Origin of the sequence: Pectobacterium peruviense, from assembly GCF_002847345.1 — a bacterium.
Classification (GTDB): domain Bacteria; phylum Pseudomonadota; class Gammaproteobacteria; order Enterobacterales; family Enterobacteriaceae; genus Pectobacterium; species Pectobacterium peruviense.
Genome location: NZ_LXFV01000004.1, coordinates 1 through 55,165 on the forward strand (window position 1 = coordinate 1; position 55,165 = coordinate 55,165).

Genomic DNA, 55,165 nt, shown 5'->3' on the forward strand with positions numbered 1-55,165 from the left:
TGATTGCCCGATACGTGGTGATGCGCCGCCCAATGCCCACTGTTGCGCCTGCTCATAATGTCGCCACAGCTCGCTATAGCGCCCCTGTGCGGTCAGTAACACATCATGCTGACCAGATTCGCTCAGCCTCCCGTGATCAAAGACCACGATCTGATCGGCATCGCGAATCGTCGACAGCCGGTGCGCCACCATAATGACCGTTTTTCCCTGCATCAGAACGCCAAGCGCCGCCAGCAGCGCCGCTTCATTCTCTGGGTCGGCAAAGGCCGTCGGTTCATCCAGCACCAGAATCGGCCGGTTATGCAGCAGCGCCCGCGCAATGGCGATACGCTGGCGCTGTCCGCCAGAAAGGAACTGGCCACGCTCACCAGCAAGCGTCTCGTAACCCTGCGGCAGCGCCATGATAAAATCATGCGCCTGCGCCGCCGTCGCTGCGGCAATCACCTCATCCATGCTTTTCTCAGGTAAACCAAGCCGGATGTTATTGGCGAGCGTGTCCGCAAACAGGAAGGATTCCTGAAAAACAAACGACACCTGCTGCATCAGCGTGGCGGTTTTCATCTGCCGGATATCGACACCGCCAATCAAAATGCGCCCAGCCGTCACGTCCCAAAAGCGGGGAATAAGCCGAGCCACCGTGGTTTTCCCTGCACCCGATGCCCCCACCAGCGCCGTGACCGATCCTGCGGGCACCTGAAAGCTGACGTCCTCCAACACCCAGTCGCTCGCCAGCCGATCGTAACGAAAACTCACCTGCTCAAAACACACGCTGGCATCGGTAGGCAAGGCATCATTTTCTGCTTCCGGTAGCGGCGGCAACGCCAGCACATCCTGAATTCTGCTGATACTCAATCGGGTTTTCGCCACCATATGATTCAGTGCCATCATCGGCATAACAGCCTCCGCCATGCCATTGCCCAGCAGCAGCACGCCCACCCACAGGCCGAAATCGAGACGATCGTGGTTGTAGAAACTGTATGCCACCCAACACAACGCCAGCAGCGTCGGGAGCGGATTAAGTACGGCAAAGGAGAAACGCGCCGAGAATCCCGCCTGCCGATACCAGCGCGTGAGCACGTCCAGATAGTTTTCCAACGCCTGCTGATAGCGCCCAAACGTTGCCGCCCCCGTATCAAAGGTACGCACCACCGGCATCGCCTGAACAAATTCAATCACCGCGGTACTGACCTCTTCCCGCGCTTGGTTATAGCGCTGGTTCATCTCGCCCGCATCGCGCATCGCCAGCATCAGCACCACGGATCCGATGGCCAGCACCAGCAAGGCCGCCAATGCCAAACGCCAGTCCAGCCAGAACAGCAACGCCCCAGTACACAGCGGAGCCACAAAGGCGCGAGCGTAGAGCGGCGTACTGTCCGCCACGAACAGGTGAAGTGCTTTCACATCATCATGCAGGATCTTCGCCAGCGACCCCGTGCCCAGACGTTGTACTTCCCCTAGTGGAATGCGCGCCAACTGCTCCGCCAGCGCGCTACGAATCTGATTTTCCAGTCGGAACGCGGCATAGTGAGAGTGATTAAAGGCCAGCAGGCGTAACAGATAGCTGGCGGTCAGGCACAGCACCGCACCGCTCATTGGGCGTAGAGGCCATGATGCAGGTTGTAAGATCAGGAGTTGGATACTCCACGCCAGAGAGAGTAAAAAAGCGATGCCCGCCAACACCGACAGCCCCGACAGGCACATCGCCAGACGAATCTGCCCTCGCACAGGGTGCATAATGTGCCAGGCTCGACGTTGTGGCGTAGAATGCGGCGCGGCAGCCGATGAACCCTCATCAACAGCAGAATGTGACATAGTTTCTCTCTTTTCTCTTTCCCGCACAGTCGCTTACCCGCAAGACCCGCAAATCAACTCGACGGCGGCAATAAAGTCAGGAATAATAACTATTCTCAACTGCGTATCTACCCGATTCGAGCCGATTTATACCCGAATCCGTACAGGGTGACTGTCATCAACCGCATTACCGCGATCGTACGATGCCGCAGCCCGCATGTTCAGGAGTCTGTCCATTGAATGCCTCCCCACTGAAAGCCTCCAGCGAACCTGAAGTCACAATTTCAAATTTGATTGCTGAGCTGCACGTCGTGCGACCTAATACTGGCGCAGATTGTAGTCTGCTACGCGCCACGCTTCAGGAAGGGCTGGATATTCTGGTGTGGCGCGGGCAGTTCCGACAGCCCACCACCATGCACCTGCACGACGATTGGGGACGTATTAATTTTTCCTGTTCATTGCAGGGGGATTCGCAATTTGCACTGAAGGGCGATCGGGGACGAGAGCACGTACTGAAGCAGGGTTCGGGCTGCATTAGCTACACGCCAGACTGTCAGGGCACGTCGTCTTATGCTGGGCAGTTTGAAAGCGTCACGGTGTCGCTAAGCCCTGATCTGTTGGCTAGCTGGGTGCCAAACCTCACGGGAAAGCTGCAACAACAGTTGGATTCCGGTCGTCTCTGCACTCACTGTGACTGCAATGCCGAAATGCGGGGAACTGCTCAGGTATTAAGCCACGCTCTGTCAAGCCTAACGCAACCACAGCAGGCAGATGAAAACAGCCATGCGCCGCTATGGCTGCTGGGACAAAGCATGATTCTGGTCAGCCTTGCTGTCGCTGGGCATTCCGACACCCTCCCCCAGCAGGACACGCTGAATCTGGCCGATCGCCAGAAACTACTGCGTGCCAAAGATCGTCTGCTGGCGGATCTGTCACAGGCTCCGACCATCGCCATGTTGTCCAGAGAAACTGGATTAAGCGTACTCAAGCTGAAACGCGGATTCCGTCAACTCTTCAATAACAGCATCTATGGACTATTTCAGGCCGAACGCATGCATGAAGCGCGGCGTCGGCTCTTTGTCACGGGTACACCAGTCATGGTAGTCGCCACCGATTTGGGCTATGCCAACGCCAGCCACTTTAGTGCGGCGTTCCAAAAGCAGTTCGGCGTCACGCCTTCTGCGTTTAAACGTCTGAATATTTAGCGAGCAATTGGCGCAACAATCATCCCGATACGGGTACAAATAGACTGGATTCGGGTAGCGCCACAATAGCGAATGATTATCATTTTCTCCATTACACGCAGGAGAAACCGTCATGCCCGATTCCGTAGCAATCCTCTATCTCCACCTTAAAACACAGGCGCTAGCGATAACGCTGCTGGATCGCGACAAACCATGACGCACAGCCCAATAACACGCTACCTGCCCTATTGGTGTTTCTACCTCCATCAGGGCATGATTACCGCGCTCATCATGCAAGGCGTCGCGGGCTATTTTCGCCATGCTGGATTGGATCTTGCACAGTTAAGCTGGCTGTCACTGACCTTTCTTCCGTGGATTGCCAAGTGCCTGTGGGCACCCTGGGGAGAGCGCCACGCCCTCCGCCTGCGTGGTAATCCCTATTTAGGCAGTCTGGTGTTGCTCCAGATCGCCATGGCGATAACGCTGGTGGTGATTGGCCTCATTTCACCGGAGCAATCTGTTCTGGCTATCGTTATTACGCTGATGTTGCTGGCGCTGCTCTCCGCCAGCCATGACATCTATGCCGACGGCATCACGATTTGCACTACCAACACGTCCAGTCGCGCGCTGGCGAATACCGCACAGGTCGGCGGCAGCTATCTGGGTATTCTGTTCGGCTCTTATGCGTTCCTGAGCATTGCCGAACATGCTGGGTGGCGAGGCGGTTTCTTCGCACTGGCAGGGCTGTCGCTGCTGATGCTCATCCTGCCGCTGCGCTATACCAGCCAGACCATACATCACGCTGATCCCACCGTGCGCCCGACACTAAATCGTCAAACGTTCAACACGCTCTGGCCGGTATTAGCCTTCACAGCCATTTTCTATCTGGCGATGCGCGGCATGATGGCGCTACAGACCGTTATGCTCATCGATCAGCAGCTTAGTCTGAGTCAGCTCGGTATCGTTATGACCGTATACAGCACGGCGGTCAGTGGCGTAGGGATTGTGCTCGCCAACGTCCTGATTCGACGCTTGGGCGCACTGCGCTGCCTGCTGCCCGTGATGATCGTACACGCTCTGCTGGCTATCGTGTTGGCCATCGGTTACCCGCTGTATTCGTTGAATATCTGGATTGTGCTCTTTGGCGTAGTCAATCTTGCCGCCGCCATCGGGTTTGTCACGTTATACAACGTCCTGATGGGGCTGGTCAGGCCGCATCAGCCCGCGTCCGACTATGCACTGTTCCAATCCACCGATGCTGCCGTCGCCATGATCGTGTCGATCGCCGCGCTTCAGCTCGCGCATCACACGAATTATCAGACCACGCTGGGCGTGCTGGCCTGCTTCGCCATCGCCAGCCTGTGGCCCGCCAAACGCCTATCGGCAAGGCTTTCCCGCGTATTTTCGGAAGGTATTTCCCCAGCAACAGTAAGCCACCGAGATCAGGATTAACGAAAGGGAAACCGTACAGGACATCTATTGTATTCGGGTTGAAATAGACCCGATACGGGTAGCTCAAAAAATGCAAACGATTATCATTTAACTTTCGTCATTCTCTGTCTCACTCGCTTTTCGGATCGTGATATTTTCGGACCGAGATAAAAGCGTGTCGTGATGAAAACCGTTGCCTTTGACATCGATTTTAGTCTTTTCAGGGATTTAATAATGAAAATAATGCGCCTTTATCCACTCGCCTTAACCAGCATGTTTCTCTCGTCCTGTGCCTTTGCGGCTCAGGACGATACGCTTGTTGTCTCCGCCAGCAAACAGTCACCCTATTCCGCCTCGGCCAATAACGTCTCATCTACCGTCGTGACGGCACCAGAACTCAAAGATGCTGGTGTCACCAGCACCGACAAACTGACTCGGGTTCTGCCCGGCCTCAACCTCGGAAATAATGGCAGCCTGTTGTTCCCTTCAATTTCACTACGCGGCGTGTCTTCCGCACAGGATTTCTACAGCCCAGCAGTGACGGTCTACGTGGACGGCGTACCACAGCTCGCCACCAACACCGTACAGGCACTCTCCGATGTAGAAAGCATCGAAATACTGCGCGGTCCGCAGGGGACGCTGTACGGTAAAAGCGCGCAGGGCGGCATTATCAATATCGTCACCCAGCAGCCGGACAGCACGCCGCGTGGCTATGTCGAAGGCGGCGTTGCCAGCCGCGACGGCTATCACGGCAAAATCAATGTTAGCGGCCCCATTCAGGATGGCCTGCTGTATGGCAGCGTCACCCTGCTGCGCCAGGTCGATTCGGGCGCGATGACCAATCCTTCTACAGGCAGCGATAACCTCGGCGGGACAAAATCCAGCGTTGGGAATCTTCGACTGCGGCTGGCACCGGATGGTCAACCGTGGGAAACCAGTCTGGCACTGACGGAAGACTGCACGCGCGCCACGCAGGATACTTATCTGCCGTTTGGCGATGCTAAAAACCGGACGCTGGAGATTGCCGCTGGCGCGCCCGATCCTACATTACGCCGCTGCACCCATAGCCAGTCGCTGAGTGGAAAATACACCACCGACAACTGGATCTTCAGCCTGATCGGCGCATGGCAGCAGCAGAATTATGACCGTACCTTCCCAAACAGTACGCTGATTGCCAACATGCCAGAGCGCTGGAATCAGGATGTGCAGGAACTACGGGCTGCCACACACGGTGCAGGCCGCACGGTGGATATGGTGTTCGGCCTTTACCGACAGAACACGCGTGAAAAGCTCGATCTGACCTACAGCATGGCAGGCTCTCCGTTTATGCAGAGCAATGCCAACACATCAACAGAGACGTTAGCCGCCTACAGCGATCTGACCTGGCACCTGACTGACCGTATCGATCTGGGCGGCGGGCTGCGTGTATCACACGACAAGGCCGAAACCCGTTACCACCAGCAGTTCTCCGGCATGAACGTGGGTGATAGCAACAGCGTCGATGACGATCAGGTACTGGGGCAACTCTCCGCCAGCTACCTGCTGAATAATGACTGGCGCGTGTATACCCGCGTTGCACAGGGCTATAAGCCAACCGGTTTTAACTACTCACCTGCCGCAGGTACACAGGCCATTCCTTACAGTGCGGAGAAATCGATTAACTATGAAATCGGCTCACGCTATCAGAGCGGCGATGTACAGCTTCAGGGTGCCGTGTTCCATACCCACACGCGTGATATGCAACTGTATTCCGGCCCTGTTGGTATGCAAACGCTCAGCAATGCAGGTAGCGCTGACGCTAACGGCGTAGAGATGATGGTCAAGTGGCAGTTTGTTCCCAACTGGTCATGGGATATCAACGGCACCTATGTTCGTTCTGAATTTAGTGGCGACAGTGAGAGTTATCAGGATAAACGCGTTCCCTTCGTTCCGCGCTACGGTGCAGGCACTAGCCTGAACGGGTTGATTGATACCTCGTTCGGGGCGTTAATGCCGCGCCTGGCCTTCAACGTGGTGGGGCCGCACTACTTCGATGGCGACAACGCGCTGCGTCAGGGCACCTATACCACCACCGATCTGCGTCTTAGCTGGCAGGCTACCGATCGGGTGAATATCGCGGGCTATGTGGATAACGTCTTCGACCGTCGCTACCGCACCTTTGGCTTTATGAGCGGAACCTCCGGCTACGCGCAGGCCAATGAAGGCCGTACCGTCGGCGTGGACGTGCGCGTCGATTTATTCTGATTTCTATCGTCCCGCATCCGTAACACCCTGCTCTGCAGGGATGACGCTCTGCCATCCCTGCATGTTATCCTCCATTCCTCTTGCCTCTTACAATCCGTTACCGATTAGGCTTTCGCCTTTTACCGCGGGTCATATTAATGACATCGCGCCTGTTCCATACTGACCAGCGCTACTTTCTCATGATCCGTTTACCCTGATATTTTACGCCAACCGGAGACCCGTCATGAAACGCAACACGATCCTGATCTTCACGGTTTCTGCCATCATTGTGCTCGCGGTGGTCACAGCAATAGGGTGGAAGGTTGGCCGAGGAAACAGCAACGCGCTGTGGGAAATCGTCAGTGAACAGTGCGTGCCCAACCAGCAGCGCAGTGGTAATCCAGCACCCTGTCTGGAGGTTAATCTGGCAGAGGGCTACGTGCTCTTTGATGACAGAAACGGCCCCTATCACGACCTACTGCTCCCAACGGATAAAATCAGCGGTATCGAAAGCCCTGAACTCTTGCAACAAAACACGCCTAATTTCTTCATGCAGGCGTGGGATCGGCGCGGCCATTTGTCGCGCGAAGCAGGTAAACCGATCAAAGACGATTATATTTCGCTGGCAATTAACTCACGCTATGGCCGCACGCAAAACCAACTGCATATCCACATTGCCTGCCTGCGCCCGGATATTTATCAAACGCTGAATCAGCAGTTCCCGACACTTTCTGGCGACTGGAAAGCGCTGCCAGCGAAAATTAATGGGCATATCTATCTGGCAAAAACGCTCACGGCGAACGAACTGGCGCAAAGCGATCCGTTCAAAACCCTGGATCGCTACGCACAGCAGCGAAATGAATCTATCGGTAAATACGGCCTTGCGATGGTTTCTACGCCAACGGGCGAGAAGGTATTGCTCGCCAGTAGCCTTGACGTGTTCAATATGAGTCTCGGCTCCGTGGAAGAAATTCAGGACTTTTCTTGTGCGCTGGCAAGATAGCCGCTGACCGCAGCCTGAAGGTCGATAGCAATCAATTCGCTATAACTTATAACGTTTTGTTCATTGCGTTGCTATCCGACCTCCGCCTAAAAAGTGGGGAAAATCGATACGGTAGGTAGCTGCAACATGCATCTGGATTTACGGCAATTACGCAATTTTCTTGCACTGGCCGAACACGGGAGTTTTGTACAGGCCGCAGAAGCCGTCTGTCTGTCACAGTCGGCATTCAGCCGCAGCATTCAGGCGCTGGAGCAAACGATGGGACATCCGCTTATCGACCGTCAGAGCCGACGCTTTGCGCTGACGTGGCAGGGCAATACGCTGCTGCCGTTTGCGCGGCGCATGCAGGAGTTGTCCTGGGAGTTGATGACCGACATGCAGCAAATCAGCGAGGCGCAGGAAGGTGAACTGACGTTTGGTTGCGGCCCTGCTCCCTCTACCACGCTGATCCCCAAGGCGGTCGCACATTTCCATGCCCTTCGTCCGCGAGCCAGAGTCACCTACAGCGTGGATAACTGGCAATCGCTGCGTGAGCGGCTGTTGGCCGACGAGTGGCCTTTCATCGTTGCCGATACCTGGCAGGCCGAAATGGAAACGAACCTCCATGTGCAGCCATTAAGCCAGCAACGCTGCTTCTTTATCTGCCACTCCTCACACCCGCTGGCACAACAGGAAAATATCACGCCAGACGATCTGCTGCGCTTTCCGCTCGCCTCTCCTTTTATGCCTGTCGGCATGCGCAAGGTTTTGGCTGCCCTCACGCGCCAGCCCGACTATCGTCCGCAGATTCAATGTGACCATATCTATTCGGTCTTCAGTATCCTGCGACATACGCAGGCTATCAGCTTTGCCAGCGAGGATGGCTTCGCGCTGGGACGATTAAGTCATCAATTGGTAGAAATTCCGCTGACGGGAACACCGCCAGAATGGGGCAATATGCAAACCCGCTTCGGCATTGTCACCTGTTTGCAAAGGACGCTGCCGCCGCTGGCCGAACTGATGATCGAAACCATACTGGCGCAAGACAGGCTGCGCTCACCGGCTCCGGCACTGCCAACCCTGTGAGCGCCTTGATGATTATTTCGTCGAGTTACCGCTGGCATCATACACCGGCCAATTTGACTCCAGTCCTTTGGCCTTTAATGCCCGATCGGCAAACTGACCGGCAAACCAGTCGCTGGCTGAAAACGTGTTGCGAATCAACCCGGCGGCTTTCGCCCGATCGATACTGTCCTGCAAGCTGCTGAGCAGGAACGGGTCGAGGCGTGGCGAGCTTTGGAATGGGAGATCTTCCGCTTTCAGCTCTTCCTGAAAAATAGCCTGTGGAATCTGGCTCTGCTCGGACATCAGCGCCGTATATTCCGGCAAGTGCTGCGCATCGCCGATCCACTGCGCATTGTCCACCAGCACATTCACCAGTTGCTGCGTCGTTCCCGGATAGCGATCGATAAAATCCTGCGTCGCCAGCACCGCAGCCTGCGTGGTATTCGCCCAACCCAGCGCACGGCTAGTGGTGACAATATTGATGCCCTGCTGACGCAACGCCAGCAGGGAGGCGCCGCCCCACACCGCATCAACGCGTCTGGCCGCCAGCGCCGCTTTGCCCGCAGTCCAGTCGAGATTGATTACCCGCACGTCGCGTTCATTCAGCCCGACGCTTTTAATGGCTCGTTCAAATGACAGCTGATCGGCTGTTCCTTTGTAGACTGCAATCCGCTTGCCGCGTAAATCCTCAATGCGTTGAATACCCGATTCCGGTGTTGCCGCCAGATAAGAATTAGAACCACGCGATCCCACCAGTACCCGCGTCTGCAGGCCACCCGCACGACCAATAATGGCAGCTAGATCGCCCAGATACACCACATCCAACTGCTTGTTCGCCAGCGCTTCATTCACCGCCGGCCCTGCACCTTTAAAGAACGACCACTGAATTTTGATGCCCTGCGGCTCAAATTCTTTCTCCAACTGTTTTTGAATATGGGCTAATCCCAACGGCCCGCGGATAAAGGGCTTGCTGCCGGCGCTTTGGTCCGGCAAACCGATACGAATCTCCGTCGGCTTCTGTGCATCCGACGTCACACCATCATCCGCCTGTACCGCGGAAACGAGTGCGGCACTCATCAGTAACGTCATCCCAAGAATTTTATTCATTCCCAGCCGCCAGCGAGAATAAGGGGTTATCAACGCTAAAAGGGTTGCATGCTGCATACGGTTTTCCTTAGTAATCTGTTTCATCTGCCATGAAAACTAACGAACCGTCGGCGTCAGGCTTAAATAACATTTACAGGTTTGTTCAGAGGAAAAAAGCATAAATCAGCGCTGGCGGGCTTGGGATTCGCATATGCATTTATTGCACGACGGCCATCGCTTTATTGCATTGGCCTTCCGCGTGTAAACCTGTTTTTTATTACTTATTCATACAGCCGTGGGGCTTTCGTGGAATAAAATGAATAAGTCTATAGTGCTGAAAAAATCCGTGACCGTCTGGCCTGCTCTGCCGATAGCGCGTGTCTATTCTCTTGTCGTGCCAATAATAGTGCCAATAGTCGTGCCACTGGCGTTGCTGGCACTGTGGTACACCAGCACCCATTACGGCTGGATGCCCACTCAAATTCTTCCTGCCCCCACTGTCGTCGCCAATACCGCTGTCGAACTTTGGCATAACGATCTCCTGCCACAGCTCTTTATCAGCATGCAACGGCTAGTTGGCGGTCTGCTGGCTGGTTTACTGGCAGGAACATTGCTTGGTGCACTCATGGGAGCATCACGCCGCGCCGAACACCTGCTGCACCCGACAATTTATGCGTTGGCACAGATCCCGACGCTAGGCTGGATCCCGCTATTTATGGTGCTGTTTGGCATTGATGACGCATTGAAGTTCGCAGTCATCATCAAGGCCGTCATTATTCCAGTGACGCTGCATACGCAAACGGGCGTACGCAATGTGCCGCATGCGCTACGAGAAGTTGCCCGTACCCTGCGCCTGCCGTGGCACCAGCGCCTCATCAAATTAACGCTGCCTGCCGCCTTCCCGACCTGGCTAACCGGCTTACGGCTCGCGCTTTCGCAGGCTTGGGTGTCGCTGATTGTGGTCGAACTGCTGGCATCGTCTCAGGGCATCGGCTATCTGCTGGTATGGGGGCGTCAACTGTTTCAGCTAGACATCGTGTTTGTCTGCATCGCCGTCATCGGGATGGCTGGGCTGATGATGGAGTGGCTGATCAATCAACTGGAGCGCCGTCTGGTCTTCTGGCCGCATCCGCCACTTAGCCGATTAACCTCAACGCCGTCTCGCAAACTATCGGCACTGGTTTTACCCTTCCTGCTTCTGCTGTTATGGCAACAGGCCAGCCGTTTCGGCTGGATCGATCCGCTCTTGCTTCCCCCACCTGCCGACGTGTGGCACATGCTGCTGCAAGGCGTCCGCGATGGTTCACTGACCGAGGCAATGCAGGCCAGTCTGACTCGTGCGCTCGCCGGTGCAGTATGCGGCATTGTTGCGGGTCTCGTAGGCGGCGTGCTGCTGGGATTGAATGCCACCAGCGACGCCCTTTTCACGCCCACGGTCGCGACACTACGTCAGATTGCACTGTTTGCCTGGCTGCCGCTGCTGACCGCTTGGGTTGGTAACGATGAAGCCGGAAAAATCACGTTTGTCGCACTCGCCTCTTTCTTTCCCATGTTGGTGGCCAGCCATCGCGGTATTCGCCAACGTTCCCAAGCCTTACAGGAAGTCGCGCAGGTGTTGCAACTGCGTTTATCAACTCGTCTGCGAGTCCTGATTTTACCGGGAGCCGCACCTGCCATCTTCACGGGTTTACGCCTGTCGCTGATTTACGCCTGGCTTGGCACCATCGGCGCAGAATATTTCATGTCATCCGGCACCGGAATCGGCAGCCTGATGATCAACGCTCAGCAGTTGCTGGACATGCCTCTGATTATCAGCGGCATGTTATTGATTGGCTTAACGGGCGCGGCGCTCGACCGCGTCGGATTAGGTCTGGAACAGCGGATGACGCGCTGGCGTTCCGCAGGAGAAATCGTATGACGTCCCCTTCCCTTGATATGTCACCGCCAGTGGTGCAGTTCGACCACCTGCGTAAGCAGTTTCGCGTACAGGGCGAGGCGCTGACGGTGATTGAAGATTTTTCCCTATCGATTCACAGCGGTGAGTTGGTGGCGATTGTCGGTAGCAGCGGCTGCGGCAAATCCACACTGCTGCGCATGCTGGTCGGATTGGACAACGACTATCAGGGGCGCGTGCTGGTCGAAGGAAAAACCGTGCGCGGCATCGGACGTGAGCGTGGCATGGTATTTCAGGAACCGCGCCTGTTTCCTTGGCTGACGGTGCGGCAAAACATCGCACTCGGGCTGGCGAATGAGTCAATCAGCGAAAAAGAGCGCAAACTCCTGATCGACCACTTCATTCAGTTAGTGCATTTGCAGGATTTTGCCGACGCACTGCCCGCCCAACTTTCCGGCGGCATGGCGCAGCGCGTAGCTATCGCGCGCGGGCTCGTCGCCAATCCACGCATCCTGATGCTGGATGAACCCTTTGGCGCGCTGGACGCCCTGACCCGTCAGCAGATGCAGCAGGAACTGCGTCGCATTCATCAGGCAGAAGGTACCACCACGCTGCTGGTGACACACGACGTCGAAGAAGCGGTCTATCTCGCCGACCGCGTTGTCGTGTTGGCACCGCGGCCGGGCCGTATCCGCCAGATTGCAACCATTTCGCTGCCACATCCGCGCCAGCGTGACAGCCAGGCTTTTCACCAGCAGTGCAGCGATCTGCTTGCTCTACTGACGCAGCCCGCCGACACGGCTGCTGCCCTCTCTTCTCTGAACACGTAAATACTGGAGCACCATCATGGGACACCCTTCCGTCTACCCAACCGGCACGACGATTTACAATCCGGAAAAAGCCTGGGGCGGCTACACCGTCTTTCAGGCGCTGGAGCGCGGCGCAGTGCTAGTGGATATGAACGGCACTGAACTGCGCCTGTGGGAAGGTCTACACGGCTTCCCCAATAAAATTCTGCCCGGCGGTTACATCCTCGGACACAGCGGCGAACGTGATTCGCGCTACGGTATGCAGGACATGGTCGATCTGATTCAAGTGGACTGGGACGGCAACGTTGTCTGGAAATTCAACGGTTATGAACACATTACCGATCCTGATCTTCCGCCAGAATGGATGGCGCGCGTCCATCATGACTACCAGCGCAGCGGCAATCCAGTCGGCTATTACGCACCGGGGCAAGAACCGCAATCGATTGGCGGTAACACGCTATTGTTGGCCCATACCAACCTGCACAATGAACGCATCAGCGACAAACTACTGCTTGATGACACCATCATCGAGGTGGACTGGCAGGGTAATATTTTATGGGAGTGGCGGTGCAGCGACCATTTCGACGAGCTGGGCTTTGATGACGATGCCAAAACCGCGCTGTACAACAATCCCAACCTGCGCAAAAGCGGCGGCGGGATGGGCGACTGGATGCATATCAACTCGATGTCGGCACTCGGCCCCAATCCGTGGTTCGATCAGGGCGATACCCGTTTCCACCCCGATAACATCATCTGGGATGCCCGCGAATCCAACATCATCGCCATCATCGATAAGCAGAGTGGTAACATCGTCTGGCAGCTTGGCCCCAATTACAACACGCCTGAACTCAAACACATCGGCTGGATTATCGGCCAGCACCACGCGCACATGATCCCAGCGGGCTTGCCGGGTGCGGGCAATATTCTGGTGTTTGATAACGGCGGCTGGGCAGGCTACGGCGCACCCAATCCGGCTTCGCCCGATGGGGTGAAAAACGCCTGGCGCGACCATTCCCGCGTGCTGGAAATCAATCCGGTAACGCTGGATATTGTCTGGCGCTATTCGCCTTACGAAGCGGGCATTCCACACCCGACCGACGCGTTTCGTTTTTACAGCCCGTACATCAGCAATATCCAGCGCCTGCCAAACGGCAATACGCTGATTAACGAAGGCGCTAACGGTCGGCTGTTTGAAGTCACCGTCGATCACGAAATTGTCTGGGAGTTTATCTCCCCCTACTGGGGCAAGACGGTGAACACCAACATGCTGTATCGCGCCTACCGCGTGCCCTACGAGTGGGTGCCACAGCTGTCGCATCCGCAGGAAACGCCGGTAATCGCACCGGATAACACTCAACTACGCCAGCCCGGAGCCGCCGCGCCCGGCTTCGCCAGCGTGATTCGTATTGACGGCACGCGCCCCTACAAAAAGAGCGGCGATGCCCTGTGTGTCGCGACCGACAGCGAAGACCTTAAACGCAGCCCGAAACTCTTTGCTGTCAACCGAGAGCGCTTTGCTCCGCTTACCGTCGACGACTGGACAGAACTGGCAGCACAAGCTGAACCACAGCTGTTGCTAATCGGTGCCGAGCGTTGCGTCCACTGTAAGAGCCTTTACCGCCAGTTGGAAACGATTCTGGATAACGAGGAATACCGCCAGTTATCGAGCCATTATCTGGACGCCGATCATCACATTGCACTCGCGGAGAAACTGGCGGTAAGAACACTACCGACTCTGCTATGGCTTGAAAACGGTGAAGAACGAACTCGACTGAGCGGCGCACAACAGCCCGAACGCCTACGCCAATGGCTGGCAAAGCAACAAGCCTAAACCCCACGACATCTAAAGCGATCTCGCTTCCAGTGAGATCGCTGCGTTTCTTTCATTTCTCACTTTTCTTGCGCGCACGCTTCCATACCAACGTTATCATCCTCTGTGTTTCTTCCCTGCCTGTATCCGCTTCTTTTACCATTGCATAAAGACTATTCAGGGACGGAAAAACAGCATGGCAGCGCATGATGCGATTTTTAAACAGTTTCTCAGTGATCCAGCCGTCGCAAAGGATTTCTTTGCCATCCATCTACCAGAAGAAATCAGGAATATCTGCGATTTCAGCTCATTACAACTGCAATCAGCCTCTTTTGTTGACGAGGAACTGCGCGCAAGAATATCGGATATGCTGTATTCGATTAATACCACAGCAGGACAAGGTTATATCTACTGTGTGATTGAACATCAGAGCCGCCCAGAAAAGCTGATGCCATTCCGTCTGTTTCGCTACGCGTTGGCTGCCATGCAGCAACACCTCTCTCAAGGCCACGACACATTACCACTTGTTGTCCCTTTGCTGTTTTATCACGGGCAGCGTAGCCCTTATCCCTATACGCTGCGCTGGCTTGACGGCTTTACCGACGCGACTCAAGCAGAAAAACTCTACAATTCATCCTTTCCTTTGGTTGACTTGACGGTGATACCGGATGAGGAAATCAAGACACATCGACGCGTGGCACTACTGGAGTTGGTACAAAAACACATTCGCACGCGTGATATGCTGGAACTGGCGCAAGATATCGGGCTATTATTTGAACGCTGGCAGATACCACTGCCGCAAAAAAGAGCGATACTGTTTTACATCGCACGAAGCGGCAACACATCAAAACCCGCAGAGTTTATTGAGGCCGTCGCGCAATCTCTGTCAACGGATCGGGAGGCAATCATGACCATCGCACAACAGCTTGAGAAAATTGGGTTTGAAAAAGGTATCAAGCATGGCATGCAACGGGGTATGGAGCAGGGTATGAAAACCAGTGCCCGCCAGATTGCTCGCCAACTCCTGTTAACTGGCATGGAACCGACTCAGGTTTGTCATATTACTCAGTTGAGTGCGACAGAACTGGCACAGCTCAGTAATGAACCTAACGAGTAACCACTCAAGATACACCGCGTTTCCCTACGATTTACTCTCTCCAATTTCATCATCGACGCAAGCGGTTAAGACTGCGTCGATAGCGTAATTTATTCGCTCTGGATCACATTTCCTTTGCATCATTTCGCCTTAATTTGTTATGTTATTACATATCGATTTACATTAACTGTATACCTTAACCATGATCAACTGGGACAGACATACCGACGCCACGCTTCAGGTAGAGAACCTTAGCCTGTCCATTGGCGGTGAAACCAAAGTCAGCGATATCAGCTTTACGCTGTCCGCAGGTGAACGCGTCTGTTTACTCGGCGCATCAGGTTCAGGTAAATCACTCACCGCCAAAGCGGTAATCGGCACTCCACCCGCAGGGTGCCAGATTAGCGGCAGCATTAAGGTAAATGGTGAAGAGGTAGGTCAGTTGAAAGCACTGGCACGCCCGCATACCAGCCGCGTCTCTGCCGTTTTTCAGGATTCTGCAACAGCCCTTAATCCCCTCATGCCGTTAGGAAAACAGCTGTCACTGGCGTTGAAATCGCCCTCTTCTGCTAAGCTTTCTGCGCTTCTGGCAGCCATGAAGCTGGACGATATTCCTAATCTGCTGCAACGCTATCCTGCCGAATTGTCCGGCGGTCAGCGTCAACGTATTTGTATTACCCTCGCGCTGCTTGGCAAAACTCGGCTGCTGGTCGCGGATGAACCCACTACTGCGCTTGATGTCATCACCCAGCAGCAGGTATTGCAGGTCTTACAGGAACGTAGCGCGCAGCCGGGTGCGCCCGCCCTGTTATTTATTACGCATGATATCGCCGTCGCCGCCCAACTCTGCCAGCGTGGTCTGGTGATGGAACATGGTCAGATCGTTGAATCCGGCAGTATGCAGCAACTCCTGAATGCACCACAGCATTCCTATACACGTAGTCTGGTCGCTGCCGCGCGTCGCGCTGACAATTTTTTATCAACTACGGTTTTATCCAGTAATGTTTTACCCAGTAATGTTTTACCCAGTAATGTTCTATCCAGCCATGTGTTACCCGCTGCCGGAGCACTTGCAGGATGAATCACCACCTGCATGCGGTGTCCTCACCGTTTTTAAGCCTTGAGCACGTCAGCCGCTATCGCCAGACGCCGCGTTTGCCGTGGCAAAAGGCCGATCCAGCCAGCGCCATTTTTCACGACCTGTCGCTGGATTTGCAACAGCACGAACGTGTTGGGCTGGTCGGTGCTTCAGGCTGTGGTAAATCCACATTGCTGAAGACCCTGCTCGCGCTTGAAGCGCCTGAGAGTGGCGCGGTGTACTGCGACGGCAACCTGATTAAGCCCGGTTCGGTACGTTCGCTGCTGTGGTATCGCCGTCGCGTTCAGTATATTCCGCAAGATCCAGCAGGCTCGCTCGCCCCACGCCAGCGCGTCGCCGATCTCCTTGCGGAGCCGCTGAAGCGACTCCGTCCCGATGAGAGCCATCGCGCTAGTGAAAAGAATTTACGTGAGGTTATGGATCAAGTTGGGCTAAGCGTTTCGCTTCTGGACAAGGTCGCTGGGCAGCTTTCCGGTGGACAGGCACAGCGCGTCGCGCTGGCGCGAGCACTGATTGTTCGCCCCGAATTTTTATTGGCAGACGAGCCCGTCAGCGGTCTGGATTTGCCGCTGCGTGAGCAGATCAAAGCCCTGCTTCAACAAGTCACTGAACAAAACAAGATGGGATTACTGATGGTATCGCACGACATTTCCATGCTCGCTGGGCTGTGCGACAGGATGCTAGTTATGGATAGCGGACGCATCATTGAAGATCGCCCCACCGCCGAGGTGCTGGCTTCACCAGAACAGGCGCACACCGCCCGTTTATTGCAGGCCGTGCCTGGGCTGTCGGCCTCCGGCTATTAGCTCGCTAAAAACGCGTTTCTTACAATAACTGACTGTTTTAATAGTTTATTAAGCCATAACGTAATTTTTCTATACTCTAAATAATTCGAGTTTCAGGAAGGCGGCAAGCGAAGGAATCCCGATGAGCTTACTCAGGTAAGTGATTCGGGTGAGTGAACGCAGCCAACGCACATGCAACTTGAAGTATGACGAGTATATCGCGACTTTTTATAACGGATGATTGAATGTCAGACCTTATCGCCAACCGCGCCCCACGGCCCTATCCCCCGTTGCTTCTGGGTAGCCAGCTTGTTTTCAACATTGGCTTTTATGCCGTCGTGCCGTTCCTGGCTATTTTCCTGCGCGACGACATGCAGCTTTCCGGCTGGGCTATCGGGCTGGTAATTGGTTTTCGCACCTTTTCTCAGCAGGGCATGTTTTTAGTCGGCGGCGCGCTGGCCGATCGCTTCGGCGCACGCGTGATTATCCTGTGCGGCTGCGTCGTGCGCATCAGCGGCTATCTCCTGCTGGCGTTGGGCGACTCGCTATGGCCGATAATCCTCGGTGCCTGCCTGACCGGTGTCGGCGGTGCCCTTTTCTCTCCTGCCATTGAAGCGCTGATGGCACAGGCCGGTACGCAAAGTGAAAAAGAGGGAAAACGCAGCCGCTCCGAGTGGTTCGCCCTGTTTGCGATTTGCGGCGAGTTGGGTGCGGTGCTCGGGCCATTGCTTGGTTCGGTGCTGGCCGGATACGGATTCCAGCGCGTAGCACTGGCGGGCGCTGGCGTCTTTGTTATCGCGCTCATCGTCCTATTTTTCAGCCTGCCGGCAACACAGCGGAATCAAGGCGAATTGCACATCGCTCCGTGGTGGGAGACCTTCCGCCAGCGGCGCTTTGTCGCCTTCATCATCGCCTACAGCGCTTACCTGTTCAGCTATAACCAGCTCTATCTGGCGCTACCGGTTGAGCTGCATCGCTCCGGCAGCAGCGAGAAAGACCTCGGCCCGCTGTTTGTACTGGCGTCTCTGCTGGTGATCGGATTACAGCTCCCGCTGGCGCGTTTTGCGCGCCGGGTTGGTGCGGCGCGCATGTTGCCATTAGGCTTCGCTCTGCTGTCCGCGTCCTTCTTTAGCGTGGCGCTGTTTGCCTCCACCACACCGCCAGAAGGCTGGCAGCGCCTGCTCCCCGCGATCTCATTAATTACTCTACTGACGTTGGGACAGATGCTGATCGTCCCCGTCGGGATGGACCTCATCCCGCGCTTTGCCAACAACAAGAATCTGGGTGCGCACTATGGCGCGCTGGCGTCAATGGGCGGTATTGCCGTGCTGGTCGGTAACTTCATACTCGGCAGCCAGCTCGATCGCGCGCTGACGCCATCGCCACAGGCCGCGATTCCATGGGTGTTGCTCGCCGCCGTACCGCTGTGTAGCTCACTGGCGATGATGGTCATCTGCCGCCCGTTTAAATCCGCTTCAACCGTGAATGAATAAGGACAGACTGATGAATATGCGTAATACCCTGTGGCCTATTTCCGGTCTGCTCTCAGCCACGCTGCTGCTTTCAGGCTGCTTTAATGAACCTGAAGAAAACCACACCTCGCATCATGACGGGCGAATCAAACTGGCGATGCTCCAACCGCCGCGCTCCGGTCTGACTCCGCTGAGCGATGACGCCTTTAAACTATCGCGCTGGAGTACGGCGGAAACGCTGGTGGTGCTCGATAAACTCGGCGAAGCCCAGCCTGCGCTGGCGACGAAATGGCAGCAGATCGATGATAAGTCCTGGCGTTTTGAACTGCGCCCCAATGTCCATTTTCACGATAACACCACGTTAAACGCCGCCACGGTGGTCAATGCGCTCACGGTGGCCTCTACCGCCTCACCTAAACCTCGAATTCTGGATGGCGTGCAGTTAACGGTCAAAGCCGATGGCGATAACGCTGTCATTGTCTCCACCGCCAACGTAGATCCGCTGCTACCGCAGCGTTTATCAAGCCCACAATTGGCGATACTCTCCACCACGGCATACGGTAAGAATGGCGTCGTCAACCCGATCAATACCGGGAGCGGCCCGTTCGTTCTGCGCACTGTCACGGGCACCAGCAGCGCGGTATTGGATAGGTTCGATGGTTACTGGGGCGAGAAAGCACAGGCCAGCGGTATCGACGTCAGCTTTGTGTCCGACGGCGCGGCACGTGCCGCCGCCCTGCGCACTGGCACGGCAGACATTGTCGAAGCCATTCCTGTTTCTCAGGCACCGCTGCTGGATCAATCGCTGGTGCATGAAGTGCCTATGCCGCGTACCAACACGCTGTATCTGAATACGCACCATGGTGTGATGCAAGACCCCACAATGCGTGCTGCCGTACGCGATGCCATCAATCGTCAGCAGTTGGTGGACAACGTGTATGAGAAGCGTGCCGATGTCGCCCAAGGTCTGTTGGGACCTGCTCTACCGTGGGCGGCGACGCTGCGCCAGCCTGTGGCAAATCCGGTTAAAGCCGGTACGCCCGCTGGCGCGACCATCACGCTGGCAACCTTCAGCGATCGCGCTGAACTGCCTGAAGTCGCGGTCTATCTGGCACAACAGCTCACCGCCGCCGGATTTACGGTGAAGCAGGTGGTACGCGAATATGCGCAGATCGAATCTGACGCGCTGGCTGGCAAGTTTGACGCCTTTATTTTGTCCCGCGCCACCGTGCTGGATTCCGGCGATCCGGTGGCTTACCTGTACAGCGATTTTGCCTGTGAAGGGTCGTTCAATATCGCCCAACTGTGCCGTCCGGAAATCGATCAGGCGCTGCAAAAAGCGTCCGCCATTCCTGCCGGAGAGGCACGTCGTCAGGCCATTATGCAAGCAGAGAATCTGATCCTCGCCAGCGATGCCGCAATCCCGATGCTGCATGAGCGAGTGATTCAAGGTGAAAGCGCGCAGGTAAAAGACGCACTGCGTGACCCGCGTGAACGCACATTGATTAACGCCGCCACGCATATTGCTACCGGCACGAAATAACGAGTAACGCACCTGCAACCAGAAAGATGACGAGTTTATGAGCGAATCGCTATATTGCCGCACCTGCGCGACCATCAGCCAGACACAACGTCCGCGATACGGCGTGCTGATCCCACTATTTTCGCGACTGCTGACGCTGGCGGGGATTGTGGTACTGATTGGTATGCTGCCGTGGTTATCCGGTCAGGATCCGGCTCTGGCGCTGCTACGTGCTCGCTCCGGTGAGCAGGAAGCGACCGCAGAAACGCTAAACGCGATTCGCCATTCTCTCGGGCTGGATCAAGGCCCGTTGCAGCTGCTATTGAACTGGCTGACGGGCCTGTTGCACGGCGATGCTGGCAACTCCTGGGTTTCAGGCCGCCCCGTGCTCCCAGGTATGTTGCAGGCGGCGGGTGTATCGCTCACGCTGATGGCCTCCTCGGCGCTGGTGGCCTTCACGCTGGCTGCCGTGCTGTGTGCTTCAACCTTTCGGCAGGGGTTGCGCGGTCAGGTTCACCGTTCAGGCGGCCTGTTCGCTGCCTTATTTACCGCATTGCCCGAATTTCTGCTGGCGTCGTTCCTGCTGATCGTCGGTGCCGTCTGGCTACAGTGGTTTCCCCCCTATGGCTGGCTGGGCTTGCACTATGCCGTGCTACCGTCGCTGGCTCTGGGTATCCCGGCAGGCGGTTACCTTGGCCGAATTCTCGCCGATGCACTCTCCGCCACCTTTAGTGAGAATTGGTTAACGACCTGGAGCGTCGCGGGGGTGAACCGTCGCCATATCGCGCTGGCAGTGCTGAAACGCACGTTACCCAGCGTGATGCCACTCGTCGGGCTAGTGTTGGTATCGCTCACTGGCGGGGCGATTGCCGTCGAAAAAGTGTTCGCTATTCCCGGTCTGGGACGCGCAACGCTGGGCGCTGCTGCTGCGCAGGATCTTCCCGCCTTGCAGGTCGGCGTATTGATTCTCTTACTTATCGCCTCGCTGGCAGGCATGGTGGCAAGCGGCGTACGGCTGCTGATTCTCGGACGCGCGCTGCGCAGCGGGGCAATGCCCGTGCCGGAAGAGCGTGGTCATTCCGTCTCTCGTCATGCCATCTGGCTACCGATTATTTGTGTGCTGCTGCTGGTATTTCTGTTGCTGGCAGGCTTGCCGCGCGATCCCTATACCTCCGCGTTTTTGCGCCTGCAACCGCCGTCATTCGCGCTGCCTTTTGGCGCTGATGCAATGGGGCGCGATTTGCTGGCGCGCGTCGCGCACGGTACGTTAAATACCTGCCTGCTAGCGCTGGCGGTGTCGTTAGCCTGTCTGGCGATTGGCCTGTTAGTTGGATTATTCCCACGCCTGCTCACCGGCCCCATCGAAGTGACTAACGCCCTGCCGCCAGTGATTGCCGGACTGCTGGTTGCCGCCGTCAACGGCCCAACGGCAACGGGTGCGGCGATTGCCGTGATTGCCGTCAGTTGGGCACCGCTCGCTGCTCACACGGCAGCGCTGGTCGCCGAAATCAACGCGCGCCCTTATATTCGGATGTTGCCGATACTCGGCGTAGGGCCGATACGGCGCAGCCTGTTCTATGTTCTGCCCGCGCTGGTTGGCCCACTCTTCCGTCACGCTATGCTGCGACTGCCCGGCATCGCACTGGCGCTGGCATCGCTCGGCTTTTTAGGTCTGGGCGCATCGCCACCGACGCCGGAATGGGGACGCGTACTGGCGGAAGGTATGCCGTATATCGAACGTGCTTTCTGGGGCGTGCTGGCCCCCGCTGCCGCACTAGGCGTGCTGTCGATATTGGCAGTAAGCGCGGCAAACCTCTCTGGTCGCCACAAGCACTAGCGCCCTTCTCTTCACGATCGCAGACCCGCCAGATTTCACGATGGCGGGTCTGCGCATCTTCAGTTACGCTGTGAGCTAACCTCTGCCGAGGTACAGAATGTGACAGAAGTTCAGAATATAAACAGTGCAGTGTGTGAATTAAGGAGAGAATATGCATAACAGCGGATCCCACGTCAGTCTTACCGTCACTCAGACTCTGGATAAACTGGAAGCGCTGTATGATGATGCCGTCTCAGCACTGCGCGACGCCATCGGGGACTTCATCAATGATGGTACGCTGCCCGACGCCACTGCGCGTGCAGCAGGGCTATTTTCCTACCCCGCTTTACGCGTTAGCTGGAGCGGCAATTCGACCGGTCATCCTCGCCATCGCGCCTATGGGCGTTTTACCCATCCCGGCAGTTATTCCACCACCGTCACCCGCCCCGCATTCCTGCGTGCTTATCTGGCGGAACAGCTGGCGCTGCTGGAGGGGGATTATGACGTCATCATTGAAGCCAGCCCGTCACAGCAGGAAATTCCGTTCCCCTACGTGCTCGACGGTTCCGATCTGATTCTTGACCGCTCGATGAGCGCTGGCATCGCCAAACACTTCCCAACCACAGAGCTGTCACAGATTGGGGACGAGACGGCGGATGGTCTGTTTCATGCCACCACCACGTCGCCACTGTCGCATTTCGACGCGCTGCGCACTGATTTCTCGCTGGCACGGCTTCGCCACTATACCGGTACGCCGGTGGAACATATTCAGCCGTTCATTCTCTTCACCAACTACACCCGCTATGTCGACGAGTTTGTACGCTGGGCCTGTGCACAGATTGCCGATCCTGATAGCCCCTATGAGGCGCTGTCGTGCGCTGGCGGTATCTATATCACCGCCGACACGCCGAATCCCGAGCAGACGGTTTCCGATCTGGCCTGGAAGAACCACCAGATGCCTGCCTATCATCTGATTCCTCGTCAGGGTAAAGGGATTACGATGGTTAATATCGGCGTCGGGCCCTCCAACGCCAAAACTATCTGCGATCATCTCGCCGTCATGCGCCCGCATGCGTGGTTGATGATCGGCCACTGCGGCGGCCTGCGCGAAAGTCAGTCCATCGGTGATTACGTGCTGGCACACGCTTATCTGCGTGACGACCACGTTCTGGATGCCGTTCTGCCGCCGGATATCCCGATTCCGAGTATCGCAGAAGTGCAACGCGCGCTGTATGACGCCACCAAGATGGTTAGCGGGATGCCGGGGGAAGAAGTTAAGCAGCGCCTGCGTACTGGCACCGTTGTCACTACCGATGACCGCAACTGGGAATTGCGCTACGCAGCCTCCGCTCTACGGTTTAACCTCAGTCGCGCCGTCGCAGTGGATATGGAAAGCGCGACGATTGCCGCACAGGGTTATCGCTTCCGTGTGCCTTACGGTACGCTGCTGTGCGTCTCGGATAAGCCGCTGCACGGTGAAATTAAACTGCCGGGACAGGCGAACCGTTTCTATGAAGGGGCGATTTCGGAGCATTTGCAGATTGGCATCTGCGCCATCGATCTGCTGCGGGCGGAAAGCGACAAGCTGCATTCGCGCAAGCTACGCACCTTTAACGAACCCCCGTTCCGCTAATCGAAGGATATTGCTCAGACAGCCGACCTCATTCGTGCGGTCGGCCGCTCTGGATTGATCAAATTTGTTATGTTATAACAAACTAAATTTCATACTGGATAAACCCGATGAGAAAAGGTCTGTCAGTTCTGTTCCTTTCCCTGGTGGCGGCACAAGCTTCGGCGTTTCAGGCGAAAATAGCCCCATCCGATGATGCTGGGTCACGTAATATCGATGAGGCCAAACGCACTTTTTCTGGCTTTACGCCGATGGGATTGGAAACGATCCACCCCGGCCAGTGTGATGCAACATCAGTTAATGGCTGCGGTTGCCCATTCTGCACTCAGCTACGGCTTATTGGTCGCTAATTGGTATAGAGCATGTGAGCATCCCTGCCCGCATACCGCTCCTATCCAGAAGCAGGTTTAGCGCTTACCCGCCAGCTCGGTAGGCGCGCCGTCAATTTTAATATCCAGCCCCTGCTTTGCGCTGCTCAGATAGAATTCACGAATACGCTGATTCACCGGATCGCTGACGTACACGCTACCGCCGACAATGGCAATCGACGGCGTTGGCGTTTTCGCGCCGTAAGCGCAGTCAAACGCCTCAACTGCATCAAAGCTGGCAACTTGCTTCCAGTTCGGTGCAACGTCATATAAGCGCAGCTTGCCATCTGGCGTCAGGTTGGCGACCCGTTTACCATCGGCAGAGACCTCAAATTTGCACACTGCCTGACCATCCGGGATGGAAAATGCATCCTGCGCTGTGAGCTTTTTGGCCTGAGGATCGATGCGAATGAGCGCGTTAAATGGCTGCCCACCCAACCCACCATAATTACCAATCACGTAGGTGCCTTGCAGGCCGGATTTCAGCGTGCTGGTGCGGCGATCGTCAGGGTAAGCCAGCTTGTGCGATACCCATTTCCCGCTCTGTTTTTTTACGATCAACACACCGCCGTCGCTTTTCGCGTCACCGTCCGCCAATTTCGCGTTACAGCCAAAAATGTGGACGTGATTCAGTTCGCTGTGACCGTGAAACTCTTTACAAGAGCGCTGTGGATCTTGTTCCTGATTAAAGTCCGCTATGGCTTTCCAGTTTTTGTCTTGCTGATAAACCACGAAGCCGTTAGGTCGCGATGTCACCGTTTTATCATCGCCTTTGGCATAGGCCGCTTTGGGTACGGAAATCAGCCACTGATTATTCCCCAATGGGGCGGTGATGCCGTGCTGCGGTGCCGAGCTTTTGCGCTTCTCAACAGTAGGATTTGCGCTATCCAGTTCCGACAAACGGATCATGACCGATTCAGGCTGGCTGGGGCCGTCCCACGGACGTATGCCATCGTATGACCAGGCCACCCAACCGTTCTCCGAGGTAATATGCGAAGGTTTGTCTCCCGTGACTCGCAGCGGTAGAAGACGCGGCTCGCCTTTATGCACGTCCAAATGATCGTCGTGCGACTCATAGGTCAGACCGGTATCAAGAAAAGCAATCGTACCCGCGTCGTCGTAAAGGTTGACGATCGTGAAGCGCCCGTCCTCCGTTGGCACCAGCGCCGCATTCGCCCGACCCACGTCAAAGGTGTGTGTCACCTTGAAGGTGTCCAGATCCAACACGCTGAGCGTCGGTTTCTGGTGATCGGAAAAGATTAATCGCCCGCGCAATACTTCATGATCGTGCGCCTGAACGCTCGTATTTCCCGCCCCTATCAACAGCGCCAGAGTCGCTGCGATTGTCGTTTTCTGCATCTTTCTCTCCATGATGTCATTGTGATTTTAAGTTATGTTATAACATAACAATTAAAAATACCAAAATCAGACAGGGAGAGGCATAGCAAAAGCGCAATAGATTACTTCCGCGACACAATCATTTTCGGATTACGGTTAAAATAGCGTGTAAATGCCAGACTGAAATTAGCAGGGTGTCGATAGCCGACTTGCCAGGCCGTCTGCGCCACCTGAAACCCTTGTTCTAATAGCTGATGCGCCCGTTCCATCCTCATCCGCAATAACATTTGACCCGGCGTACTCGCAAAGCAGCGATGAAACCCAAGTTTGAGTCTGGATTCACTCATCCCAGACTGCGCGGCAATACAGGCTAGCGTTAGCGGTTCAGCCAGATGTTCACGCATCCAGTTGCATACTCGTTCCAACGGCTGCCGTTCCTGTGGATGAATACCGCCACGTTCACCCTTCGGTTGCAAAAAATGTCGATATTGCGATAACAAACTTAAGGCGTGGAGGTGGCGATTCAGCGGATCGGCGTCGCTGCACAGCGCATTGACATGAACCTGGCAGGCCGCAGAGACAGGCGTAAAGGCTCTCTGCTGCACCCCATCATCACTAAACAGCTGTTCGGCACAGTTCGCTCCAAAATAGCGGGTAGCTGCCGCTTTCCCCACCAGTAGCCGTAACTGATCGACCTGCTGCTGAGCCTGATAATGCCGCTCGCCTACGCTGGCACCAAATGTCGTGATAGTGACATGCTGTTGACGAAACCAGACCTGCGAACCATCGCTATCGTAATAGGCCGACTCCCCTGCCAGCGCAAACGTCATAACCAGCATCGGCTGTGAATGCGAGTTGTGTGTTTCCTCCACCAAAGCACGACGCGGGCGGTATTGCGAGCGAGCCAACGACAGATCGGCATCAATGCGGCTGAAATCCGACCAACATTCACCGATGCCATCTGGCAAAGTACGACGCGAGCCTGAGATGTCAGCCTCACTCGCACAGCACCGATCGCCTGCTGGTTTTTCACTTCGCCTCTGTCGCTGTTTTTGCATCATTTTCCCTCGCCGTTCCGCATATGAAAAACGCCGTCTCGCATATCAATGAACATAATAACCATTCTCATTTATAGATAGCATATTCCCTATCGACTGACCATCAATGAGAAAAGCCACTTATGAATCCATTAGAGACGTTATGGCAGCTAGCCGCCAGCAGCGTGCAAGCTGACGCGTTACATCTGGCACTAGAACAGCAGATTTTCGACCGACTGGAGGATCTCACCACGCCAGAGCAACTGGCGGAAGCGCTGGGCTGGCAGCCGGAGAAAACCGGATTTCTGCTTGAGATCCTCTGGAGTATGCAGCTTTTGACGCGCCATCATGGTGGCTACCGAACCGCATCCGCCAGCGCTGCCGTGCTTTGTCGCAGTAGCCCGCATTTTCTCGGTGACGCCTGGCGTTTTCGCCTCACCAGCCTGCGCCAGTTTGGTCAGGGGCTCAGCGATGGAATGCACCTGCCGCTGCCTACGCAGCTAAGTGAGTTACCCCGCGATGCCGCGTGGGCCAATGCAGCAGAACAGCAAATCGCACAAGAGCAGCGAGCAATAACCGCAGATCTTGCCGATCAACTGCTCTCTGGCCTGCCGGATTTTCCACAAATCAGGCACGTTCTCGATCTGGGCGGAGGGCCCGGCTGGGTGGCGATTACGCTAGCGTTGCGCCATGCCCAGATCTCCGGCACCGTCTATGACCTACCGCGAACCGCCGCCGTAGCGCAACGCAACATCGACGACGCTGGGTTATCCGCACGATTGTCAGCACAAAGCGGCGCGTTTCCCAGCGAAAAATACGATCTAATCTGGAGTTCCTCATTCCTGCACTTTGTCGAGGACATTCCCGCTATGTTAGCGACACTCTATAACGCACTCACATCGGAAGGGACGCTGGTTCTGGCACAGGCGGAGATCGCCGAAGAAGCCGATGATGCCGCACCGGTTCTGCCGTTTTATCTGCCGATGCAAATGAGTGGACGCCACGTCACGCAGGAAGGACAACTGACACAGTGGCTGATGGAAGCCGGTTTTACCTCTGTCGAAACTCGACGTCATCAGGCATTCCCCATGGCACCATTAAATGTACTGATTGCCCGCAGGCACAGGTAACCGCATCTATTCAGCAACGTCTGGAGCCGAAGAACTGACAATACCGTTGCTGCATCATGTTGATGATTATCATATTTCTGCGTATCCAAAGTTGTCAGCCGGATACAAAGCGCCTATAAGTGACATTACAGGGCGTGACTGATTGATAAACTCTAAATAATTCAAGTTTCAGGACGGCGGCAAGAGAAGGACAAATTCGTCGGGAACGAATTTGACCAGCCAACGGCTGGCCTTCGGTGAGAGACAGGAAGTCTCTCATTTCATCCCGATGAGCTTACTCAAGTAAGTGATTCGGGTGACTGACGTAGCCAACACACATGCAACTTGAAGTATAACGAGTTAAGAGGCGAACCTGCCAGGCGTGATGTATACATCACGCCTGGCAGGTTTTTTTGTTTTCATCCCTAAGGAAAAACGCATGAATAAAAAAATCACGGCCAGCCTGATATTACTGATGGCTGCCGCCAGCCAGCAGGCACTGGCAAACGACCCGCAGGTTACGCTAGACAGCGGTCGCATCAGCGGAACCGTGACACAAGGTGTCGACGCCTTTAAAGGCATTCCCTTTGCCGCTCCCCCAATTGGCAAACTGCGCTGGGAGCCGCCACAGCCTGTGCAAAGCTGGAGCGATATCCGTCCGGCAACGACATACGGCAAAGATTGTATGCAGAACCCTTTTCCCGGTGATGCCGCACCGCTTGGCGTCGGGTTCAGTGAAGATTGCCTGAGCATTAACGTATGGCGTCCAGCCAACGCTACGGGCGCGCTGCCTGTGATGGTGTGGATCTATGGCGGCGGCTTCGTCAACGGCGGCGCCTCGCCTGAGGTTTATTCCGGGCTGGAATTTGCCCGCCAGGGCGTCGTTTTCGTCAGCTTCAACTATCGCGTCGGACGCTTTGGCTTTTTTGCGCATCCGGCGTTAGCTGACCAGCCGCTGCGTGGCAACTATGGCCTGATGGATCAGATTGCGGCGCTGAAATGGGTACAGAAAAACATCGCCGCCTTTCATGGCGATCCGCAAAACGTCACCCTGTTTGGTGAATCCGCAGGGGGTTTTGCCGTCGGGTCGCTGCTCACCAGTGAGCTATCTCAGGGGTTATTCCAGAAAGCCATTATTCAATCCGGTTCCGGCAGACACAATCTGGCACCGAATCAAAGCTGGCAAAAAGCAGAACAGGCTGGCCTCGCCTTCGCCAGCGCGAACGGCATTAGCGGTCACGATACGAAAGCGCTGACGGCGCTGCGGCAGATTCCCGCAGAAAACGTGGTTAACGGGCTGAATATGGCCACCATGAGCACGCCGGACTACTCCGGCCCAATGTTCGATGGCAAGGCGATCACCGCAGAACCGCAGGATAGCTATCGACAAGGCCATTTCCAGCGTGTGCCGCTAATGATTGGTGCAACGGATGCCGATATCGGCTTCCCACCGAAAGTCGCCACACCAGAAGACGCTGTCGCCGTTTTCCCTGCTGGCGATCGGCAACAAGCCCTTCAGGCTTATCATGGTTTGCCGCCACAAGCGATAGCAACCGCGATTGCCAGCGATCGTTTAATGGTCGAACCGGCGCGATTTGTTGCACGTGTTTGGGATAAAGCTGCGCTGCCCGTTTGGCAATTCCGCTTTGGCTATGTTGCCGATAGCATGCGCGCGCAGTGGCCTGCAGCCGTTCACGCCAGTGAGATTCCGTATGTCTTTAACACGGTGACTGCACGTTATGGCGAGAAAGCTACACCGCAGGATCGTGCGGTCGCACAGCAGATGAACCAGTACTGGGTGAACTTTGCCCGTACCGGTAACCCTAACGCTACCGGCTTGCCAGCATGGAACGCTTATAACAGCCAGAAGGACAACATTCTGTTTATCCCTGCGACAGGTGCGGAGCAGACTCGCGAGATAGCCGATCCGTGGAAGGCACGTCTTGATCTGGTCGAAAAGCTGGCAGAGAGCAACACACCGTAGCGCACGCAAAGAAACGCGATGGTACAGATGCAAAAAGCCAGTCAGCGCGTGCTGACTGGCAAAAATGCTTATGCAATCTCTACCAAAATGATTTCTTGTTGTTATGTTCGCCGACTTTCAATGTATCCCTGATATGTTGGCTGCCATAATATTTTAAAAACTCGTCCAATCTGACGCACTCTGAGTGGGTGCACGGGTAGACACAGGGAGCATCGCCACAAGTGAGAGCGCCTGAGTTGCTGGCTTCAACGTAGAGGGTTTATGACCCGAGACTCTAAACACGGAAACCTCTCTGACAAGCTGATCCGCCTGCTCCTTGAGGCTTTGCGCGGCAGCAGCAGACTCTTCCACCAACGCGGCATTCTGCTGCGTGGTCTGATCCATTTGGCTAACAGCAATGCCAACCTGTTCAACCCCAGTCGACTGTTCGGCACTTGCAGAGCTGATCTCTGATACCGTATCGCTCAACTGGCGAATAGACATCACAACTTGCTGCATCGTGTCACCCGCTTTATTAACCAAAACAGAGCCGCGTTCGACGCATTCAACGCTGGCGGTAATCAGATTTTTAATTTCTTTAGCGGCCTCAGCACTGCGCTGTGCCAAATTGCGTACTTCTCCTGCCACAACAGCAAAACCCCGTCCTTGTTCACCCGCACGCGCCGCCTCAACAGCGGCGTTGAGCGCCAGAATATTCGTCTGAAAGGCAATACTGTCGATGACGTTGATGATATCTGCAATGCTATGCGAGCTTTCATTGATCGCTCTCATCGTGCCCACCACCTCATTGACAACATCGCCCCCTTGCTGCGCCACGGTACTTGCATTTTTCGCCAGCACATTCGCCTGAAGTGCGTTATCAGCATTATTTTTTACTGTCATACCTAATTGCGTCATGGTCGAAGAGGTTTCTTCCAGCGCACTCGCCTGCTCTTCAGTCCGTGACGATAAATCAGCATTACCCTGAGCAATTTGCATACTGGCCGTGGCAACACTTTCTGCATTGTTTCTGACGCCAACAACCATCCGTATCAGCGCAGTTTGCATTTCCTGCATGGCCTCCAACAGCAGACCTGTCTCATCACGGTTATTGACGACAATAGAACCGCTCAGATCACCCTCGCTGATACGTTTCGCAGAAGAAAGCGCAACAGATAACGGTGCCGTGACACTTCGGGTTAATAGCCAGGCCGTAAAGCAGCCTAAAACCGTGGAGGAAATGGATAGCACTAACATCCACAACAACGCGTCGTGGATATATTCTTTTGTCACCTGCTTAGCATGATCAACGAATGAGACTTGTAATTCAGTCAACTCATTGAGCTTGGTAAAGTAGAGCGACTGGATATTCGCTATATCGCCAAATACCAATTCGGTAGCCAATGCATCTTGCTCTTCCATCGCATAGTCAATCGCTTTATTAATACTCAGGCTATACTGCTTTCTTATATCGACAAGTTGATTAAACAACTCCCGCGCTTTTGGCGAGGAAATGCTCGCATCGAGGTTTTTATATATTTCACTTGCCGAGTTAGTCGTTTTTACTATGACTGCCCTGAGGGCCTGTTTTTCTTGGTTTCTGTCGGCAGGAAGGAGGATAATGTCGCGCAACGTTCGAACATTCGTATTCAGTATATCTTGAATGTCACGCAACATATCGACTTTCATCATTCTATCTTCAGTGATCTCATCAACTTCGGCACCAATATTCTTCATGAAATAATAGCCAACGGATGACAAAACCAGTGTCAGGATGATTAACAAACCAAATCCAAGAGAAAGCCTTTTCCCAATTTTTATATTTTTAAAAAAATCCATGTTAGCACCAGAATCTTACATTCTTACAATATTTACCCAATTGCGATTGATAGACATATTAGCCACTATTTATCTTATCTAAATAAAATACGACAAACGGTAAAGCGAATCGCTATTGCAACAGGCTCCCTGGCCCCTCTAAACTTCTTACTTTCTGATGCACGTAGCAGAATACTGGCATAAGAAATTCATTTAGCCATATATAACTTTCATGTTTCACATTGCCTGGATGTTAACGACACTTACTTACTGAAATTATTTACTTGATAAAGTAATTCAAAACTCCTTTTCCCTCGTTTCACACGTTACATTATTTACATGCATCACTAAAATTGAGTCATGATTAAGAAAAAGCTAAACGTTGACTACCCACTCACTCAACGTGGGTAAGTATTCGTTTAATTGATGTCAGCACGTTTATAAACATAATGTCGAGATGAGCGCCTCTATAGTCTATAACTTTACACTATCATAAATCGAAGATCGATCGGAAATAACGATCATTAAACCGTTCAATTCCCTTTATTCGATCGTTTTTTTCTATCAGAAAAAAAGCCCAATCTTTGTTCATTAAATCGAATTTATAAATTAGAAAGCTAATAGTTAAGACTGAGTCACAATAGCGCCCATATCATGACGTTGTGAGACTCTCTATATAGCGTAACGCTGCGGAATTAATTAGATTTTAAACATGAAGGCTGAGGGCTTAATGCTCATCAACATAAGAAAAAAGCCAGTCAGTGGGAGCTGGCTGGCTTTCGAACTGAAGCTAATCGGGTGCTGCGTGTTTCCGTCTCGTTTTTCACTCTACTGCATATTCCTTCATTTTATTTTCGTCAGGCATCGTGCCATTGAGCTTTTTTAGCACGTCCTTCGCTTCCTTCAATACTCGGGCACATTGCTCGCGCGTGATGGTAAGCGGTGGCTCAATCCTGACCGATTTGGCATTGTTCAGGGTACCTGCGACCAGAACATTACGCTGAAACAGCTCTTTCGCGAAAGCATACCCGATCTCGTTTTTCCTGAACTCGATAGCCTGCAACAGCCCCATTCCTCGTACTTCGATAATCAGTTGAGGATACTCGGCTGCCAGTTGCTGTAAGCCCTGTAACAAAAACGCCCCTTGGATTGCCGCCTGTTCTGGCAGATTTTTCGTCAGCAGTTCATTGACGGTCGCCAGCGCCGCCGCACAGGCCAGCGGGTTGCCGCCGAACGTCGTGGTGTGCAGGAACGGGTTTTCAAACAGCACGGAGAATACGGCTTCCGTCGCCACCGTTGCGCCAATCGGCATCACACCGCCGCCCAACGCCTTCGCCAGACACAGAATGTCGGGCTGCACGCCATAATGTTCACAGGCGAACATCTTGCCCGTACGCCCCATGCCAGTTTGTACCTCATCCAGAATCAGCAATGCTCCAACCTCATCGCATAATGCTCTGACAGCAGGCAAGTAATTTTCCGGTGGCACAATCACGCCGCCTTCCCCCTGAATGGGTTCAAGGATGATGGCAGCAACGTCATCGCCGGTCTTCTGGCATTGCTGAACCTGCTTGCGCATGGCGCTGATATCGCCAAAAGCAACATGATGGAAGCCGGGTAACAGCGGCATAAACGGACGACGAAACGCGGGTTTGGCGGTGGCGGAAAGCGCGCCTAGCGATTTCCCATGAAACGCCCCTGTCGCGGCGATAAAGGTGTATTTATCGCGCGGTGATTGGTAAGCCTTCGCCAACTTCAGGGCAGCTTCAACCGATTCCGTTCCACTATTGCTAAAGAAGCTGTATTTCAAATTACCCGGCGTCAGTGCCGCCAGCGTTTTTGCCAACAGCCCCCGTAAAGGGTCAAGCAGTTCCTGACTATGCAACGGTTGTTTGGCAAGCTGGCTCTCAACGGCGGCAATGACGTTAGGGTTACGGTGCCCTACGTTAAAAATGCCGTAACCGCCCAGACAGTCCAGATATTCATTCCCTTGGGTATCAATCAGCGTATTCGGGCCGCTGGCGCGCCATTCGACTGCGCCGTAATCGCCGCCGGTAGTGACAGATTTTCTGTACTCCAGAAAACCCGGGTTGACGTATTCACGAAAACAACTCAAAACTTCTCGATTCAGTGCCGCCATGTCATCGTGGGATAGCGTGTCACTATGAATCCAATGCAGTGCCTGCTGAGTACACTCTAGCGGGTTAAGGTGGGCGTTTGATCTGGACAAAATGCGCTCCTTGAAAACGGACATCACGCGATGCCAATTTAATTAATGCACATAACACGCCAGTCGCCTGCCCCAAATCAAAATAAAATACAAAAACGCGATCTAAACCAAAAATCCAGCAGATGATTTGAACTAAATTCGGATATTTGAAATTAATAACCGAATGACTGAGTGAATGTCAGTATGAAGGGAATTACCGTATCTTGCGCTGCCCTGCTTTTGCTCAGCGCGCCCTCTTTTGGGGCGCGCCAAGGTTGGACAAATGCGCTATCTCATTACTCGACGTATCTTTCAGGGCACACAGGATTCCTGTAGCAGAGTGAATAACCTCAGTGCCGGATCATGATATGGCGCACGATGGTGTAATCCTCTAGCCCGTACATCGACATATCCTTGCCGTAGCCGGACAGCTTCTGTCCGCCGTGTGGCATTTCGCTGACTAACATGAAGTGAGTATTCACCCAGGTACAGCCATATTGAAGACAGGCGGCCAGGCGGTGCGCCCGCCCGATATCGCGCGTCCAAACCGACGACGCCAGCCCGTAATTCGAGGCATTCGCCCAGCCAATCACCTGTGCTTCATCGTCGAATGGCGTGATGGATATTACCGGGCCGAACACCTCTTTCTGGACGATTTCATCGTCCTGTTTCGCTCCCGCCAGCACCGTAGGCTGGAAGTAGAATCCCTGCCCTTTTACCCGCTCACCACCGGTCACCACCGTGATATGCGGCAGCGCTTTGGCGCGTTCGACAAAACCAATTACGCGTTCAAGCTGCGGTTCGGTAATCAGCGGCCCCAGCTCGGTCGTTTCATCCCGCGGATCACCAATTTTCAGCGTTGCCACCGCTTTTCCTAATGCCTCCACGACTTCATCGTAGACGGCACGCTGCACATACAGCCGACATGCAGCGGTACAGTCTTGCCCCGCGTTGTAGAAGCCGAAGCTGCGAATCCCATCAACCACCTGATCGATATCAGCATCGTCGAACACAATCACTGGCGCTTTGCCGCCCAGCTCCATATGCGTCCGTTTTACGCTCGCGGCAGTATGCGCAAGGATATGCGCACCAGTCGCAATCGAACCGGTCAGCGACACCATATTCACTTTCTCATGCCCTGTCAGCGCATCACCGATATCTGCACCGCGCCCGAACACGATATTGACCACGCCAGCGGGGAGTATCTCCGCCAGCAGGTGCGCCAAATAGAATGTCGTCAGCGGGGTTTGCTCCGCTGGTTTCAGCACCACGCAGTTTCCTGCGGCCAGCGCGGGTGCCAGCTTCCACGACGCCATCATCAGCGGATAATTCCACGGTGCGATGGACGCTACCACGCCAACCGGATCGCGCCGAATCATGGAGGTGTGCCCTTCCAGATATTCTCCCGCCGCCGAACCACTCAGGCAGCGCGCCGCCCCGGCAAAAAAGCGAAAGACATCCGCCACCGCAGGCACTTCATCATTCAGCGCCGCATGGTAAGGCTTACCGCAGTTCAGTGATTCCAACTCGGCGAACGCCTCGGCATTTTCCTCGATGGCATCGGCAATTTTTAACAGCAGCGTCGCGCGTGTTTTCGGCGTGGTTTGTCCCCAATGTGCAAAAGCGGACTCCGCAGCCAGAACGGCTGCATCAACCTGGTGCAAATCAGCCTGCGCAATCGCGGCAATTTGCTCTCCTGTTGCGGGGTTGAATACTGGCAATGCCTCGCCTTTTCCCGCAACCAGCTTGCCTTCTATCAGTAATTTGTCATGCATACATTTTCCTTACAGAGAGAAAACGATCGTGTTTTTCATCACTATCTGCAAAATGTCTGTGCAAAAAACCTGCCACTTTATGTTTGACAGTCAATGAGTTCTGCCACAAGCAGCCTCAGTTCAGGGCGTATTACCCGACGTTTTCTTCGTCTCCGTCGCGGCCTGTCTGGCTTCCTCCGCCAGCGCGTCGATCTCTTCTTTTGTCAGTTGCTCTGATGCTTCATGCACCTTTGCCAGCCCTTCGCTGACCGTCACCTCTTTGGGATCGTCCTTCGTCGTCATCGTCATTCCTCTCAATCAAATAATGCGTCAACAAAGATAAGTGTAGTCGACGGCAAAAATCCGCCAATCTGAAGAAGATTTAACTCTGCTTTCCGGTTCGTCATATGTGATAATAATTATCAATTACATCATATTTATACCCTAAATTTGCCGCAAGGCGGCAGGAAGGTCACCTGACGGGACGTTGGCATGTCAGAGTCTGAACTCAGAATGCTGTTCAACCACTATGCCGAGCGGTTAGAACGCTATCTCAATCATAAACTGCGCGACCCTCAGGCAGCGGCAGACCTGGTGCAAGAGAGTTTTTTACGGTTGGCGCAACGGCTGGAACAGCAGGATGATGTAGACGACAAGAAAGCGTATCTCTATAAGACAGCAAATAATCTGCTGCTCGACCATATCCGCCACCAGCAACGCTGGCAGGTGGCGACGTCGGTTGACGACGTGGATGCGACGCTAGACTATCTGCCGGATATCGCTCCTCAGCTCGATCAAGCGGCGATCGCCCAACAAGAGCTGGAGCGTCTGGCAAACGTACTGGCGACATTGCCTGAACGTACGCAGCAGATATTTCATCTGCACCGGTTTGAACACATGACGCAGGCGCAAATTGCTCAGCAGTTGACTATTTCCCTCAGCACCGTTGAGAAGCATCTTGCCATGGCTCTGCACGCCATGATGACGATCCGTGCCTCGTGAAGAAAATCGCCCAGCATGAAATAATCACAAATTATTTACGGGTTTATTGCCGTCAGACGTCTACTTATTTAGAGACCCTACATACTCCAGGCCTACAACATGAACGATTATCCCCCTGAAATCCATCAGCAGGCAGCACGATGGGCCATACGTTTGGCCGAAGCGCCGCTGGACGATGAACAGGAACTGACATTCCAGCGCTGGCTGGCACAGGATCCTCGCCATCGCCATGCAGTGGAACAGGCTGGGATGCTCTGGCATGGACTTGGGTCGCTCAGCGCCGAGCAAAAACAAGCTCTACAAAGTCAGGGCCTGCAACCACAGCCGTTAGCAATATTGCCTGTCAGACGCGTCAATCGCGCGACGCAGTGGAAAATCGCGGCCCTATTGCTACTGGGTTTCAGTTTCGGCACGGCATGGATATCCGACGGCATACTGATGCTGCGCTCGGATTATCGTGCAGATCATCAGGTCAAACACGTCACGCTACCGGACGGCAGTGAGGTTGATATGGACGCAGGCAGCGCCATTGCTCTCGCCTACACGCCACAAGAACGGCGAGTTGCGCTGCTGCAAGGTTCGGCCTGGTTCACTGTCGCACCGACGAATGCACAGGAAAAACGCCCTTTTCTGGTTGATGCCGCGTCCGGCACCACACAGGCGTTGGGCACGCAGTTTATGGTGCAAAATTCATCACAGACAACGACCGTCGGCGTGATAGAACACAGCGTTCAGGTAACGGCAAACGGCCAAGCGCTGCGGCTTGATGAACAACAGGCCGCACGCTATACCGAACAAGGGATGACTCGCCTCCCCGGTTGGAATAGTCGCGAACGCGGCGACTGGCGGCGCGGTCTGCTGATATTCGATCAACAGCCACTGGCTATCGTGATCGCCCGTATCAATCAGTATCGATCCGGCACCATCATCATCTCCAGCTCAGCGCTGCGCCAGCGTCAGGTTAGCGGAATGTTTTCGCTGAACGAGCTGGATAGCGCGTTGCAAACCATGACCACCGAACTGGGTGCCAAAACGGTGTCACTCCCCGGCGTCACGATTCTGTACTGATCCCCTTCTCACACTCGCATTCCCCACTCCTGCCATGCCGTTCGGGAGTGGTAATCACTCGAAAACTCCCTTTACGTTCACAAAGCCGCAACTCAGCAGAGAAAAAAATTTAAATATTTTTTTACGGGTTCTGTCATCTCAGCCGTCTTCATATTTAGGTAATGATTTTTATTATCATTTTCATTAAGAAAAGCAGGGTTAATTATCCCTTTGTTTATTAATGCTTATTGATGATTTAACAGATGACAGACCAGGCGAAAAATGTTTAAAAAAACACAACAGCAAGAAAGCCGTTTGTTACAACTTAATCCACTTTCTCTTGCCGTCGGCATCGCGCTTTCGCTGCCGGGTTCGTTCCACTATGCGCAAGCAGAGACACAGTCCGCCAACGTTCAGGAAACCGCTCGTCAAAGCGTCGCTTTTTCCATCAGCGCGCAGCCGTTGAGTAGCGCACTGCTGCGCTTCGCCGAACAAGCGGGGTTACAGGTCTTTTTTGCTGACGTAAAACTGGAAAACATGCAGGCCGCCGGGCTTCAAGGGCGTTTCCTCCCCGAGCAAGGGCTACGCCAGTTGATCGGTACCAATCCTATCGATTTTCAGATCGGCAACAACGGTGTTATTACCCTGCGCCCTCGTTCAGCTAACGTCGATACGGCAAAAATAGACGATGTGATGACAGTTCGCGCCTTTACCGTCGCCAATCCGGGCGACTGGATCTACGAGCAGCCGCGTGCGATTAGCGTCATTTCACGCGAGCAGATGGATAACCGCCCTGCCCGCCACGCCGCCGATATGCTGGAACAGTCCGCTGGCGTTTACTCCAGTGTCAGCCAGCAAGATCCTGCGCTATCGGTGAACATTCGCGGAATACAGGATTTCGGTCGCGTGAATATGAATATCGACGGCGTGCGGCAGAATTTCCAAAAAACGGGTTACGGCCAGCGTAACGGACAGATGTATATCGACTCGGAGCTGCTCTCCGGCGCGACCATTGAGAAAGGTGCAACAAACGTGATGGGCAGCGCGGGCACGCTGGGCGGCGTCGCCACGTTTAATACTGCCAGCGCACACGATTTTCTGGCTCCGGGTAAAGAACTGGGCGGAAAACTGCACGCCAGCACGGGCGACAACGGAACACACTTTATCGGTAGCGGCATTCTCGCGCTGGGTAACGAAAGTGGCGATATTCTGATCGGTGCCAGCGAACGCCATTTAGGCGATTACTGGCCGGGTAATGACGGCAACCTCGGGAGTATTCGTATTCCCGGCAATTCAAGCAATTACGAAACGTGGGCGAATAACTTAAAGCATCAGAAGGTGACCAGCGCAGCCTACACCATGCGCTCACGGCTGGCGAAAGTCGGCTGGAATCTGCCTGCCAATCAGCGCGTCCAACTCAGCTATATGCAAACGCAAACCTCCTCTGAAAACGCTGGGACGTTGTCCAATCTCTCCAATACTGAGCTGGGTTGGAAAGCCAGCGGGCACAGCGAGATTATGGCACGCAGTACCGCGCTGGATTACAGCCTGAAGCCGGACAACCAGCGCTGGCTCGACTTTAAAGCCAAAATTTATTACGCCGATACCAATAACGACACCGATAATTACGCCCTTTCCAATACCAGCGCCTATCACGAGAGCACGCGGTTACGTACCTACGGGGCGCAGGCACAGAATACCTCGACGCTATGGCAGCAGGGCGCGCACGATCTGAAAGCCGATTACGGATTGGACTTCTATTACGACAAGATCACCACGGACAGCACCAACAGTACGGCCAGTAACGCCACTCCGGAAGGGAACCGCGCGATGACCAGCCTGTTCGCGAATCTGAATTACGCCTACAACGAGTGGGTGACGCTACAAGGTGGCCTGCGTTACGATCGCTATCGGTTACGCGGCACCACCAGCATCAGCTATCGGGAAATCCCCTATACCATCACGAATCCCTGCACGGCACGGTCGATCGCGCTTTGTCCGCCGTTCGTTACCACGACACAAGATTGGAATGTCGATGACGAGCACGGCAAGCTTTCGCCCACGCTATTTGCTGGCGTCCGACCCGGGATTGAATGGCTACAGCTGTTCACCAGCTACGGTCTGTCCTGGCGGCCACCTTCCGTCAGTGAAACCTTCGCCAACGGCACCTACAGCGCGGGCAACTATTACCTGTATCCGAATCCCAATCTCAAGCCGGAGCGCTCACGCGCCTGGGAAGTCGGGTTCAATATTCAGAAACCCGAATTGTTCATGGATGGCGACCGACTGGTCACCAAGGTGTCCTACTTCGACACGCGGATAAACAACTACATCAGCCTGAACGGCGCGCGCAATAAACCGGGCTATAACGGTTATTCCCTCAGCAATTCCGTGTTCCAGAACAATCTGGCGAAAAGCCGTTTCCGTGGCATGGAATACCAGTTGAATTACGACGCGGGCTTTTTATATGTCGATGCCACCTACACCCACATGATCGGCAATAACGATTTCTGTGCGCCAGTGGCCTGGATGGGTGGCGTCACAACCGTTGGCGGTACCAGAGGCAACTATTACTCCACGCCGGTCGATACCACCGCCAGCGATTCCTCTTGCCAGAAAACGCTGTTATTCAGCAACGCCGCCTATCTTCCCGGTGACCGCGGTTCCGTCACGCTGGGGACACGCGTTTTCGATCGCAAGCTGGATATGGGCGTCACGATGCGTTTTGCTCCCGGCTATCAGGATACCGCCGCGCCAAGCAATTCGGCCTATTTAGCCGACTGGCCTAAATATGAAGTTTACGATCTGTACGCCAGCTATCGTCTGACCGACAGCCTGACGCTGCGCGGTTCCGTCGAGAATATCGCTAACCGTACTTACATCGTGAGCTATGGCGAATCACTGGGTTACACGCCGAGCCGAGGAAGAACGGTGCAGGCTGGCGTGGAATACCGATTCTGATTTCTCTGTTTCCCAACGCGGGAAACAGGAAAACAAAGGGGATGGGATGGCTCATCCTCTTTCACGACAGACACGGATGACCGTGCCTGTCGATCGTTAGTTAATGAGGAATCTATTATGAGTTTTGCAATTACCTACGATGCCTACTATGCCAATTACAGCATTGCCAGCTACCTGACTGAATGGTCGGCAGCGTTTGGTGACGTTAACCATACCGCGGGTAATACACAAGTCGGTGGCAATAACACTGGGGGCTTTTACGGCGGCGATACCTTTATAGACGGTACTCAATATGCGATCACGAGTACGCAGAACGATTTCTCCGCGCTCATTGCAGGCGGCGATCTGACCTATAGCCTCTTCTCCCCACCGGCTCATACGCTGTACGGCGATCTGGACAGCCTGTCATTCGGTAATGTTCTGCAAGGCGGCACCACCGCAGGCACCACGTATTCGCTTGCCGAGCCAGAAGTCACCTTCAGCGGGCTGGATCTCTCTACCGATGTAGCCAACCTGACCGTTAGCGATCGCGGCGTAGTTCATGACGTGATTTACGGCCTGATGAGTGGTCAGGTTCAGCCGCTGCTGGATGCACTGACGAATGCCGGTATCGACATTAATGCGAGTCTGGATAGCCTGAGCTTCGCGACAACGACTTCCGATGCGGCACTCTCTGCCGATACCGTGGTTGACGTTGTTGGCGTCGCCGAAACGGCCGATCTGCTAGCGGCATAAGAAAACGGCTAAAAGATGACGCTTTTAGCCGTTTGAGTGAACACCGTCGCGGTACGGAGAGAGTATATACCCCAGATAATTCACGTTGCAGGGAAGCAGCTTGAAGTATGACGGGTACGGCACCGCGGCGGTCTACTGAGTGTAATAACCGTTGGGAAGCCGCGTCAATAGCGGTACGGCTAACCACTTCCCCCCCTTCTACGTTGTGGGCACCCCACAGTGAGAACGATGACGATTTTATTGAAGAAGGAACATCCCATGCCCGCCCCCCGTCCGGCCTCATCAGGCAGGGAGATTATTGACGCGCTGGCCGCCTATCGTCAGGGGTTCTGGGGAATTGGCCTGTTCAGCGCCGTCATCAACCTGCTGATGCTGGCACCAGCCATTTATATGCTTCAGGTCTATGACCGCGTACTGCCGTCCAGCAGCACCATGACGCTGGCGATGCTGACGATCATTATGCTGGTCCTGTTTTTATTGATGGGACTATTGGAATGGATACGCAGCGCCGTGGTCATTCGCCTCGGTACACAGATGGATATGCGTTTAAATCAGCGTGTCTACAATGCGGCATTTGAAAGCAACCTCAAGAACGGAACGGCAGGTGCCGGACAAGCCTTAAACGATCTTACTGCCCTGCGTCAGTTCGCCACTGGGAACGCGCTGTTCGCTTTCTTTGATGCGCCGTGGTTTCCCGTTTATCTCTTAGTGATCTTCTTACTGCATCCCTGGCTGGGCGTCATGGCGCTGGCGGGGGCTATCGTGCTGATTGTACTCGCCTGGCTGAATCAAAAACTGACGCGCGAACCGCTGGCATTAGCCGCACAAAACACCGTTCAGGCGACGCATCAAGCCAATGCCAACCTGCGCAACGCCGACGCTATCGAAGCGATGGGAATGCTGCCTGCTATGCGCGAACGCTGGCTGACACAGCATAAAGCGTTTCTCTATTATCAGAATGTTGCCAGCGAAAAGAGCGCCAACATTACCTCACTGACGAAGAGCACCCGGCTAGCGCTTCAGTCGCTAATGCTAGGTTTGGGCGCACTGCTGGCCGTCAACGGCGATATCACACCCGGTATGATGATTGCGGGTTCCATTCTGGTAGGTCGCGTGCTCAGCCCGATCGATCAGATCATTGGCGTCTGGAAACAGTGGATGCAGGCGCGTCTCGCCTGGCAGCGAGTCAATATCTTGCTCGATAACCACCCCGCGCGACCTGCTGGCATGGCACTGCCCGCACCAGTGGGTAAACTTCAGGTGGAACAACTCAGCGCCAACGCGCCCAACACTCGCACTCCCATCCTCGCCAATATCACATTTGAACTGGCTCCCGGCGATGTACTCGGCGTCTTAGGCCCGTCTGGTTCAGGGAAATCCACCCTCGCCCGCCTGCTGGTTGCCGCCATGCCGGCCCTCGGCGGTAAAGTCAGGCTGGACGGTGCCGACATGCATCAATGGGATAAAGGTGACGTAGGCCATTTCGTCGGATACTTGCCGCAGGATGTGCAGCTTTTCAGCGGGACGATTGCTGAAAATATCGCGCGCTTCACTCAACCGGATCCCGAGAAGATTGTCGCCGCCGCCATCACGGCAGGCGTTCACGAGATGATTCTACGACTGCCGCAGGGCTACGATACACTGTTGGGCGAAGGTGGTGCCGGGCTGTCCGGCGGACAGAAACAGCGCGTCGCCCTTGCCAGAACCATTTACAACCAACCACGCCTGATCGTGATGGATGAACCGAATGCCAGTCTGGATGACGACGGCGAGAAAGCCTTATTAGCCGCGATTGCCGCGCAGCAGGAAGCCAAAAGCACGCAGGTGCTGATCACGCATAAACCCGCCCTGTTGTCCTGCGCCAATAAGCTGTTAGTCCTGCGCGCTGGGCAGATCCAGTATTTCGGCGCAACAGAACAGGTGCTGAAAGAACTACAGCGTGCCAAGCCCGCTAATACGTCTATGACCAAACCGATGACTAAACCCATCAGCACCAAACCCGCACCGGTTAAAACAGCAGACGCCGCGAATGCCTTTAGCCCAAAGGAGCACAGTTCAACGGGTCTCAGCATGGTGTACAGCGCGCCGACGCCTCGCCGTGCCGCACCGGATAAATGAGGCTTAGCACATCGCTCACCAACTCCTGTCGTCAGGAAAGCATCTCGGAAAGAAGAGGATAACCATGTCCGCGTTACGCGAAGTCACATCACAGCCGACAGCCCCTCAGCATCCAGTGGAGGATAATGTCGCAGCGATGCCGTTACATACCGATGCCGGACGCTATTTAAAGCACGGACTCTGGCTGGTTCTGGCTGGTTTTGGTGGCCTGCTGCTCTGGGCTGGCATGGCACCGTTAGATAAAGGCGTCGCGGTATCCGGTCGGGTCGTCGTCGCAGATAACCGCAAAGCAGTACAACCCGTCAGTAGCGGACGCATCGCCTCGCTTACCGTGCGGGATGGCGATCGTGTGCAGGCCGGGCAAATTCTTGCCACGCTGGATCAAACGCCCGCTCAGGCGCAGCGCGATAATTTAGCCACGCAGTTGCAGGAAGCACACGCAGGCGAAGCGCGCCTGTTGGCGGAACGCGACGATCTGAGCACGATCCGCTTCCCTGCCGCCACAGAGCAATACAGTACCGTCACACAACAGATCCAGATCGCCCAGCAGCAGCTCTTCATCAGCCGTCGTGCCGCGCTGCAACAGGAACGCGCCGCCATGCAGGCTGCAATAATTGGGGCAAAAGCGCAGTCGCAGGGTTCACAGGCGTTGCTTGCCAGCAGTCAAACGCAGTTTCAGATCGTCAATGAACAGCTACGCGGGCTACGTCCATTAGCACAAGAAGGCTATATCGCCCGTAATCGCCTGCTGGACGTCGAGCGACAGGCCGCTCAGTTGGCAGGCGCGATTGCGCAGGAACGCAATAACCAGGTGCAACTCCAGCAGCAGGTCGTCGAGTTGGAACAAAGGATCCAGCAAAATCAGAACGAATATCAAAAAGACGTGCGCGCCCAGCTCGCCGATACCCAGCGTTCTATTCAGGATCTCACCCAGCGGCTGAAAACCGCGGAGTATGAGCTTCAGCACACACACATTCGCGCACCCGCCAGCGGTACGGTAGTCGGACTGGCGCTGCACACCGAAGGCGGCGTGGTGAATAGCGGGCAGATGCTGATGGAAATCGTTCCCGATGGGCAACCGTTATTAATTGACGCACAACTGCCTATCGAGCTGGTGGATAGAGTCAATAACGGGTTGCCGGTCGAGCTACTATTTTCTGCTTTCAATCAAAGCACCACGCCGCGTATTTCCGGCGTTGTCGCACTCATCGGTGCCGACCAGTTAGTCGAGCAACAGACAGGAAAACCGTATTACGCCTTGCGTATTCACGTCGATGAACACGGTAAGCAGCAACTTGCTGGACTAGATGTTCGCCCCGGTATGCCAGTGGAAGCCTTTATTCGTACTGGCGAGCGCTCCCTGCTCAACTACCTGTTCAAACCACTTTCCGATCGCCTGCATCTGGCGCTGACCGAGGAATAACCATGCTGCGCCTTTCATCTATTTACCGCGCGGCGATCCGCTCCTGCTATACCGTACCCGTTTATGCCGCTTCTTTCTTCCTCGCGCTGATCTACAGCGCACCGAGTCAGGCGCTGGGGTTAATGGAAGCCTGGCAGCATGCGCTGACGCACGATCCCGCTTTTCAGGCTGCCGTGCATGCACGCAACGCCGACAGCGAAGAGAAAAACATCGGGCGTGCCGGACTGTTGCCGAAAGTCACCTATGACTACAACCAGTCCCGCAACGATTCTACTGTCACCACTGGCGGCCAACAATCGGAGCGGGATTACACCAGCCGCGCTTCCAGCTTTTCCCTGCAACAACCGCTGATCGACTACGCGGCGTGGTCGCGCTATCAACAGGGTGAAGCTAGCGCGGTGCTGGCGGACGAACAACTGCGCGATGCTAGCCAGCAGTTACTGGTACGTCTGTTTCAGGCCTACACCAACGTGCTGTTTAGCCGTGAGCAGATTACGCTGGTTCAGGCACAACAACGTGCTTATCGCGAGCAGTATCAGTTGAATCAACGTCTCTTCCAGCAAGGGGAAGGCACCCGCACCGATATGCTGGAAACCGAGGCGCGGGTCAATCTGACGGAGGCGCAGCTCATCGAAGCGCAGGACAATCTGGATATCAGCCTGCGCGAACTGGAAACCTTGCTGGGGATGCCCGTTGGCGTGGAGCAGCTTGCGGCGTTAACCCCGCACTTCACACCGCAGCCGCTTCAGCCTTCGGGCTATCAGCATTGGAAATCACTGGCGTTACGTCACAACGCTCAGCTACTGGCGCTGAACCAATCGCTGGCCGTGGCGAAATACGGCATTGAGCGTAACCGGGCAGGCCACCTGCCGCAGGTCACGCTGGTCGCCAGCACCCGCAACACGCAGTCAGATACCGAAAACAGCTACAACCAGAAATACGATACGCGCTCGATTGGCATCCGCGTCAGCGTACCCATTTTTGCGGGCGGCGGCGTTTCTGCGGCGACGCGTCAGGCGAAGGAGCGCTATCAGCAAACCGCGCGGGAAAAAGATGAGCAAACGGCAACCATTCAGACGGAATTGCGTCGCCAGTTTAATTTGGTCACCAGCAGTCAGGCGAAAATCCGCGCCTATGAACTGGCGGAAAAATCTGCGCTAGCGCTGGTCACTGCGACCCAGAAGAGCGTTCAGGGTGGGGAACGAGTGAATCTTGACGTGCTGAATGCCGAACAGCAGCTTTACGGCGCACGACGCGACCTGACCGAGGCACGTTATACTTGGCTGACGGCCTGGCTACAGCTGCGTTACTACGCAGGCACGCTAGATGAACAGACACTGCGTCAGTTAGCGACCTATTTCGTGCATATCTAGCGGCATAAAGGGTGCAGATTGAAAGAAGACAGGGTCGCTGACGTGCTAATATTTGGCCATATTCGTCTTTGAAATGAAAATAGTTTGCATCCAGATATTCTATAAAACTTATAGAAATTTTATATTAATAACTAATCACACTATAAAGAACGCTTCTCTTCGCATCTAATGCAAACATAGCAGAAAACACGTTAGCTATATTCTTGAGATAAATAGCAGTGACGTAGCCACCATTTTTATTTTTCGACTATCCAGCTATGGTCTGGCGTTGACTTCATTACCAAAAAGGGATTCATTTTATCATTTTTAAACTAATCATTTAAAAACAACGAAATATGAACAAATACTCCATTAGAGGTAGAAGGATTGGCATTAAGGTATGGTTTTTTGTGGTGATCGTTAACGAAAATAAAAAATAAAACCACACAAACCACAACAAAATAAAAACAGGAATTTAATCACTATTAAAAACGCCCCAACAATCATTAACAACTGCGCCAACTAACGCTCACCTCAATCATTAATAAATTAAAATTACACTTAAAAAACTAAAGAAACCAGAAAGGTATGATTATTGCGAGCGAGATCTTTTATTTTCATGAAATAGGACAAAGGTAAAAATTAATAGATTTAGATCAAGAAAACAAATAACAACCCGTCCATATAGTACCCGCAGTAAAAACCAACTTATTTTAATTCTAACTAATCAGTTCATTAACTACTCTAAATAATTCAAGTTTCAGGAAGGCGGCAAGAGAAAGAATCCCGATGAGCTTACTCAAGTAAGTGATTCGGGTGAGTGAACGCGGCCAACGTACATGCAACTTGAAGTATGACGAGTATATTGAGCAATTCAATGGGGCTACTATGGATTTCATCATTCAATTAGTCATTGTCCTTATCTGCCTTTTTTATGGGGCAAGAAAAGGCGGGATCGCGCTGGGTTTATTAGGCGGGGTCGGACTCGTTATTCTGGTCTTTATCTTTAAACTGCAACCGGGTAAACCACCCGTTGACGTCATGCTGGTTATCATTGCCGTGGTAGCCGCATCGGCAACACTTCAGGCATCAGGCGGGCTGGATGTCATGCTACAACTCGCGGAGCGTATGCTGAGACGTAACCCAAAATACGTTTCGATTATCGCGCCGTTTGTCACCTGTATTCTGACTATCCTGTGCGGCACAGGACACGTGGTGTATACCATCCTGCCGATTATTTATGATGTCGCCATCAAAAATAATATTCGACCTGAAAGGCCGATGGCTGCCAGTTCAATCGGCGCACAGATGGGGATTATTGCCAGCCCGGTATCCGTTGCGGTTGTCTCGCTGGTTGCCATGTTGGCTAATTTCACCTTCCAGGGTAAACATCTGGGCTTCCTCGACCTGCTGTCTATTACCATCCCTTCTACCCTGCTGGGTATTCTGGCGATAGGGATTTTCAGTTGGTTCCGCGGTAAGGATCTGGACAAGGATGAAGATTTCCAGAAATTCATCGCCGATCCAGAAAACAAGCAGTATGTGTATGGTGATACCGCCACGCTGCTGGACAGAAAATTGCCGCGCAGCAACTGGGTCGCCATGTGGATCTTTTTGGCAACCATCGCTGCGGTAGCCGTTCTGGGTGCTGTTGAAGAATTGCGCCCAGTGTTCGCTGGCAAGCCGCTGTCGATGGTGCTGGTGATTCAGATGTTTATGCTGCTCTCCGGCGCTATCATCATTATCGCAACCAAAACCAATCCGTCATCGATATCGAAAAACGAAGTGTTCCGTTCGGGGATGATTGCCATCGTCGCGGTATACGGTATCGCCTGGATGGCGGAAACCATGTTCGGTGCGCATCTGGAAGAGATCAAAGCCACGCTCGGGTCGTTGGTGAAAGTCTATCCTTGGGCTTACGCCATTATCTTGCTGATCGTGTCCAAGTTCGTTAACTCGCAGGCGGCAGCGCTGGCGGCGATTGTCCCTGTTGCACTGGCCATCGGCGTGGATCCGGCGTATATCGTGGCATCTGCACCAGCTTGCTATGGTTATTACATTCTGCCGACCTATCCAAGCGATCTGGCTGCTATCCAGTTCGACCGCTCCGGCACCACCAAAATCGGCCGTTTCGTTATCAACCACAGCTTCATTTTTCCTGGCTTGATCGGTGTGAGCACCTCTTGTGTATTTGGTTGGGTGTTCGCCGCGATGTACGGCTTCCTATAATTCGGTTCTCTATACCTAAAAGCCGTTCAGCAATGGGCGGCTTTTTTATGGCACGCCCCCTCACAAGCCATTGCAAGTGGCGTTGAAAAACCTATTTACTGAATGAAAACGGGAGTAACGGAATAGAAGAGTAAAGCGTCCGCGCCAGGGATGGCGCGGCTCGAGCTTACAGGGAAGTACTTGCAGCGTCTTTACGATCTATCCGTTACTACCGCTTGGTGACCTTTGTCAGCACTCTCAAAAACGCACTATGCGTTTTTTTATCTCTGTTGCCAGATGCGAACACAGGCCTGTGCCAATGCTCGTGTTGGATCGATGCTGATATCTCTCCAGCGTGACGCCACCGCCTCCAGCGCAGGAGGAACCTCCGTGCAGGCCAGCACCAGACGCTCTGCCCCGCGTTCCACCAACTGTGCCGCAAGCTGTTCTAACAAACGCCCACCGTGCTGGAGTTCGCTGCGTTTTACCGCATAGCACCCTGGCACGAAGAGTGTGGTCATTTCCTGCTCGTCCGGCACCACGGTTTCAGCATCTAGCTGCGTGGCAAAACGCTGCTGATACCATCCGGCATTTAGCGTCCCGTGGGTCGCGATCAGCCCGATTTTTTGCGGCACTTTCTTTGTCTTCGCAGGTTGTGTGATGACATGCAGCGTGGCATCGGCCATATGCACCAGCGGCGCATGACTTGCCTCAGCCAACGCATCAAACCAGTGGTGTGCCGTATTACACGGCACCACGATATGGCTGACCGATAAGCGATTAAGCTGCTGGACAGCATGCAATAGCGTCGGCAACGGCGATTCTCCGGTTCCTGCCAGCGCCTGCTGGCGGTCTGGTATCTGCGGCACATTCCAGACAATTACCGGCACATGATCCTGATCGCAGTTGGCAGGCGTTTCCTCAACGATCTTATGCAGCAGATCGACCGTTGCCAGAGGCCCCATGCCACCCAACACGCCAATCAGCGGTGTGCTCATTGTGCTGCCGTTTTTTCGAATAATTGGCGGTAGCCAAACAGCCCCGCTGAGCCACCGGTATGAATAAAGACGATGTTTTCATTGGCGCGAAAATGTCCCTGACGGATTAAATCGATCAGTCCCGCCATCCCTTTTCCTGAATAGACCGGATCGAGCAAAATCCCTTCCAACTGCGCTAACAGTCTGAGTGCTTCCAACGTTCCTTCAGTGGGAATACCATAGCCTTTGCCAACGTAGTCACTGTTTACCTGCACAGCGCTGCGCGACAGTTCGCCCGGAATACCCAGCAGTTGCCAGGTGCGCTGCGCTAACGCGTAAACATTCTCTTCCTGCTTTGCTTTGGGCGCTCTGACACTGATGCCTAACAGCGGAATCTGGCTATGTGTTGCCGCCAGTCCGGTAACCAATCCCGCTTGCGTACCCGTGCTGCCCGTCGCATGAACAATATGATCGATGCGCAAGCGCTGCTGACTAGACTGGAACAACAGTTCTTCCGCACAGGCGACATAGCCCAACGCGCCTACCGGACTGGAACCGCCACCGGGGATGACATAAGGCTTAAATCCTTCTTTACGCAGCGATTCCGCCAGTGTTTCCATCGCCTGCTGCATGTCCGTACCCGCAGGAAGGTGATCGATAATGTCACCGCCAAGCAGGTTATCCAGCAGCACGTTACCGGAGCGCTGATAATCTTCGCCATAATCCTCCACGCGCTTTTCCAATAGCACTTTGGTTTTCAGCCCCAGCTTTGCCGCCGCCGCAATGGTTTGCCGCACATGGTTAGACTGTGTCGCCCCCTGCGTGATGATGACGTCCGCACCCTGCTGCTGCGCATCGGCTAACAGGAACTCCAGCTTGCGGGTTTTATTCCCGCCGGTCGCCAGCCCTGTGGCATCGTCGCGTTTGATATAAATCGTCGGTCCGCCCAGATAAGCAGACAGGTTCGGCAACACTTCCAGCGGCGTAGGAAAATGACCCAGTGATAAACGGGGGAATCGGGCAAGATGCATAATATTCTCCTGAAATTCGGATTACAGATTGAGGTGACGACGCGCTTCTTCACGAACGCGATGTAAAATACGCTGCTTCAATGCGGCGTAGTCAGGATGCTGAGCCAGAGTTTCAATGTCTCTTTCGCGGCCAAACGGCAGCGAGATCGCCTCCGCAATACGACCGGGACGCGCGGACATCACCAATATCCGGTCAGCTAAGAACAGCGCTTCGTCCACGTCATGCGTGACAAATAACAGCGTGGTGCCCGTTTTCTGCCAGGCAGAAAGCAGCAGTTCCTGCATCATCAAACGGGTTTGCGCATCCAGCGCACCAAACGGCTCATCCATCAGCAGCACCTCGGGATTCGGCAGCCAGGCACGCGCCAGCGCCACCCGCTGTTTCATTCCGCCAGAGAGCTGCCAGGGATAGTGCTGTTGGAATCCTTCCAGCCCGACCAGCGCCAGATAGTTTTCCGCATCACGCTGAAGCTGGGCTTTATTCGCACCCTGCATCCGTGGGCCAAACGTCACGTTTTCCAGCACCGTGAGCCAGGGAAATAAATTGGCCTGCTGAAATACCATGCCGCGCGAGGGTCCCGGACGTCGCACAGGTTCATCGCCGCACAGCACGCGCCCTTTATCGGCGGCTTCAAAACCGGCGATCATGTTGAGAATGGTTGACTTTCCGCAGCCGGAAGGACCCAGCAGCACCACGAATTCACCTTTGGCGATCTGGAGAGAGACGTCATCTAATACCGTTAGCGGGCCGCTTTGTGACGGAAACGTGAGGCTTACGCGTTCCACGACAATGTGTGGCGCATCAGGCTGAGCATGTTCTGTCATGATGATTTCCCTGCCCACGGTACGAAGACGCGCTGCGCACCGACCAACAGCAAATCGAGCGCATAGCCAATGCCGCCTAGTAATAAGATGCCCAACATAACGATATCGGTACGCAGATAGGCGCTGGCGTTCATCACCATCCAGCCAATGCCTGACGTAGCGGCGACCATTTCCGCCGCAATCAAGGACGTCCAGCCGATACCGATAGCCAGCCGCACCGTAGTGAACAATTCTGGCAACGTATCGGGTAAAACGACGTGGAAAAAGATCTGTCGGCGACTGGCACCGAGCGTTTGTGCTACGCGGATACGAGAACGTTCCACACGCTCAACTGCAGCACAGGCACCGACCACGACGCTGAGAAACGTCGCGATGAAGATCAGAAAGAATTTGGATGCCTCACCGATTCCCAGCCAGACCACCGCCAGAGGAATAAGTGCAATTTTAGGCAGCGGCCGGAGAAACTGAACGAAAGGATTAAAAACGGCAGCAGTCGGAGGCGATAGCCCCATCAACAGGCCAAGCGGGACGCCAAGAATAATGGCGATGCTGAAAGCGCTCAGCGCCCGAGCGACACTGACGGCAATATGTTCCCATAGCGATACCTGCCGGTAGCCGTCCTGCGCAAGCTCCCCGGCGGTCAGAATGATATCCGACAGCGGCGGTAGCAGCAGCGGATCTACCCACTGCTTCGCCCCCGCCAACTGCCACAACGCGAGCACCGCCGCCACAGACGTGATGCTCAATAACACATAAGACGTTCTTTTCACGACCCGTTAATTCCCTTTTGCAGCCTGCTTTAGATAAGAGGAATTAATCGAGTCGGCGAACGACGCAGGAATATCACGCTGGCGAACTTCGCCGATACTCTCCAGAAAATGCGCCGTTTTTGCGACTGCCTGACCGATGCCGCTCCGATCCGTGTTGTTACCGTCACCCAGCCATTGTGCCGTCGCCTGCTGTTCCAGCGTCGGGTATTCCAGCCCTGACAGCGTATTGGTTGCCGTCGTGACTGGCGCACCGACTTCTTTTGCCACAATTGCCGCCGCTTTTTCCGGATCCTGACGGAACTCATCCACTTTCAGTTGGTGCACCCGCAGGAAGCGTGCCACCGTTTCTGGATACTGCTGGGCAAAAGCCTTTCTGACCACGTAGTTGTTGTAAATCAGATAGCCATCTTTTTGCAGATCTTTGGTCGCAAAAATCGCATGTCCGGCGGAGGCTTCCAGCTCTTGCGCGAACGGCGCCCAGACGTAACCTGCATCAATATCGCCACGCTTCCATGCCGCTACCATCTCAGCCGGGCGTAGCGGAATAAGGGTAATCTTGCTGCGATCGAGTTTATTCACCGCGATTGCCGCTTCCAATGCGTACTGCGCCGTGGAATTTGGCGGATAAGCGACACGTTTACCTTCGATATCTTTCAGCGTAGTGATGCCAGACTTGGCAATTAGGCGTTCATACGTAGCGATCACGCCAGAGACGCCGACGATCTCCACAGGTAGTTTTCTGACAATACCGGCTGTCGCCGGGCTGGAACCAAAGTTGGCGATATCTATCGCATTACTGGCGAAATAATTCAGCGCATCAGCACCAGAAGCAAACTGTACCCACTTTACTGGCGCGCCCAATGCTTTTTGTAGCGAACCATCGGCTTTGGCTAAGACTAATACCTGTGAGCCACCGCTGTAGGCCACACGAACTTCATCAGGATGCTTTTCAGGAGCGTTGCTTTCTGCCGCCAGTACGGATGTGGTCATTAATAACAAGCCACCGACACCAACCGCACTCAATATATTTTTCATTGTTTTTCCCTATGGCGTTAAATAAGTAAAAATTTAAATAAGTTAATAAATTAATTCATCAGGCTACATTTTTATCTAAATAAGATAGTTGTCCCCAACTCACGTCATCGACAAAAATCCCGTTATCTAACCGCTGGCGATAGGTTTGTTTTTCTTTATCGCCTGGCAGTAATAATTCGTTATCATTGCGGGATTGGCGCACCCACTCTAATAAGGCCGGAATTTCCTGTTGATAGGTTGCCGCACCGCCTAATTTCTGCGGATCGATTAAAATCGACAGCATGCTGTTAATAATCTGCTTACCCTCACCTTTCGCCGTACGTTCGGTTTTCCCGCCGGTCAGCGCTGCGCCAAGCAGAGAACAAACCAGCGACAGCCCCGAACCTTTATGTTCGCCAAACGGTAGCAGTGCACCCAAAGGCTGTTCCATCAACCAACGCGGATCCACTGTCGGGTTACCTTCGTTATCAACGATGCAACCGGGCGCAACCGATTTGCCTTCATTCCACGCGATACGGGCTTTATTACCGGCAATCACGCTGGTAGCAAAATCCAGAATCACCGGATCGTCGTGTTCAACCGGAATACCGGCACAGAATGGGTTCGTTCCGAAACGCGCCTGCTGGCCCTGCCACGGCAGCACGACCGGTTTGGTATACACGTTGGCAAAGTGCAGCGACACCAGCCCAACCTCTGCGGCCTGTTCCGCCCATGCGCCAATACGCCCAAGATGGTGAGCATTTGCCAGGCTAACTACTGCCAGACCATGCGTTTGCGCACGTTCAATCCCTTCTGTCAGCGCCTGCTTCGCCACGACTTGCCCAAATCCCTGCTGACCATCAAACGAAACTAACGGGCCGAAATCCAGCGTTTTTTCTGCCTGTGCATGAGGCGATAACCCACCTTCTCGAATCGCGTCGATATAGCGCGGCAGCATACTCACGCCGTGCGAGTCATGCCCTTTCAGGCTGGATTCGACGAGGTTATCCGCCACAATTTCTGCAATTTCCGCGTCCACGTCATTTTCTGTCAGTCGGTCGCGTAAATAATCGCGTAAATAATGATGAGTAAAAACAGGCATATTTTTCTCGGCATACCACAATAACAATGAATATTGTAGCCACTATAACGCGCAGATTTTTATCCATAACTGACAAATAAGACTATCTATAGCGAATATTTAGCTAAGTCGGTTATTTACTTGTTTTCCCTTATGCATCGCCGATATAAATCATATTTATTCTAACTTATTCCAAAAAACACTTTATCAGCAACCCCCCAAGAAAATAGGATGTTTTCCTTAGTACATTATTTACAGCACGTTATTTATTTAAATATTAACCTGCCGTTTTTATTATTTATTTCATACCCTTTTTTATTACTGCTTAACCATGAGAGATAACAATAATGAATCACTCACTACCCGCGAAAAAATCGACGCGTTTCACACGCCTTGCCGCCATGATTGGCCTGACGTTAACGGCATTTGGTGCGAATGCGGAAGGCACCATTAGCATTGCACAGCAGTTTGGCATTGGTTATCTGATTCTGGATGTGGTGCGCGACCAGAGCCTGATAGAAAAGCACGGTAAGCAGCAAGGGCTGGATATCAAGGTAGACTGGCGCACGCTTTCTGGCGCGACGGCGATTAACGAAGCGTTGCTTTCCGGCGCACTGGATGTGGCCTCCGCGGGTGTTCCACCAATGCTGACAGTATGGGATCGCACGCAGGGTCGCCAGAATGTGAAAGCTATTGCCTCGCTCGGTTCCATGCCCAACTATTTACTCAGCAATAACCCGGCGGTGAAATCTATCCGCGACCTGAGCGATAAAGATCGTATCGCAGTACCTGCCGCAGGCGTCGGATTCCAGTCACGCACGTTGCAAATCGAAACGGCGAAACTCTACGGCGCACAAGATTTCAAACGCTTCGACAAGATTTCCGTCAGCCTGCCGCATCCCGATGCCAGCGCGGCACTTATCGCAGGTGGTTCCGAAATCAATGCTCATTTCTCCAGCCCACCTTTCCAATATCAGGCGCTGGAGCATGCCAATGTGCACAAAATTCTGAGCTCTTATGACGTACTCGGCGGTCAGGCGACGTTCAACGTGCTGTACACCACACAGAAATTCCATGACGAAAACCCGAAAACCTACCGCGCCTTCTATGAAGCCCTGAAAGAAGCCTCACAGATCATCAAGGCGGATAAAGCCGCCGCGGCCGAAACCTATATTCGGGTAGAGAAATCGAAGCTGAACCCTGAACTGGTGAAACGCATCGTCGCCGACCCCGAGATCGATTTTACCATCACCCCAGAACGCACCTACGTTTATGCCGAAAAGCTGCAACAGCTTGGCGTGTTGAAAAACAAAGCCGCCTCCTGGAAGGT

The 55,165-nt window shown here is 54.2% G+C and carries 41 protein-coding genes; 27 read left to right on the forward strand and 14 right to left on the reverse strand.

From position 1 onward, the window contains the following. The coding region (locus A0G03_RS03960; protein WP_101749486.1) for an ABC transporter ATP-binding protein at positions 1-1,812 on the reverse strand (1,812 nt) is incomplete at its 3' end. Between the two features lie 215 nt (positions 1,813-2,027). On the opposite strand from A0G03_RS03960, the gene A0G03_RS03965 reads away from it, so the two are divergent. The 5 genes from A0G03_RS03965 (at position 2,028) to A0G03_RS03985 (ending at position 8,697) form a co-directional block, all read left to right on the forward strand. Then, entirely contained in the window at positions 2,028-2,996 is a 969-nt protein-coding gene (locus A0G03_RS03965; protein ID WP_080965247.1) for a helix-turn-helix transcriptional regulator, read from the forward strand. Between the two features lie 192 nt (positions 2,997-3,188). Further along, positions 3,189-4,427 (forward strand): MFS transporter, encoded by a 1,239-nt coding sequence (locus tag A0G03_RS03970; RefSeq protein WP_048261051.1) that lies wholly within the window; start codon positions 3,189-3,191, stop codon positions 4,425-4,427. Between the two features lie 213 nt (positions 4,428-4,640). Beyond that, positions 4,641-6,650 carry a TonB-dependent siderophore receptor gene (locus A0G03_RS03975; RefSeq protein ID WP_048261053.1) on the forward strand — a complete coding sequence of 670 codons (2,010 nt, stop codon included), beginning with the start codon at positions 4,641-4,643 and terminating at the stop codon, positions 6,648-6,650. 223 nt (positions 6,651-6,873) lie between these two features. Further along, complete coding sequence (locus tag A0G03_RS03980; RefSeq protein ID WP_048261055.1) at positions 6,874-7,632, forward strand: CDP-diacylglycerol diphosphatase; 759 nt, start codon at positions 6,874-6,876, stop codon at positions 7,630-7,632. A gap of 126 nt (positions 7,633-7,758) precedes the next feature. Continuing rightward, positions 7,759-8,697, forward strand: a complete 939-nt coding sequence (locus A0G03_RS03985; RefSeq protein WP_048261057.1) for a LysR family transcriptional regulator — start codon at positions 7,759-7,761, stop codon at positions 8,695-8,697. Between the two features lie 12 nt (positions 8,698-8,709). On the opposite strand, the gene A0G03_RS03990 is transcribed toward A0G03_RS03985, so the two are convergent. Beyond that, positions 8,710-9,840, reverse strand: coding sequence for an ABC transporter substrate-binding protein (locus A0G03_RS03990; RefSeq protein WP_048261059.1), 1,131 nt, complete (start codon positions 9,838-9,840; stop codon positions 8,710-8,712). Positions 9,841-10,078: 238 nt separating this feature from the next. Here A0G03_RS03990 and A0G03_RS03995 point away from each other — a divergent pair, with 238 nt between their 5' ends. The 11 genes from A0G03_RS03995 (at position 10,079) to A0G03_RS04045 (ending at position 24,045) form a co-directional block, all read left to right on the forward strand. After that, entirely contained in the window at positions 10,079-11,680 is a 1,602-nt protein-coding gene (locus tag A0G03_RS03995; protein ID WP_048261062.1) for an ABC transporter permease, read from the forward strand. Next, positions 11,677-12,486: an ABC transporter ATP-binding protein gene (locus A0G03_RS04000; RefSeq protein ID WP_048261064.1), complete on the forward strand. Its 810-nt coding sequence runs from the start codon at positions 11,677-11,679 to the stop codon at positions 12,484-12,486. Before A0G03_RS03995 ends, A0G03_RS04000 begins: the two co-directional genes overlap by 4 nt. 16 nt (positions 12,487-12,502) lie before the next feature. Next, on the forward strand, positions 12,503-14,296 hold the full coding sequence (locus A0G03_RS04005) for an aryl-sulfate sulfotransferase (protein ID WP_048261066.1): 1,794 nt from the start codon (positions 12,503-12,505) through the stop codon (positions 14,294-14,296). Between the two features lie 175 nt (positions 14,297-14,471). Further along, positions 14,472-15,392 carry an Rpn family recombination-promoting nuclease/putative transposase gene (locus A0G03_RS04010; protein WP_048261068.1) on the forward strand — a complete coding sequence of 307 codons (921 nt, stop codon included), beginning with the start codon at positions 14,472-14,474 and terminating at the stop codon, positions 15,390-15,392. A gap of 181 nt (positions 15,393-15,573) precedes the next feature. After that, complete coding sequence (locus tag A0G03_RS04015) at positions 15,574-16,452, forward strand: ATP-binding cassette domain-containing protein (RefSeq protein ID WP_198528820.1); 879 nt, start codon at positions 15,574-15,576, stop codon at positions 16,450-16,452. After that, a complete protein-coding gene (locus A0G03_RS04020) occupies positions 16,449-17,276 on the forward strand; it encodes an ABC transporter ATP-binding protein (RefSeq protein WP_048261070.1) in 828 nt (275 codons plus the stop codon). The genes A0G03_RS04015 and A0G03_RS04020 overlap by 4 nt, the downstream gene beginning before the upstream one ends. A 224-nt stretch (positions 17,277-17,500) precedes the next feature. Next, positions 17,501-18,748, forward strand: a complete 1,248-nt coding sequence (locus A0G03_RS04025) for an MDR family MFS transporter (protein ID WP_048261073.1) — start codon at positions 17,501-17,503, stop codon at positions 18,746-18,748. A 10-nt stretch (positions 18,749-18,758) separates the two neighbouring features. Beyond that, positions 18,759-20,270 (forward strand): ABC transporter substrate-binding protein, encoded by a 1,512-nt coding sequence (locus tag A0G03_RS04030; protein ID WP_048261074.1) that lies wholly within the window; start codon positions 18,759-18,761, stop codon positions 20,268-20,270. Between the two features lie 37 nt (positions 20,271-20,307). Further along, positions 20,308-22,086 carry an ABC transporter permease subunit gene (locus tag A0G03_RS04035; RefSeq protein ID WP_048261076.1) on the forward strand — a complete coding sequence of 593 codons (1,779 nt, stop codon included), beginning with the start codon at positions 20,308-20,310 and terminating at the stop codon, positions 22,084-22,086. A 151-nt stretch (positions 22,087-22,237) separates the two neighbouring features. Then, positions 22,238-23,698: an AMP nucleosidase gene (locus A0G03_RS04040; protein ID WP_048261078.1), complete on the forward strand. Its 1,461-nt coding sequence runs from the start codon at positions 22,238-22,240 to the stop codon at positions 23,696-23,698. 107 nt (positions 23,699-23,805) lie between these two features. Next, entirely contained in the window at positions 23,806-24,045 is a 240-nt protein-coding gene (locus tag A0G03_RS04045) for a hypothetical protein (protein ID WP_048261080.1), read from the forward strand. A gap of 57 nt (positions 24,046-24,102) precedes the next feature. On the opposite strand, the gene A0G03_RS04050 is transcribed toward A0G03_RS04045, so the two are convergent. Beyond that, positions 24,103-25,422, reverse strand: a complete 1,320-nt coding sequence (locus tag A0G03_RS04050; protein WP_048261083.1) for an SMP-30/gluconolactonase/LRE family protein — start codon at positions 25,420-25,422, stop codon at positions 24,103-24,105. 101 nt (positions 25,423-25,523) lie between these two features. After that, a complete protein-coding gene (locus A0G03_RS04055; RefSeq protein WP_223250525.1) occupies positions 25,524-26,462 on the reverse strand; it encodes an AraC family transcriptional regulator in 939 nt (312 codons plus the stop codon). A 119-nt stretch (positions 26,463-26,581) separates the two neighbouring features. On the opposite strand from A0G03_RS04055, the gene A0G03_RS04060 reads away from it, so the two are divergent. Beyond that, a complete protein-coding gene (locus A0G03_RS04060; protein WP_048261087.1) occupies positions 26,582-27,568 on the forward strand; it encodes a methyltransferase domain-containing protein in 987 nt (328 codons plus the stop codon). A gap of 418 nt (positions 27,569-27,986) precedes the next feature. Continuing rightward, positions 27,987-29,531, forward strand: coding sequence for a carboxylesterase/lipase family protein (locus A0G03_RS04065; protein ID WP_048261088.1), 1,545 nt, complete (start codon positions 27,987-27,989; stop codon positions 29,529-29,531). 153 nt (positions 29,532-29,684) lie between these two features. Here the strand turns inward: A0G03_RS04065 and A0G03_RS04070 are convergent, their stop codons facing one another. From A0G03_RS04070 to A0G03_RS21840, 4 genes are all read right to left on the reverse strand, one after another. Beyond that, positions 29,685-31,349 (reverse strand): methyl-accepting chemotaxis protein, encoded by a 1,665-nt coding sequence (locus A0G03_RS04070; RefSeq protein WP_048261090.1) that lies wholly within the window; start codon positions 31,347-31,349, stop codon positions 29,685-29,687. An 802-nt stretch (positions 31,350-32,151) separates the two neighbouring features. Continuing rightward, positions 32,152-33,558 carry a putrescine aminotransferase gene (gene ygjG, locus A0G03_RS04075; protein ID WP_198528821.1) on the reverse strand — a complete coding sequence of 469 codons (1,407 nt, stop codon included), beginning with the start codon at positions 33,556-33,558 and terminating at the stop codon, positions 32,152-32,154. Positions 33,559-33,887: 329 nt separating this feature from the next. Continuing rightward, positions 33,888-35,312 carry an aminobutyraldehyde dehydrogenase gene (gene patD / locus A0G03_RS04080; protein WP_048261095.1) on the reverse strand — a complete coding sequence of 475 codons (1,425 nt, stop codon included), beginning with the start codon at positions 35,310-35,312 and terminating at the stop codon, positions 33,888-33,890. 120 nt (positions 35,313-35,432) lie between these two features. Next, positions 35,433-35,594: a hypothetical protein gene (locus A0G03_RS21840; protein WP_167389293.1), complete on the reverse strand. Its 162-nt coding sequence runs from the start codon at positions 35,592-35,594 to the stop codon at positions 35,433-35,435. A 189-nt stretch (positions 35,595-35,783) separates the two neighbouring features. Here A0G03_RS21840 and A0G03_RS04085 point away from each other — a divergent pair, with 189 nt between their 5' ends. The 8 genes from A0G03_RS04085 (at position 35,784) to A0G03_RS04125 (ending at position 48,158) form a co-directional block, all read left to right on the forward strand. Then, positions 35,784-36,293: an RNA polymerase sigma factor gene (locus A0G03_RS04085; RefSeq protein WP_048261097.1), complete on the forward strand. Its 510-nt coding sequence runs from the start codon at positions 35,784-35,786 to the stop codon at positions 36,291-36,293. A 99-nt stretch (positions 36,294-36,392) separates the two neighbouring features. Further along, a complete protein-coding gene (locus tag A0G03_RS04090; protein ID WP_048261100.1) occupies positions 36,393-37,361 on the forward strand; it encodes a FecR family protein in 969 nt (322 codons plus the stop codon). 261 nt (positions 37,362-37,622) lie between these two features. Beyond that, positions 37,623-40,301, forward strand: coding sequence for a TonB-dependent receptor (locus A0G03_RS04095; RefSeq protein WP_048261101.1), 2,679 nt, complete (start codon positions 37,623-37,625; stop codon positions 40,299-40,301). A 117-nt stretch (positions 40,302-40,418) separates the two neighbouring features. Continuing rightward, on the forward strand, positions 40,419-41,036 hold the full coding sequence (locus tag A0G03_RS04100; RefSeq protein WP_048261103.1) for a heme acquisition protein HasA: 618 nt from the start codon (positions 40,419-40,421) through the stop codon (positions 41,034-41,036). A gap of 258 nt (positions 41,037-41,294) precedes the next feature. After that, on the forward strand, positions 41,295-43,154 hold the full coding sequence (locus A0G03_RS04105) for a type I secretion system permease/ATPase (RefSeq protein ID WP_048261105.1): 1,860 nt from the start codon (positions 41,295-41,297) through the stop codon (positions 43,152-43,154). 64 nt (positions 43,155-43,218) lie between these two features. Then, positions 43,219-44,577 carry an HlyD family type I secretion periplasmic adaptor subunit gene (locus tag A0G03_RS04110; RefSeq protein ID WP_048261107.1) on the forward strand — a complete coding sequence of 453 codons (1,359 nt, stop codon included), beginning with the start codon at positions 43,219-43,221 and terminating at the stop codon, positions 44,575-44,577. A 2-nt stretch (positions 44,578-44,579) separates the two neighbouring features. Beyond that, a complete protein-coding gene (locus A0G03_RS04115) occupies positions 44,580-45,950 on the forward strand; it encodes a TolC family outer membrane protein (protein WP_048261109.1) in 1,371 nt (456 codons plus the stop codon). An 867-nt stretch (positions 45,951-46,817) separates the two neighbouring features. Beyond that, positions 46,818-48,158: an anaerobic C4-dicarboxylate transporter gene (locus A0G03_RS04125; RefSeq protein WP_039296103.1), complete on the forward strand. Its 1,341-nt coding sequence runs from the start codon at positions 46,818-46,820 to the stop codon at positions 48,156-48,158. A 260-nt stretch (positions 48,159-48,418) separates the two neighbouring features. On the opposite strand, the gene cuyB is transcribed toward A0G03_RS04125, so the two are convergent. The 6 genes from cuyB to A0G03_RS04155 are packed head-to-tail and all read right to left on the reverse strand — an operon-like array spanning position 48,419 to position 53,856. Beyond that, a complete protein-coding gene (gene cuyB / locus A0G03_RS04130) occupies positions 48,419-49,135 on the reverse strand; it encodes a cysteate racemase (protein ID WP_048261111.1) in 717 nt (238 codons plus the stop codon). Continuing rightward, complete coding sequence (gene cuyA / locus A0G03_RS04135; protein WP_048261113.1) at positions 49,132-50,145, reverse strand: D-cysteate sulfo-lyase; 1,014 nt, start codon at positions 50,143-50,145, stop codon at positions 49,132-49,134. Before cuyA ends, cuyB begins: the two co-directional genes overlap by 4 nt. Positions 50,146-50,166: 21 nt before the next feature. After that, a complete protein-coding gene (locus A0G03_RS04140; RefSeq protein ID WP_048261116.1) occupies positions 50,167-50,970 on the reverse strand; it encodes an ABC transporter ATP-binding protein in 804 nt (267 codons plus the stop codon). After that, positions 50,967-51,740 carry an ABC transporter permease gene (locus tag A0G03_RS04145; RefSeq protein ID WP_011093109.1) on the reverse strand — a complete coding sequence of 258 codons (774 nt, stop codon included), beginning with the start codon at positions 51,738-51,740 and terminating at the stop codon, positions 50,967-50,969. Before A0G03_RS04145 ends, A0G03_RS04140 begins: the two co-directional genes overlap by 4 nt. Positions 51,741-51,746: 6 nt before the next feature. Further along, positions 51,747-52,775 (reverse strand): taurine ABC transporter substrate-binding protein, encoded by a 1,029-nt coding sequence (locus A0G03_RS04150; RefSeq protein WP_048261118.1) that lies wholly within the window; start codon positions 52,773-52,775, stop codon positions 51,747-51,749. 58 nt (positions 52,776-52,833) lie between these two features. Then, a complete protein-coding gene (locus A0G03_RS04155; RefSeq protein ID WP_048261120.1) occupies positions 52,834-53,856 on the reverse strand; it encodes a malate/lactate/ureidoglycolate dehydrogenase in 1,023 nt (340 codons plus the stop codon). Positions 53,857-54,182: 326 nt separating this feature from the next. Between A0G03_RS04155 and A0G03_RS04160 the strand changes: the two genes are divergently transcribed. After that, on the forward strand, positions 54,183-55,165 hold a 983-nt coding region (locus A0G03_RS04160; protein WP_101749487.1), incomplete at its 3' end, for an ABC transporter substrate-binding protein.

Bases quoted from the DNA above. Each gene is read 5' to 3' on its own strand.
- patD (WP_048261095.1), bottom strand. From the start codon at position 35,312: ATGCATGACAAATTACTGATAGAAGGCAAGCTGGTTGCGGGAAAAGGC.
- A0G03_RS03975 (WP_048261053.1), top strand. From the start codon at position 4,641: ATGAAAATAATGCGCCTTTATCCACTCGCCTTAACCAGCATGTTTCTC.
- A0G03_RS04035 (WP_048261076.1), top strand. From the start codon at position 20,308: ATGAGCGAATCGCTATATTGCCGCACCTGCGCGACCATCAGCCAGACA.
- A0G03_RS04020 (WP_048261070.1), top strand. From the start codon at position 16,449: ATGAATCACCACCTGCATGCGGTGTCCTCACCGTTTTTAAGCCTTGAG.
- A0G03_RS04095 (WP_048261101.1), top strand. From the start codon at position 37,623: ATGTTTAAAAAAACACAACAGCAAGAAAGCCGTTTGTTACAACTTAAT.
- A0G03_RS04055 (WP_223250525.1), bottom strand. From the start codon at position 26,462: ATGATGCAAAAACAGCGACAGAGGCGAAGTGAAAAACCAGCAGGCGAT.
- A0G03_RS04140 (WP_048261116.1), bottom strand. From the start codon at position 50,970: ATGACAGAACATGCTCAGCCTGATGCGCCACACATTGTCGTGGAACGC.
- A0G03_RS03980 (WP_048261055.1), top strand. From the start codon at position 6,874: ATGAAACGCAACACGATCCTGATCTTCACGGTTTCTGCCATCATTGTG.
- A0G03_RS21840 (WP_167389293.1), bottom strand. From the start codon at position 35,594: ATGACGACGAAGGACGATCCCAAAGAGGTGACGGTCAGCGAAGGGCTG.
- A0G03_RS04110 (WP_048261107.1), top strand. From the start codon at position 43,219: ATGTCCGCGTTACGCGAAGTCACATCACAGCCGACAGCCCCTCAGCAT.
- A0G03_RS04025 (WP_048261073.1), top strand. From the start codon at position 17,501: ATGTCAGACCTTATCGCCAACCGCGCCCCACGGCCCTATCCCCCGTTG.
- A0G03_RS04115 (WP_048261109.1), top strand. From the start codon at position 44,580: ATGCTGCGCCTTTCATCTATTTACCGCGCGGCGATCCGCTCCTGCTAT.
- A0G03_RS04155 (WP_048261120.1), bottom strand. From the start codon at position 53,856: ATGCCTGTTTTTACTCATCATTATTTACGCGATTATTTACGCGACCGA.
- A0G03_RS04100 (WP_048261103.1), top strand. From the start codon at position 40,419: ATGAGTTTTGCAATTACCTACGATGCCTACTATGCCAATTACAGCATT.
- A0G03_RS04150 (WP_048261118.1), bottom strand. From the start codon at position 52,775: ATGAAAAATATATTGAGTGCGGTTGGTGTCGGTGGCTTGTTATTAATG.
- A0G03_RS03970 (WP_048261051.1), top strand. From the start codon at position 3,189: ATGACGCACAGCCCAATAACACGCTACCTGCCCTATTGGTGTTTCTAC.
- A0G03_RS04085 (WP_048261097.1), top strand. From the start codon at position 35,784: ATGTCAGAGTCTGAACTCAGAATGCTGTTCAACCACTATGCCGAGCGG.
- A0G03_RS04090 (WP_048261100.1), top strand. From the start codon at position 36,393: ATGAACGATTATCCCCCTGAAATCCATCAGCAGGCAGCACGATGGGCC.
- A0G03_RS03990 (WP_048261059.1), bottom strand. From the start codon at position 9,840: ATGCAGCATGCAACCCTTTTAGCGTTGATAACCCCTTATTCTCGCTGG.
- cuyA (WP_048261113.1), bottom strand. From the start codon at position 50,145: ATGCATCTTGCCCGATTCCCCCGTTTATCACTGGGTCATTTTCCTACG.
- A0G03_RS04040 (WP_048261078.1), top strand. From the start codon at position 22,238: ATGCATAACAGCGGATCCCACGTCAGTCTTACCGTCACTCAGACTCTG.
- A0G03_RS04065 (WP_048261088.1), top strand. From the start codon at position 27,987: ATGAATAAAAAAATCACGGCCAGCCTGATATTACTGATGGCTGCCGCC.
- A0G03_RS04050 (WP_048261083.1), bottom strand. From the start codon at position 25,422: ATGCAGAAAACGACAATCGCAGCGACTCTGGCGCTGTTGATAGGGGCG.
- A0G03_RS04030 (WP_048261074.1), top strand. From the start codon at position 18,759: ATGAATATGCGTAATACCCTGTGGCCTATTTCCGGTCTGCTCTCAGCC.
- A0G03_RS03985 (WP_048261057.1), top strand. From the start codon at position 7,759: ATGCATCTGGATTTACGGCAATTACGCAATTTTCTTGCACTGGCCGAA.
- A0G03_RS04010 (WP_048261068.1), top strand. From the start codon at position 14,472: ATGGCAGCGCATGATGCGATTTTTAAACAGTTTCTCAGTGATCCAGCC.
- A0G03_RS04045 (WP_048261080.1), top strand. From the start codon at position 23,806: ATGAGAAAAGGTCTGTCAGTTCTGTTCCTTTCCCTGGTGGCGGCACAA.
- A0G03_RS04060 (WP_048261087.1), top strand. From the start codon at position 26,582: ATGAATCCATTAGAGACGTTATGGCAGCTAGCCGCCAGCAGCGTGCAA.
- A0G03_RS04125 (WP_039296103.1), top strand. From the start codon at position 46,818: ATGGATTTCATCATTCAATTAGTCATTGTCCTTATCTGCCTTTTTTAT.
- A0G03_RS03995 (WP_048261062.1), top strand. From the start codon at position 10,079: ATGAATAAGTCTATAGTGCTGAAAAAATCCGTGACCGTCTGGCCTGCT.
- A0G03_RS04015 (WP_198528820.1), top strand. From the start codon at position 15,574: ATGATCAACTGGGACAGACATACCGACGCCACGCTTCAGGTAGAGAAC.
- A0G03_RS04000 (WP_048261064.1), top strand. From the start codon at position 11,677: ATGACGTCCCCTTCCCTTGATATGTCACCGCCAGTGGTGCAGTTCGAC.
- A0G03_RS04070 (WP_048261090.1), bottom strand. From the start codon at position 31,349: ATGGATTTTTTTAAAAATATAAAAATTGGGAAAAGGCTTTCTCTTGGA.
- A0G03_RS04105 (WP_048261105.1), top strand. From the start codon at position 41,295: ATGCCCGCCCCCCGTCCGGCCTCATCAGGCAGGGAGATTATTGACGCG.
- cuyB (WP_048261111.1), bottom strand. From the start codon at position 49,135: ATGAGCACACCGCTGATTGGCGTGTTGGGTGGCATGGGGCCTCTGGCA.
- A0G03_RS04005 (WP_048261066.1), top strand. From the start codon at position 12,503: ATGGGACACCCTTCCGTCTACCCAACCGGCACGACGATTTACAATCCG.